44 protein-coding genes, 1 tRNA gene and 1 pseudogene are annotated in these 41,317 nt (G+C 64.6%); 20 read left to right on the top strand and 26 right to left on the bottom strand.

The features are described 5' to 3' along the window. The 3 genes from AC1DRP_RS09990 to AC1DRP_RS10000 all read left to right on the top strand — a co-directional run. A partial coding sequence (locus tag AC1DRP_RS09990) for a SphA family protein (protein WP_476768419.1) occupies window positions 1-418 on the top strand: 418 nt, incomplete at its 5' end. A gap of 326 nt (window positions 419-744) precedes the next feature. Further along, complete coding sequence (locus AC1DRP_RS09995; protein WP_476768420.1) at window positions 745-1,269, top strand: L-2-amino-thiazoline-4-carboxylic acid hydrolase; 525 nt, start codon at window positions 745-747, stop codon at window positions 1,267-1,269. A 162-nt stretch (window positions 1,270-1,431) separates the two neighbouring features. Further along, entirely contained in the window at window positions 1,432-1,602 is a 171-nt protein-coding gene (locus AC1DRP_RS10000) for a DUF2934 domain-containing protein (RefSeq protein WP_476768421.1), read from the top strand. Between the two features lie 10 nt (window positions 1,603-1,612). On the opposite strand, the gene AC1DRP_RS10005 is transcribed toward AC1DRP_RS10000, so the two are convergent. Beyond that, complete coding sequence (locus AC1DRP_RS10005) at window positions 1,613-1,831, bottom strand: DUF4167 domain-containing protein (RefSeq protein ID WP_476768422.1); 219 nt, start codon at window positions 1,829-1,831, stop codon at window positions 1,613-1,615. A 579-nt stretch (window positions 1,832-2,410) separates the two neighbouring features. Between AC1DRP_RS10005 and AC1DRP_RS10010 the strand changes: the two genes are divergently transcribed. Then, window positions 2,411-2,572: a hypothetical protein gene (locus AC1DRP_RS10010; RefSeq protein ID WP_476768423.1), complete on the top strand. Its 162-nt coding sequence runs from the start codon at window positions 2,411-2,413 to the stop codon at window positions 2,570-2,572. A 606-nt stretch (window positions 2,573-3,178) separates the two neighbouring features. Here AC1DRP_RS10010 and AC1DRP_RS10015 read toward each other — a convergent pair. Continuing rightward, entirely contained in the window at window positions 3,179-3,574 is a 396-nt protein-coding gene (locus AC1DRP_RS10015; protein ID WP_069878801.1) for a PRC-barrel domain-containing protein, read from the bottom strand. Between the two features lie 262 nt (window positions 3,575-3,836). On the opposite strand from AC1DRP_RS10015, the gene AC1DRP_RS10020 reads away from it, so the two are divergent. Together AC1DRP_RS10020 and AC1DRP_RS10025 are read left to right on the top strand one after the other, a co-directional pair. Further along, window positions 3,837-4,370, top strand: coding sequence for a hypothetical protein (locus AC1DRP_RS10020; protein WP_441505767.1), 534 nt, complete (start codon window positions 3,837-3,839; stop codon window positions 4,368-4,370). Between the two features lie 44 nt (window positions 4,371-4,414). Beyond that, complete coding sequence (locus AC1DRP_RS10025) at window positions 4,415-4,705, top strand: I78 family peptidase inhibitor (protein WP_441505768.1); 291 nt, start codon at window positions 4,415-4,417, stop codon at window positions 4,703-4,705. Between the two features lie 61 nt (window positions 4,706-4,766). Here the strand turns inward: AC1DRP_RS10025 and AC1DRP_RS10030 are convergent. Further along, window positions 4,767-4,856, bottom strand: a tRNA-Ser gene (locus AC1DRP_RS10030). A 303-nt stretch (window positions 4,857-5,159) separates the two neighbouring features. Here AC1DRP_RS10030 and rplU point away from each other — a divergent pair. The 3 genes from rplU to AC1DRP_RS10045 all read left to right on the top strand — a co-directional run bounded on the left by rplU (window position 5,160) and on the right by AC1DRP_RS10045 (window position 6,989). After that, window positions 5,160-5,834 (top strand): 50S ribosomal protein L21, encoded by a 675-nt coding sequence (rplU, locus tag AC1DRP_RS10035; RefSeq protein ID WP_476768424.1) that lies wholly within the window; start codon window positions 5,160-5,162, stop codon window positions 5,832-5,834. 99 nt (window positions 5,835-5,933) lie between these two features. Then, a complete protein-coding gene (gene rpmA / locus AC1DRP_RS10040) occupies window positions 5,934-6,200 on the top strand; it encodes a 50S ribosomal protein L27 (RefSeq protein ID WP_043241804.1) in 267 nt (88 codons plus the stop codon). Between the two features lie 153 nt (window positions 6,201-6,353). Further along, window positions 6,354-6,989, top strand: a complete 636-nt coding sequence (locus AC1DRP_RS10045) for a GNAT family N-acetyltransferase (RefSeq protein ID WP_476768425.1) — start codon at window positions 6,354-6,356, stop codon at window positions 6,987-6,989. A 60-nt stretch (window positions 6,990-7,049) separates the two neighbouring features. On the opposite strand, the gene denD (AC1DRP_RS10050) is transcribed toward AC1DRP_RS10045, so the two are convergent. From denD (AC1DRP_RS10050) to AC1DRP_RS10100, 11 genes are all read right to left on the bottom strand, one after another. Further along, a complete protein-coding gene (gene denD / locus AC1DRP_RS10050; protein ID WP_441505769.1) occupies window positions 7,050-8,033 on the bottom strand; it encodes a D-erythronate dehydrogenase in 984 nt (327 codons plus the stop codon). A gap of 26 nt (window positions 8,034-8,059) precedes the next feature. Further along, complete coding sequence (denD, locus tag AC1DRP_RS10055; protein WP_441505770.1) at window positions 8,060-9,055, bottom strand: D-erythronate dehydrogenase; 996 nt, start codon at window positions 9,053-9,055, stop codon at window positions 8,060-8,062. A gap of 19 nt (window positions 9,056-9,074) precedes the next feature. Further along, window positions 9,075-9,821 carry an SDR family oxidoreductase gene (locus AC1DRP_RS10060; protein ID WP_476768426.1) on the bottom strand — a complete coding sequence of 249 codons (747 nt, stop codon included), beginning with the start codon at window positions 9,819-9,821 and terminating at the stop codon, window positions 9,075-9,077. 32 nt (window positions 9,822-9,853) lie between these two features. Continuing rightward, window positions 9,854-10,978 carry a GNAT family N-acetyltransferase gene (locus tag AC1DRP_RS10065; protein WP_476768427.1) on the bottom strand — a complete coding sequence of 375 codons (1,125 nt, stop codon included), beginning with the start codon at window positions 10,976-10,978 and terminating at the stop codon, window positions 9,854-9,856. After that, window positions 10,975-11,301: a hypothetical protein gene (locus AC1DRP_RS10070; protein WP_476768428.1), complete on the bottom strand. Its 327-nt coding sequence runs from the start codon at window positions 11,299-11,301 to the stop codon at window positions 10,975-10,977. Before AC1DRP_RS10070 ends, AC1DRP_RS10065 begins: the two co-directional genes overlap by 4 nt. Then, window positions 11,298-12,137 carry an isocitrate lyase/PEP mutase family protein gene (locus AC1DRP_RS10075; protein ID WP_441505772.1) on the bottom strand — a complete coding sequence of 280 codons (840 nt, stop codon included), beginning with the start codon at window positions 12,135-12,137 and terminating at the stop codon, window positions 11,298-11,300. The genes AC1DRP_RS10070 and AC1DRP_RS10075 overlap by 4 nt, the downstream gene beginning before the upstream one ends. Window positions 12,138-12,262: 125 nt before the next feature. After that, window positions 12,263-12,919 carry a hypothetical protein gene (locus AC1DRP_RS10080; protein WP_441505773.1) on the bottom strand — a complete coding sequence of 219 codons (657 nt, stop codon included), beginning with the start codon at window positions 12,917-12,919 and terminating at the stop codon, window positions 12,263-12,265. Further along, entirely contained in the window at window positions 12,916-13,947 is a 1,032-nt protein-coding gene (locus tag AC1DRP_RS10085) for a zinc-dependent alcohol dehydrogenase (protein WP_476768429.1), read from the bottom strand. Before AC1DRP_RS10085 ends, AC1DRP_RS10080 begins: the two co-directional genes overlap by 4 nt. Window positions 13,948-13,956: 9 nt before the next feature. After that, window positions 13,957-14,970 (bottom strand): tripartite tricarboxylate transporter substrate binding protein, encoded by a 1,014-nt coding sequence (locus tag AC1DRP_RS10090; RefSeq protein WP_476768430.1) that lies wholly within the window; start codon window positions 14,968-14,970, stop codon window positions 13,957-13,959. A gap of 90 nt (window positions 14,971-15,060) precedes the next feature. Then, window positions 15,061-15,963 (bottom strand): LysR family transcriptional regulator, encoded by a 903-nt coding sequence (locus AC1DRP_RS10095; RefSeq protein WP_441505776.1) that lies wholly within the window; start codon window positions 15,961-15,963, stop codon window positions 15,061-15,063. A gap of 31 nt (window positions 15,964-15,994) precedes the next feature. Continuing rightward, complete coding sequence (locus AC1DRP_RS10100) at window positions 15,995-17,815, bottom strand: IlvD/Edd family dehydratase (protein WP_441492460.1); 1,821 nt, start codon at window positions 17,813-17,815, stop codon at window positions 15,995-15,997. A 366-nt stretch (window positions 17,816-18,181) separates the two neighbouring features. Here AC1DRP_RS10100 and AC1DRP_RS10105 point away from each other — a divergent pair, with 366 nt between their 5' ends. Both AC1DRP_RS10105 and AC1DRP_RS10110 read left to right on the top strand, forming a co-directional pair. Beyond that, window positions 18,182-19,366 (top strand): pyridoxal phosphate-dependent aminotransferase, encoded by a 1,185-nt coding sequence (locus AC1DRP_RS10105; RefSeq protein ID WP_476768431.1) that lies wholly within the window; start codon window positions 18,182-18,184, stop codon window positions 19,364-19,366. A 2-nt stretch (window positions 19,367-19,368) separates the two neighbouring features. Then, a complete protein-coding gene (locus AC1DRP_RS10110; RefSeq protein WP_441505815.1) occupies window positions 19,369-19,701 on the top strand; it encodes an NIPSNAP family protein in 333 nt (110 codons plus the stop codon). Between the two features lie 20 nt (window positions 19,702-19,721). Here AC1DRP_RS10110 and AC1DRP_RS10115 read toward each other — a convergent pair whose 3' ends face one another. Together AC1DRP_RS10115 and AC1DRP_RS10120 are read right to left on the bottom strand one after the other, a co-directional pair. Continuing rightward, on the bottom strand, window positions 19,722-20,615 hold the full coding sequence (locus AC1DRP_RS10115) for a tellurite resistance TerB family protein (protein WP_476768432.1): 894 nt from the start codon (window positions 20,613-20,615) through the stop codon (window positions 19,722-19,724). Window positions 20,616-20,721: 106 nt separating this feature from the next. After that, on the bottom strand, window positions 20,722-21,201 hold the full coding sequence (locus AC1DRP_RS10120; protein ID WP_441505779.1) for an Lrp/AsnC family transcriptional regulator: 480 nt from the start codon (window positions 21,199-21,201) through the stop codon (window positions 20,722-20,724). Between the two features lie 117 nt (window positions 21,202-21,318). Between AC1DRP_RS10120 and hppD the strand changes: the two genes are divergently transcribed. Next, on the top strand, window positions 21,319-22,452 hold the full coding sequence (gene hppD, locus AC1DRP_RS10125; protein ID WP_476768433.1) for a 4-hydroxyphenylpyruvate dioxygenase: 1,134 nt from the start codon (window positions 21,319-21,321) through the stop codon (window positions 22,450-22,452). A gap of 134 nt (window positions 22,453-22,586) precedes the next feature. Further along, the gene (locus AC1DRP_RS10130; protein WP_441492455.1) at window positions 22,587-23,909 is read left to right on the top strand and encodes a dicarboxylate/amino acid:cation symporter; all 1,323 of its coding nucleotides are present in this window, start codon (window positions 22,587-22,589) and stop codon (window positions 23,907-23,909) included. A gap of 105 nt (window positions 23,910-24,014) precedes the next feature. Here AC1DRP_RS10130 and AC1DRP_RS10135 read toward each other — a convergent pair whose 3' ends face one another. The 3 genes from AC1DRP_RS10135 to AC1DRP_RS10145 all read right to left on the bottom strand — a co-directional run bounded on the left by AC1DRP_RS10135 (window position 24,015) and on the right by AC1DRP_RS10145 (window position 26,719). Then, on the bottom strand, window positions 24,015-24,782 hold the full coding sequence (locus tag AC1DRP_RS10135) for an AprI/Inh family metalloprotease inhibitor (RefSeq protein ID WP_476768434.1): 768 nt from the start codon (window positions 24,780-24,782) through the stop codon (window positions 24,015-24,017). A 44-nt stretch (window positions 24,783-24,826) separates the two neighbouring features. After that, window positions 24,827-25,786 (bottom strand): 2-hydroxyacid dehydrogenase, encoded by a 960-nt coding sequence (locus tag AC1DRP_RS10140; RefSeq protein WP_441505781.1) that lies wholly within the window; start codon window positions 25,784-25,786, stop codon window positions 24,827-24,829. 171 nt (window positions 25,787-25,957) lie between these two features. Next, window positions 25,958-26,719, bottom strand: coding sequence for a FadR/GntR family transcriptional regulator (locus AC1DRP_RS10145; RefSeq protein WP_476768435.1), 762 nt, complete (start codon window positions 26,717-26,719; stop codon window positions 25,958-25,960). Between the two features lie 258 nt (window positions 26,720-26,977). On the opposite strand from AC1DRP_RS10145, the gene AC1DRP_RS10150 reads away from it, so the two are divergent. The 5 genes from AC1DRP_RS10150 to AC1DRP_RS10170 all read left to right on the top strand — a co-directional run bounded on the left by AC1DRP_RS10150 (window position 26,978) and on the right by AC1DRP_RS10170 (window position 32,422). Further along, window positions 26,978-28,030 carry an ABC transporter ATP-binding protein gene (locus AC1DRP_RS10150; protein ID WP_069878780.1) on the top strand — a complete coding sequence of 351 codons (1,053 nt, stop codon included), beginning with the start codon at window positions 26,978-26,980 and terminating at the stop codon, window positions 28,028-28,030. Between the two features lie 179 nt (window positions 28,031-28,209). Continuing rightward, window positions 28,210-29,529 carry an ABC transporter substrate-binding protein gene (locus AC1DRP_RS10155; RefSeq protein WP_441492451.1) on the top strand — a complete coding sequence of 440 codons (1,320 nt, stop codon included), beginning with the start codon at window positions 28,210-28,212 and terminating at the stop codon, window positions 29,527-29,529. A 129-nt stretch (window positions 29,530-29,658) separates the two neighbouring features. Further along, window positions 29,659-30,558: a carbohydrate ABC transporter permease gene (locus tag AC1DRP_RS10160; RefSeq protein WP_441492533.1), complete on the top strand. Its 900-nt coding sequence runs from the start codon at window positions 29,659-29,661 to the stop codon at window positions 30,556-30,558. 11 nt (window positions 30,559-30,569) lie between these two features. Continuing rightward, window positions 30,570-31,475 (top strand): carbohydrate ABC transporter permease, encoded by a 906-nt coding sequence (locus tag AC1DRP_RS10165; RefSeq protein WP_441505783.1) that lies wholly within the window; start codon window positions 30,570-30,572, stop codon window positions 31,473-31,475. A gap of 47 nt (window positions 31,476-31,522) precedes the next feature. Beyond that, a complete protein-coding gene (locus AC1DRP_RS10170; RefSeq protein WP_441505784.1) occupies window positions 31,523-32,422 on the top strand; it encodes an NAD(P)-dependent oxidoreductase in 900 nt (299 codons plus the stop codon). A 7-nt stretch (window positions 32,423-32,429) separates the two neighbouring features. Here AC1DRP_RS10170 and AC1DRP_RS10175 read toward each other — a convergent pair whose 3' ends face one another. Further along, window positions 32,430-33,509, bottom strand: coding sequence for a LacI family DNA-binding transcriptional regulator (locus tag AC1DRP_RS10175; protein WP_476768436.1), 1,080 nt, complete (start codon window positions 33,507-33,509; stop codon window positions 32,430-32,432). Between the two features lie 98 nt (window positions 33,510-33,607). Between AC1DRP_RS10175 and AC1DRP_RS10180 the strand changes: the two genes are divergently transcribed. After that, window positions 33,608-34,525: an NAD(P)-dependent oxidoreductase gene (locus tag AC1DRP_RS10180; protein ID WP_441505786.1), complete on the top strand. Its 918-nt coding sequence runs from the start codon at window positions 33,608-33,610 to the stop codon at window positions 34,523-34,525. A gap of 141 nt (window positions 34,526-34,666) precedes the next feature. Here AC1DRP_RS10180 and AC1DRP_RS10185 read toward each other — a convergent pair. The 5 genes and pseudogenes from AC1DRP_RS10185 to AC1DRP_RS10205 form a co-directional block, all read right to left on the bottom strand. Beyond that, window positions 34,667-35,392: pseudogene (locus tag AC1DRP_RS10185) on the bottom strand (DMT family transporter); the annotation flags it as partial. 157 nt (window positions 35,393-35,549) lie between these two features. Then, on the bottom strand, window positions 35,550-36,032 hold the full coding sequence (locus AC1DRP_RS10190; protein WP_476768437.1) for a MarR family winged helix-turn-helix transcriptional regulator: 483 nt from the start codon (window positions 36,030-36,032) through the stop codon (window positions 35,550-35,552). Window positions 36,033-36,125: 93 nt separating this feature from the next. Next, window positions 36,126-36,707, bottom strand: a complete 582-nt coding sequence (locus AC1DRP_RS10195; RefSeq protein ID WP_441505788.1) for an NAD(P)H-dependent oxidoreductase — start codon at window positions 36,705-36,707, stop codon at window positions 36,126-36,128. 2 nt (window positions 36,708-36,709) lie between these two features. After that, a complete protein-coding gene (locus AC1DRP_RS10200; RefSeq protein WP_069878773.1) occupies window positions 36,710-38,137 on the bottom strand; it encodes an FAD-binding oxidoreductase in 1,428 nt (475 codons plus the stop codon). Next, window positions 38,134-39,462 (bottom strand): cytosine deaminase, encoded by a 1,329-nt coding sequence (locus AC1DRP_RS10205; protein ID WP_441505789.1) that lies wholly within the window; start codon window positions 39,460-39,462, stop codon window positions 38,134-38,136. Before AC1DRP_RS10205 ends, AC1DRP_RS10200 begins: the two co-directional genes overlap by 4 nt. A gap of 223 nt (window positions 39,463-39,685) precedes the next feature. Between AC1DRP_RS10205 and folD the strand changes: the two genes are divergently transcribed. Beyond that, on the top strand, window positions 39,686-40,549 hold the full coding sequence (folD, locus tag AC1DRP_RS10210) for a bifunctional methylenetetrahydrofolate dehydrogenase/methenyltetrahydrofolate cyclohydrolase FolD (RefSeq protein WP_476768438.1): 864 nt from the start codon (window positions 39,686-39,688) through the stop codon (window positions 40,547-40,549). Between the two features lie 138 nt (window positions 40,550-40,687). Here folD and AC1DRP_RS10215 read toward each other — a convergent pair. Next, window positions 40,688-41,317 (bottom strand): FAD-dependent oxidoreductase (locus AC1DRP_RS10215; protein ID WP_476768439.1); only part of this gene is annotated, 630 nt, incomplete at its 5' end.

Consider the following 41,317-nt stretch of genomic DNA (forward strand, 5'->3'; position numbering starts at 1 on the left):
TCTCAACACGACCACGGGGCTGGAAGTCTCGGCCGCAGCCGGATTCGAGATCAACGGCACGAACACTGCCACCGACTACAACAGCGGCAACGCCTTTCACGCCGATCTTTCGATCAGCCAGTACCTGAGCAAGGACTTTTCCATCGGCGTGCAGGTCGGCCATTACCAGCAGGTGAGCGGGGATGGCGGCAGCGGCGCCTCGCTGGGCCCGTTCAAGGGTCGGACCACGGCGATCGGCGGAACCATCGGTTATAATTTCGAGGTTGGTGGCCTCCCGATCTCGACGCGATTGAAGGTCCTTCGCGAGGTGGGGGTCGAGAACCGCCCGCGCGGTACGATCGGGCTCTTCACAGTCGCCTTCCCGCTCGGGGGACAGGCGGCTCCGGCAGCGCCCAAGCCGACCATCGTCAAGCACTGACCCCACACCCCGGCCAAGAACCTGGTCCGACCGGCGATACCGAACTTTGCCGGCCAAGGTCGCGGACGCAGCGTCCCCATCAAGACTCCGCTCTCGCTCCACGAAGGCTGCCACAAAGCCACGCGCTGACGCTGGCCGGTGTCACCGGCATGCCAGGCTGCCGTGCCGGCTGCCTGCAGGGAATCTTGTCATTTCCGTCCATCGAGCCAAGATGCGACGCTATCATTTGCGGCGGTCGGGCCGGCCTCGCATGACATCATCCGACGGCAGCGGGCCTCGTCGTGCCAGCGCGATGCCGACGCCGGGCAATCCAGGGGAATACCATGATGGACAAGGACTCTGAGGCCGGTTCGCGCACTGCGATCGATGGCGAGATCGGAATTCTCGCACGTCGCAAGATCGAGGCCGGAATCATCGCGCCGATCTACGAGGTCATGCGTGAAAAGCTGGGCGAAGAGTTGGCACAATCCATTCTCGACACGGCGATCAGGCGGGCCGCCGTTGAGACCGGCAAGGCCTTTGCCGCCAAGACACCGGGAGGGACGACACTGCGCACCTTCCAGGAACTCCAGGATCTCTGGACGCAGGACGATGCGCTGACGATCGAGGTCATCAAGGCCACCGACGCGGAATTTCACTACAACGTCAAACGGTGCCGCTATGCTGAGACCTATCGGGAGATGGGCCTCGGCCATATCGGCCATCTGCTCTCGTGCAATCGCGACGGAGTCTTTTGCACGGGTTACGACCCACGGATCTCGCTGGAGCGCAGCCAGACCGTGATGGAGGGCGCTTCGCACTGCGATTTCAAGTATCGTTTCTCGGACAAGCTCGACACCGCCCCGGAGTGAGCGGCACCGCGTTCCTGCGACCCCGCTTCACCGGCACGGACCGCCGCAAGAAAGGATGCGGCTCGAGCCTGGGCCCTGGGGTCGAGCCAGATTGTCGCGGCAGGGGAACGCCGGAGCGAACGCGCGGTTTCATCCGGTTGTGACTGGCGAAGGGAGCGAGAGATGGCCAGCAAGGACAGTGCCCAGCGGGAAATCCGCAAAATTGCCTATGCCCTCTGGATGGAGCAAGGCCAGCCGGACGGCCGCGATCGCGAACATTGGGAAGCGGCCAAAGTCATTTGGGCTTTCCGCAACCACGAAGCCGGTGGACACAAGACGGTGATACCGCGCTAGAGACCCGCTCTCACGCGGCTCGACCGCTGCCGGATCGCAGATAGTGCTCGGCCAGCTGATAATAGCGCTCGGCCTCGATGCGATGACCGGCCAAGGCTTCGGCATCACCAAGTTTCAGGGCACGCTCATAGTGCTGCCGCGCGCCCTGGAGCGGCGCCTGTTCGGCGCGCCCGGACTGCGGCACGCGATATGGACGCGGGCGCGACGGGATGGAGTAGGTGCGAGGCATCGTTGCTTCTCCCTAACCTAGGATCTCAGYCACGATCTTGCGGAGCTCCTCACGGCTGAGGCCACAGGGTTCGGGCTTCCAGTTCGGATCTGCCCTGAGCGGGACGATGGCATTCTTCCTCAAGATCTCGGGGCGCGCACGCGCCTCAACAGGCTTCGTTTCAATGTTGTTGTGCATGTAGGTCCATTGGCCACGCGGCGAGGCCGCAAGGCATTCGTGTTGGAGAATCGTCGAGCGAAATGCATGCGACGGGCGCGCTGCATCGAGGCAGCGATCAATCGTCGAAGGGATACGGGTTGAGGCTCCGTGCTCTCTCAGGAGACATGAGCCAAGCCGAGCATTTCTAAGTCGACCCGGCACTGTTAGCGGAACAATGTGGCGAATTCAGGTTGTCCAATTGCTGATCGAGCAACCGGCGTCGCCTTTCAGGAAGCCAGGGCCATCATCCGCACCAACGGTCGGATGCGACGCCCCTGCGCGCCACGGCGGGGCGTCGCTCAAAAAGCCAGGACCTTCGTCGCTTGCCGGGGAACAAGCGCCGCCAGCATCATGGCCCCTCCTCCCGGGGAGAGACCCAACATGATCGGATGGCTCATCCTCGCCTTCATGAGTGGGCTTCTGCTCGGAGATATCATCGGCGCGCGTCGATGGCAGCGCCGGGCGGACGAAGCCCTGCAGCTTGCAGCACAGTCTCTCCTGCTTGTCCGCCGCCGCTCAGGACCGACCGGCAATCCGAAATGATGCGCCGAGCTTCGACTCCCAACAGGACAGATGGCGCAGATCGCATGGGCGCGGGACACCAATTGTCAGGCCCCGTTGGCAGACGATGCCGTCTGGCTCTCGCCCTTGACCTTGCACACCGTTCAAGCCCCCGCGCCCGATCATACAGATTCGCCGAAGACTGTGTCAGGAGTTGCCGCGACTGAAGCCGAAGGGGAAAAGCGATGTCCGCCCTGTGGAAAGAGGCTGCCGCCCTCCCGAACAGCAGCCTCCTCCCGCAGAACGGCGTTCCCCCGAGATTATTACTAGCCCTGCGCTCTCTCCCGGCTGACCATACGATTCCACACGCTTCGGGAGGCCGACAGCTAGACTTTATGCTGCGTATCATCGATCTGCGGTGGTGAGCTTCGCAACTTCCGCGCGTGTCGCGCCGGGTGTCGATCGCGCCTCGTCAGTTCCGCCGCGACCGCGATGGTGAGGCGAGGGAGACGAGGCCTGGAACTGAAAACTCCGGCGCGGCGATCAATCCGGCAGACGGGTTTCCGCGAGAGTGCCGTGTCCCACAGCGTAAGGGCCCGGCGCCCCATTCGAGGAGCCGGGCCCTGTTCAAGGCTATGGCGATTGAGCCTATTTCGCGAAGCGACCTTCATATTTGAACTGCGGCGCCGCTTTCAGCTGGTCCTTGGTGGCGTTGATCCTGGCATTCCACTTCTTGTCGGTCGCATTCCAGGTGATGGCGAGCGCGTTCGGGCTGACCGCAACATAGTGCGTGCCCATTCCAAGGAAGCCGCCGACCGACAGAATGTAAGAGGCGAGGGAGTTACCGGCGATGACGACGTCCTCGATCTCACCCACATTCTCGTCACCGGCATTCTTGACGTTGAGCCCCTTGAGACTGCTGGTCAGGGCGGATGCTTCGTTCACTGAGACGAAGACCGGAGCCTGAGCCGGAGTGGGAGCGGTCTGCGCGAAAGCGGCGCTGGAAAGCACGGTGGCGGCGAGAGCAAGAGCAATGGGACGCATTTTTGGGATAACCTTCTTGTTGGGCCGCAGTCGGAGACCGCTGCGGCGTGACAGAGAGGTAATTCCCGGCCTCCCGATCGGTTCCGGGAATATCTGCAGTGCGACAAGGGGGCTCATGGCCCGGTGGGACCGCTGACATCTGCATCGCGCGCCTGGATATTCGCAGGAGCGCGCGGGCGAACATCTCTCCAGGAGATCACGATTTTCGAGAAGGACTGATCCGATCCCTGCCTCGGGCGTTTAGCCGGCAGGAGGAACGGCCATGAAACATGATCACATGCTCAAGGCATTCACCGTGATGCTTGCGACGACCGCGGTGACGCCGGCTTCAGCCCAGCAGGCCATGATCGACGAAGCGTCCTTTCTACAGGCATTCGAAGGACGCTTCACGGGCACCGGGACGCTCGAAAATGCGGGCGGATCGAGCCATAAACTGAACTGCAAATTCGACGGCGATCAGCAGGGCTCCCGGGTCACTTTAAGCGGCCATTGCTCGACCGCGCTGGTCCTCTCCACGACCGTGAAGATCGATCTGCGCTATGATCCCAGGACGCAGCGCTATGACGGTGAGTTCCGCGAGAGCAAGGGCACTGTGGCAAACCTCGCCGGCGCACGTCGTGGTGACAATCTCGCATTGTCCTTCCGCGAGACGGCGGAGAGCGTTCGGCCCAGTCCGCCGGCCACGCTGACGATCAGCCGGCACGCAGAAGGGTTGGCCCTGGCGCTCAGAGCGAGCCAGCCGGGGCAAGGGCAGAACCTCGACCTGCGCCTCAGCGGAAAACGGCGCGGCCCTTGAGGACAGGGGCTTGGCGAAGAGCAATTCGCGGATAGTCTTGCCCCATGACCAGATCTCTTCACCTCCTCGGCTCGATCGCAGCATTGGCGCTCGCTGCTTGCACGGCCGCCGGTCAACCATCCAGTGCCGCGCCGCCAAGTCCGTGCTCGCCCGAAGGAGCCAAGCGCCTTGCAGGGCAGATCGGCAAGAGCGACGCCGAGGTCATGCGTGCGACCGGCGCAAGTGTGGTGCGACGTCTTTCACCCGGCTCGCCCATGACGATGGATTACCGCCGGGAGCGGGTGACGATCGAGGTGGATGAGAGCGGAAAAATCCAGCGGGCGCTCTGCGGCTGACGCCAAACGGCGCTCCGCAGGGGGGCCATTGCTCGAGGCGATGAAACCCTGAGCGGGAAGATGGCGGACAGGGAGGGATTTGAACCCCCGATACCCTTGCGGGTATGCCGCATTTCGAGTGCGGTGCATTCAACCACTCTGCCACCTGTCCGCGGTCGCCTTCGGTCGAAGCGGGCTGGTTACTACACGCCACATCGGACGGTTACAAGTCTCCTCGCTGTCATAAATCCGACGAATCTGAAGCCTCGCGACTTGACCTGAAGAGCCGCCAAGACTATCGAGCCTCGTCCGGCGTGGGGAAACCCGCGCCTGATCTCTTTTGCGTGTCCGGCTCCGCGTTGCGGCATCCGGCATGATCGAAGAGTGAACCCGACCACGTAACGACTGCCAAAAAGCCGTCCCGCATGCGCCTCGCGAGGCCATGACAGGGCGGGGCTGAACATGGAGAACAACGATGTTCGCAGTCATCAAGACCGGCGGTAAGCAGTTCCGCGTCGCCGCGAACGATGAAATCACCATTGCCAAGCTCGAAGGCGAGCCTGGCGATACCGTTGCCTTCGGCAACGTCCTGATGCTGACCGACGGCGAGAAGTCGACGCTCGGCGCGAAGGAACTGGCCGAGATCACCRTTGCCGGTGAGATCGTGCGCCAGGCCCGCGGCGAGAAGGTCATCGCCTTCAAGAAGCGCCGCCGCCAGAACTCGAAGCGCAAGCGTGGCTTCCGCGCCGAGCTGACGATCGTGCGCATCACCGACATCCTCACGGGCGGCAAGAAGCCCGAGATGAAGAAGGGTGACGCTTCGACCGTTGCCGTGAAGGCCGCCGCCAGCGCCGTCAAGGGCAAGGCGAAGGCTGAAGCCAAGGCTGAGGCGCTCGACGCCTCGAACCTCTCGCTGATCTCGGGCGTCGGCCCGACCATCGAGAAGAAGCTGCGCGCTGCCGGCATCACCTCCTGGAACGACATCGCCGCTTGGTCCGAGGCCGACGTCGCCAAGTGGGACGAAGAGCTCAAGCTGCGTGGCCGCGCCACCCGCGAGGAGTGGGTTGTTCAGGCCAAGGAACTCCTGGCCGGCAAGCCCCCGCGCGCCAAGGTCGACCAGGCCGAACAGGCTTCCGGCGAGGACTACTGACAGCTCCTGTCAGGCAGTCTTCGGCTTTCATCTCCGAACCGGTGGCTTTTGCCGCCGATTCGGGTTAGAGAGACAACAGTAGTTTCGAGGTAGGGCGTTATGGCTCACAAAAAAGCAGGCGGCTCGTCGCGCAATGGTCGCGACTCCGAAAGCAAGCGTCTCGGCGTGAAGCGCTTCGGCGACCAGGCGGTCGTGGCCGGCAACATCATTATTCGTCAGCGCGGCACCAAGTGGCATGCCGGCGTGAACGTTGGCATGGGCAAAGACCATACGCTCTTTGCGACGACCAATGGACGAGTCCGATTCACGACGAAACTCGGCCGAGCTTTCGTGAACGTAGTCCCGGCCCAAGAGGCCGCAGAGTAAAAGGCGGATAGGGAAGTTCCTTGATCCGCCGGTTCCATCGAACCGATCGGATCAAGGGCAAGGCCCGACAAGGGTCTCCCGAAGGTCAAGCGAAAGGGGAGATGGGACCAAAGTCCCAGCTCCCTTTTTTCGTTTGCGCCGACGGAGAGACCGATGTTCCCCGAACTGACCCGCGACGATGTCTTCCGGCTCGAGACCCGCCGTCTCTGGCTGCGTTGGCCGCGCATGGCAGACGCTTCCGCCATCCTGGGCCAGGCTGGGGAGAAAGCCGTGGCCGAGATGACGGCCTCGATCCCGCATCCCTATCCGGCGGATGCGGTCGAGCCCTTCATTTTCGCCATGCGCAAGGGCAATGCGCTCGGCGAGCATCTGGCGCTGGCGATCACGYCGCGCTCCAGGCCGAACGAGCTCATCGGCATGATCGGCGCCCATAAGCAGGCGACCGGCATCCCCTTCATCGGCTACTGGCTCGGCACCCCGCACTGGGGCAAGGGCTACACGACCGAGGCCGCGCAGGCTCTGATCGACACGCTCTTCACCTTGCTCGACATTCCGGCGATCGAGGCGGACACGCGCGTCATCAACCCGGCCTCACGCCGGGTGCTGGAGAAGTCCGGCTTCCGGCAGGAGGGCTCCTTCTTGAAGTCGCTGCCGGCTCGCGGCGGGCTGTTCCCCTGCGAGCAGTACCGGCTCGACCGCTCGACCTGGGCTGCCCTGAAGAGCTGGGGAGCAACGGGCTGGACCCACGCGCCCGAAATCGAGACCCCCGGCGAATTCTGCGTCGCCTGAAACGAAACAGCCCCGGCAGATGATGCCGGGGCTGATTGCTGTTGGCCGTGAGCTCCAGGCTTACCTAACGAAGTTGCCGCCAAGCTCGTCATCGATATGGGCGCGGATGATCTCCTCGAAGCTCGCTTCCGCCTTGAAGCCGAGCGCGGTCGAACGCTGCGGGTTGAAGTTGCGCGGCCAGCCGGCAACGATGCCATCGATGACCGGGTCCGGAACCCGCTTGATCCGCTTCACCACATTCTCGCCGGCGACCTTGCGCAACGCCTCGATCTGCTCTGCCACCGTGCAGGAATAGCCGGGCATGGTCAGGGTGCGGCGAGGCCCGATGGCGCCGGTATCCATCGTCGCGGCATGGATGAGGAAGCCGACGGCCGAACGCGGCGAGGCATGCCAGTGCCGGACCTGATCGGAAACCGGCAGCACCGCCTCTTCACCGTTCAGCGGCTCGCGGATGATGTTGGAGAAGAAGCCGGACGCGGCCTTGTTCGGCTTGCCCGGACGCACGCAGATCGTCGGCAGGCGAATTCCGACGCCATCGAAGAAGCCACGGCGGGAGTAATCGGAGAGCAGCAGCTCGCCGATCGCCTTCTGCGTCCCGTAGGAGGTCAGCGGCGTGGTGAAGAACTCGTCCTCGATCTTCTCATGGAAGGGCGCACCGAAGACCGCGATCGAGGAGGTGAAGACGACACGCGGCTTGTAGCCGCCGCCGACCTTTCGGATCGCTTCGAAGAGATGGCGCGTGCCGTCGAGATTGATCCGGTAGCCCTTGTCGAAATCGGCCTCGGCTTCGCCCGAGACGATCGCCGCGAGATGGACGATCAGGTCGGGGCGGGAAGCGATCAGCGACTCGGCCTCCCCCTCGTTCGACATGTCGGAGACGACGACGTCGAAGATGAAGGGCGCTGCGGCTGGCGCGCTTGCGGCGATGACATCCTGGGCCGTGATCTTGGTGACCGGCTTGCCGCCGAGCTGACCGTCATGGGCCAGTCTTTCGATGAACTTGCGGCCGACCATGCCGGCGCCACCGAGAACGAGAATATGCATGGGGATTTCCTGGTGCTTGTTGTTGATCAGTGTGGCAGGCGCCCGCCGAGTTCATCTTCGATATGGACGCGAATGATCTCGTCGAAATCCTTTTCGGCCCGGAAACCGAGCCGAAGCGCGCGCCTGGCCTCGAAGCCGGTCGGCCAGCCGGCGACGATCTCGGTGACTGCCTTGTCCGGAGCACGGCGGATCAGATTGACCGCCTTCTCGCCGGCCACGCGCCGCAGGGCCGCGATCTGCTCCCCGACCGAGCAGAAGACGCCCGGCATGGTCAGATTGATCCGCGGGCCGAGGGTTTCGCGGTCCAGCCCGGCAGCATGGAGCAGGAAGCCGACAGCAGAACGCGGGCTCGCATGCGTGAACACGAGATCGTCGCCGACCGGCAATGACGCCTCCAGCCCGACCAGCGGCTCGCGGATGATGCTGGAGAAGAAGCCACCGGCCGAGGCGTTCGGCTTGCCCGGGCGCACGGCAATCGACGGGAAGCGAATTCCGACGCCGTCGACGAAACCCCGCCGCGCGTAATCCGCAAGCAGCAGCTCGCCGATCGCCTTTTGCGTCCCGTATGAGGTCAGCGGCGTGGCATGGAACTCGTCCGGAATCACCGCCGGATAGGGCGCGCCGAAGACGCCGCTCGACGAGGTGAAGACGAGACGGGGCACATAGGAGCCGCCATCCTTCCGTCCTTCCCGGCGGATCGTCTCGAGCAGGCTCAGGGTCCCGTCGAGATTGATCCGATAGCCCTTGTCGAAATCTCGCTCGGCCTCGCCGGAGATGATCGCAGCAAGATGGAAGATCACGAGCGGGCGGGCCCCGATCAGCTCCGCGGCGATGGCGGGATCGGCGAAATCCTCGGTGCGGATCTCGATCTCGCCGTCAAAGCCCCCCGGCGTCTCCGGCGTAACGACATCGGTCAGCGTCAGCTTGCTGATAGCCTTGCCGGCGCAAGCACCGTCAGCCGCCAGCTGCGCTGCGAGCTTGCGGCCGACCATGCCGGCCGCGCCTGTCACCAGGACGTGCATCGACGCGCCCTTCCCTGCGTCAGAGCGCGAAGCCACCATCGGCGAGATGAATCTGCCCGGTGGTGTAGCTCGACTCGTCGGAACCCAGATAGACGGCAAGCCAGGCGATTTCCTCGGCCGTGCCAAGCCGGCCCATCGGCTGGCGGTCGACGAAGGCCTGACGCGCAGCCGCCTCGGTCGTCTTCGTCACCTTGGCGAGATCGGCGATGCGCTGGTMKAGCGAGGGCGACTGGATCGTGCCCGGGCAGATCGCGTTCGCGCGAATGCCTTTCTTGATGTAGTCGGCGGCGACTGCCTTGGTCAGGCCGATCACGGCCGCCTTGGTCGCGCCATAAGCATAGCGGTTTGGAATGCCGCGCACCGAGCCGGCGCCCGAAGCGATATTCACGATGGAGCCCGCGCCCTTCGACAACATCCCCGGCAGGAAGGCCTTGGTCGTGCGGTGCATCGACTTGACGTTGAGGTCGAAGGAAAAATCCCAGGCCTTGTCGTCGCAGTCCAGAACGGTGCCGTGGTGAACGAAGCCGGCGGCATTGACCAGGATGTCGATCGGTCCGACCTTCTCGGCGAAAGCGTCGACGGCCTTGCTCGAAAGCACGTCGAGCTTGCGCTTCTTCGCCTTCGGGATTCCCTCCAGCAGCGCAACATCCTTGTCCGTTGCCCAGACCGTCGCGCCTTCCCTGACGAAGGCTTCCGCGATCGCCCGGCCGATGCCCTGCCCCGCGGCCGTGACGACGGCGACCTTGCCCTTCAAACGTCCTGCCATGTCCTTGGTCCTCTTGTTAAGCCGGCTTATTGTCAGAGCTGCTTGCGCATATGCGTCAGGCGCCGATCGGCCAGATCAGTGTGATGGGTAACCGCGAAACCCAGGCGCTCATACCAGGCGATGCGCTCGGTTAGTTTCGCGTGGGTGTAGAGATGCACCGAACCAAAGCTGAGTGCGGCGGCGCGCTCGTCGGCAAAGCGCATCAGCAGCAGACCGAGCTTGYGCCCTTGTGCCCCTGGGGAGACCGCCACGCTCCAGATCGTGAAATCGTCCGGAGAGATCTCGAGAACAAGCGCGGCATCCAGCCCGTTGTCGCCGTCGACCAGCCAGACCTCATGCTCGGCCACGACCTGCGCATAATCGGCGATCCGCGGGAGCGAAGGCACGCCGATAATGGCCTCGTTCGGCGTATAGGCTGCGCTCTTCAGCGCCCTGATGGCGGGAATGTCGCCGGATGACGCCCGGCGCAAGGACAGCCCATCGATCCCGCCCAGCATCTGGTTGAAGGTCCCGAGCGCCAGCTTCTGCCGGCCCTCGGCGTCGAAATTCGCGGGATCCAGCCAGCGCTGGAAGCCTTGCGCCCGCACCGGCCATTCGCTGTCGAGGATCGAATACCAGGCGGTGTCGCGATTCCTGCCCTTCACCACCATGTGCTGGCGGAACAGACCCTCGTATTGGAAGCCGAAGCGCAGAGCGGCCCGCTTCGACGGTTCGTTCAGGGTGTTGCACTTCCACTCGAAACGGCGATAGCCGAGCGAGAATCCGTAGGCGCCGCACAGATAGATCGCCTCGGTCGCAACCCGGGTCTTCTGCAGGCTCGGCGAATAGGTGATGTAGCCGACCTCGAAGACGCCATGCTCGGGCCTGATCTCCATCAGCCAGAGATGGCCCTTGGCCTTGCCGTCGGCCCTGTCGATCGCCGCGAACGGCACGATGCCGGCCTTCGCCGCCATCGTCGTCAGCAGCTCGCGATAGCTTTCGCGATCCTGCGGCGGATGGGCCGGCATCCAGGTCCAGATCTGATCATGCCCGCCATTGGCCTGCCAGATATCGTCAAGATGCCGGTCCGGATCGATCGGCTCGAGCCGACAATAGCGCCCTTCCAGTACCTTGGCGGGCGGAAAGGGCGGTGCTTTCCAATCAGGCGAAAGGGTCATGATTTCCCCCGCGCATGCCAGGCGGAGAGATCGAGCGAGATATTCCAGCCAGCACCGAGCTCGGCAGCGGCCRCATGGGCGAGCGCTGAACCCTCCGCCTCCCAGACAAGCCGCTCGACCTCGTTCGCGAAGGCCGACGCCGCCTCGTCCTCTTCATCGTAGATCGCGTCGAACGCATCCATCCAGGCTTCCAGCCGATCGCCGAACGCCTCGGAGAGACCGGCGTCCTCGGCGTCGATCGCCTTGCGCCTGTCCTTGGCGTCGATCATCCAGAGGCCGCTTCGCCCGAGCCATTCGGGCGCAATGACGAGTTCGCTGCTCACGAGCGCGCCTTGAGGTCGTCCTCGAAGAAATTGTTAAGCGGGACCGACGGCCCGTTGCCGGCGAAGCCTGCAAAACTGCCCTGCTCGGTGATCAGGCGTGTCGCCTCGATGAAGGCAGCCCAGGCCGCGCGCGCCAACGCCGCGCCGATCGAGATGCGCCGGACACCAAGTGCGGCGACATCAGACACCGTCAGGCCGAAATCGCCATAGATCAGCGCATTGACCGGCTTGCCGCCGGCAGCCGCGACAATCGCGGCGATCTGCTCGCGGGTCTTTGGCCCGGGTGCATAAAGCACATCGGCGCCCGCCTCGGCATAGGCGGCAATGCGCCTGACCGATTCGTTCAGCGGATCGTCATGGCCGGTGAGAAAGCACTCGGCACGCGCCGTCAGCAGAACGCCGGAGCCGGTCTCGTCAATCGCCCGCCGCGCCGCGCGGATCCGCTCGACCGCGAGCTCGAAAGGATAGAGCGGGACGTCATCGCGCCCGGTCGCATCCTCGATCGAGAGCCCGGCGACCCCGGTCGCCACACAGGCTTTCACATTGAGCGCGACATCGGCCGGTCCGTCGGCATAGCCGTTCTCGAAATCGGCATTGATCGGCAGGTCGGGTACGGCTTTCACCATATCCGCGATATGAGCGAGCATCATGTCGCGCGGCACGTCCTGATCAGCCCGCCCCTGCGTGAAGGCGAAACCGGCGCTGGTCGTGGCCAGCGCCCTGAAACCCTGCCCGCGCAGCCAGCGCGCCGAACCGACATCCCATGGGTTCGGCATGACGAAGCAGCCAGATTCGTGAAGTGCACGAAAGGCGGCGATCTGCGGACTGTCGGTCATTTTAAATCGTTTCAGATGCGAGTTGGCCGAGCGATGCCCCATACTGTCCGGGCGCGTGCCGTTTGTCAGCCCTTCACGTCATGCGTCAAGGCTCGGCACCGATGCGCAACCGGCATGGAGGCCGATCAATAGGCTGCAATCAGCTCGTAGATGAAAGCCGTGAGACCGGCCGGGCTCGGAATCCTGGAGGCAAGAGCACCGCGCAGCAGCGCAGGCAGTGCCTCCCGGTCTGAGCCGCTGAGCAGGGCAATGCCTTGCGCTGCACTCGCATCCTGCATTGTGGGAAAGGCGGGATGGGGCCTGGCCGCCAGGGCAACGCCTGTTCGGACCGAGAGGACGCCAGAACGCCCGATCAGGTCCACCAGGCTCGGTGGCGGCACCGCCTCTTCACCCGCGCCCTGCCATGTCACTCCAGCGAGATAGCGGCCGAGGCCACGCCCGGCCCGGCCCGTCTCACGATAGACAGAGCGGCTGAACGCCCCCATGGCCGGTCGCATCCTGCGCGTTTCCGGGGTCGGATTGGCAAGCAGATCGAGATATTCGGGCGTCTCCAGTGCCTCTGCCGAGCCGAGGTCGTAGAGCGTCAGATAGCGGGCGGAGGCGCCACGCCCCCCGGCGTAACGCTTCGCGGCGAGGAAGCCGGGCATAGTCAGCCGCTCCGGGACATGCTCGCCCCCGTGCCAGACCTCGTAATCCGGGCGCATGGCCGGGTCGACGCTGTTGCCGATCGCCAGGAAGACTGGTCCGGGCCAATCGGCCGAACCTGACGGCATGCCCGTCATGGCCGCAGGACGATCTTGGATGCAGTGCGACGGCTTGCTCTTGCAAAGGCGTCGAGCCCCGCTGCGAGCGGCATCTCTTCACTGATCATCCGCCGGATGCGCTCCTGTTGCGCAGCMATGAGCGCGATCACCCGCGGCCACGTTRCCAATGGCGAGCGATAACTCCCGCGAATCTGCTGGTGCCGCCGCACAAGCGCCGTCAGGTCGATTGGCGCCGGACGGGAATGAATCCCGCAGATGACAAGGACACCGCGCAATGCAAGCAGATCGATCGCCTCCCGCACCACTACCGGTGCGCCCGCGGCCTCGATGATCACATCATAGCTGACAGGCAGGCCGACGCGCGTGAGCGCCTCTCGCAAGGTCGTCCCGGCCGTGTCAACCGTCTCGGGAAAGCCGAGTGCCTCGACGGTGGCGAGGCGCACCGCGTCGTCGCGCCCAGCCACGACAACCCGCGCTGCACCAGCCACCTCGGCGGCCAGCGCCGCCCCTTGCCCGATCGTACCGGGCCCGATGACCAGCACCATATCGCCCGGTTTCACCCCGCCCGTATCGACGGCCTCGGTCGAAACCGTCATGGGCTCGGCGAGTGCCGCAACTGCATCATCGAGCTCATCGGGGAGTGCGATACAATTCTCTGTCGGAACGGCGGCAAGGGCTGCAAAGCCGCCATTGCGAGCAATGCCGATGCCGGTCCGCATGGCGCAATCCTCTGCCCGTCCTGAGCGGCAACGCTCACAACGCCCGCAGACGACGGAGGGACGCACCACCACGCGTGTCCCGACCGCGATGCCGTCGGTGCCTTCACCGAAATGCCGGACGCGGCCGACGAACTCGTGCCCGAGCGTGACCGGCATTGCGGCCGCCATCGCTTCGTACCCGCCCGACCAGTCCGCGATATGGAGATCCGTGCCGCAAAGACCTGCAGCCGTAACCTCAAGCAGCACTTCGCCGGGACCGGCACTCGGCTCGGATATCTCACCGAGCCAGAGCCCGGGCGCGGGGGCGGTCTTGCGAAGCGCGAGCATGAACCGCTCTCACTCGACCTTGATCGCAGCCGACTTGACCACCTTTGCCCAAGTTTCGGCATCCTTGGCCATGAACGCCGCGAGTTCGGCCGGCGTGCCGGGTGCCGGCTCGGCGCCGATCTCGACCAGGCGGGCGTTCACATCGGGCCGGGCCAAGGCCGCATTGATCGCGGAATTGAGCACCTGCACCACTTCGGGGGCCGTTCCCTTGGGGGCGACGAGGGCGACCCAGGCCGAGAGGTCGTAGCCGGGATAGCCTTGCTCGGCGACAGTCGGCACATCCGGCAACAGCGAGGCACGCTTGCCCGTGGTCACCGCGAGCGCCTTCATCGTGCCGCCCTTGACGTGGCTGGAGGCGCCGGCAAGGGTCGAGAACATGACGTCGATATTGCCGCTGATCGCATCGGTCAAAGCTGGCGCTTCGCCGCGATACGGCACATGCTGGACCTTGGTATCCGAGACCAGGCCGAAGAATTCTCCAGCCAGATGCGCGACCGTGCCGGTGCCGCCCGAACCGAAGGTGATCGGCCGCTTGCTCGCCTGCCCATGCGCAGCCAGTTCCTTCATCGTATTGGCCGGATAGGATTTCCCGGCCGCAACAACGAAGGGCAGCTTCGCGATCATCGCGACCGGGACGAAATCCTTCTCCCAATCGAAGGGCACAGTCGCCTTCAGCGCGGGATTGATCACCATCGTGGTCGGCGCAGCGAGCAGCGTGTAGCCGTCGGGCTCCGCCTTGGCGACGGTCTGGGAGCCGAGGATCGTGGCAGCACCGCCGCGGTTCTCGATGACGAAGCGCTGCTTGAGCACGTCGCCCGCCGCTTCGGCAACGACGCGCGTCACGACATCGACGCCACCACCTGCGGCAAAGGGCACGACAAGCTGCATGGCCCGCACCGGATAGGCCTGGGCCCGCGCCGGCCCGGCAGCCGTTGCCGCAAGCAGCCCGAGCGCCGCCGCCATCGCCTCACGCCTGCTCAGGGGGCCCGGCCGGATGGGGGTAAGCGCCAACGGGTCCGTCATGATGTTTCCTCCTGCTCTTATTGCAAACGACAAGGCCATCGATGGGGAGGGGCGACAACAGCGAATCCTGCGTCCCGCGATAGCCTGAGGCTATAGATCAGCCCCGACTTTTGAGATCTCGGCCCGCAAGGCCGTCTCGAAATGCTGGATCAGGCGACTGCGCGCGCGTTCGACATTCCGATGCAGGAAGACCTCGTACTGGGCCGGGTGATCGAGCGGCAGAAGCGCGACCACATCGCGGTTGGCCGCCAGCGCGCTGAAACGGTCGACGATGGCAAGACCGAGCCCCGCCTCGGCAAGCGCAATCGCGGTTTCGGCGAAGCGGGCGACATGCGTCCGCTCCGGCACGACGCCACCGTCGCGCAGCACCGCGTCGACGACCTGACCATGCACGGATTGTGGCTCGAACACGATGATCGGAATACCAGCCAGAGCCGAGGGCGACAGGCGCTTGGCCGAAGCCAGCGGCCAGTCACGCGGACACACGGCAACCGCCTTGCCGGTCCCGACCGATATGCTCCGGATTCCCGCATGAAGAATAGGGAACAAGGTGACGGCACCCTCGCCCTGAGCCGAGAGCAGATACTCCATCACCTGGCTGACCGACAGGATATCGAGATGCAGGCTGAGCCCGGGATGGTCATTCAGCAGGCTGGCGGCTGCGCGCGGGATCAGGACGCGGCCAATGCTCGGCGAAGCGCCGAGACGGAGCGAGCCGGTATCGGCCCGCGCCAGCCTGAGCGCCCGCGCCAAAGCGCCTTCGAGCTGGTCGAAGGCGATGTCGACCTCACCGAGAAGACGATGCGCCTCCGCCGTCGGCGTCAGGCGGCCGCCATGCCGGTCGAACAGGGCAAACGCGCAGATATCCTCGATCCGCCGCACCGTCTTGGTCACGGTCGGCTGGGCGATACCGAGATCGCGCGCCGCACCGACGATGGTGCGAGCGCGCATCACGGCGCGGAAGACCTCGATCTGCCTCAGCGTGAGCAGCAAAGCGGCGCGCTCCTGCGCCAGCGACGACCGACTAGTGATTGTCGCGCGGAACGCCGAACTTCTTGTGGATTTTCTGGTACTTGACCGCCGGCTTCAGCACCATGCCCTCGGAGAGCTCGCCAACGATCTTGCGCTGGATCTCCTGCCAGGGGGTCTGGCTCTTCGGATATTTGTAGCCGCCGGCCGCCTTCAGCGCGACGCGGCGCTCGTCCAGCTCCTTGTCGGAAATCAGGATGTCGGCCGTGCGCTTCTTCAGGTCGATGCGGACCTTGTCGCCGGTCTTCAGCAGCGCAAGTCCGCCGCCGGTCGCCGCTTCCGGCGAGGCGTTCAGGATCGAGGGCGAGCCCGACGTGCCGGACTGGCGGCCGTCACCGATACAGGCCAGCGCCGTGATGCCCTTCTTGATCAGGTAATCCGGCGGCCGCATGTTCACGACCTCGGCCGCGCCGGGATAGCCGATCGGCCCGACGCCGCGAATGAAGAGCACGCTGTGCTCGTCGATCGCGAGCGACGGATCGTCGATGCGGTGGTGGTAATCCTCCGGTCCGTCGAAGACGATTGCCTTGCCCTCGAAGGCCATTGGGTCCTTCGGGTTCTCGAGATAGCGCTTGCGGAATTCCGGCGTGATCACGCTGGTCTTCATGATCGCGGAATCGAACAGGTTGCCGCGCAGATTGAGGAAGCCGGACTGCGCCTTCATCGGCTCGTCATAGGCCTTGATGACCCGACGATCGCCGGAGAAGAAGCCTTCGCAGTTCTCGGCCAGCGTCTTGCCGTTGGCGGTGATGGCGGGCTTGATCTTGCCCTTGGCGACGAGCTCGGCAACGACCGCAGGCACGCCGCCGGCGCGGTAGAAATCCTCGCCGAGATATTCGCCGGCGGGCTGCAGGTTGACCAGCAGCGGGATGTCGTAGCCGATCGCAGTCCAATCCTCGTTGTCGAGTTTCACGCCAATATGCTTGGCGATGGCGTTGACATGGATCGGCGCATTGGTGGAGCCGCCGATCGCCGAGTTGACGACGATGGTGTTCTCCAGGGCTTCGCGTGTCAGGATCTTCGACGGGATCAGGTTCTCCCAGACCATCTCAACGATGCGCTTGCCGGTGTGGTAGGCCATCTCATAACGGTCGCGATAGGGCGCCGGGATGGCGGCGCCGCCGGGCAGGGTCATGCCCATCGCCTCGGCCAGCGAGTTCATGGTCGAGGCCGTGCCCATGGTGTTGCAGTGGCCGGCCGACGGAGCCGACGACGCCACCAGATCGACGAAGCCGCGATAGTCGATTTCGCCGGCGGCCATCATCTGGCGCGCCTTCCAGACGATCGTGCCCGAACCGGTGCGCTCGCCGCGGAAATTGCCGTTCAGCATCGGCCCGCCCGGCAGTGCGATGGCCGGGATGTCGACCGTGGCGGCCGCCATGATCTGTGCCGGGGTGGTCTTGTCGCAGCCGGTCGTCAGCACGACGCCGTCGAGCGGATAGCCATAGAGGATCTCGACGAGCGAGAGATATTGCAGGTTGCGGTCGAGGCTCGCGGTCGGGCGCTTGCAGGTTTCCTGGATCGGATGGATCGGGAACTCGAAAGGCACGCCGCCCATCTCGCGGATGCCGTCGCGGACGCGGGCGGCGAGCTCGATATGATGGCGGTTGCAGGGCGCGATATCGGAGCCCGTCTGGGCGATGCCGATGATCGGGCGGCCCGACTGCAGCTCTTCGCGCGACAGGCCGAAATTCATGGTGCGCTCGATATAGAGCGCGGTCATGTCGGCATTGGCGGGATTGTCGAACCAGGCCTTGGAGCGCAGCTGCTCCGGCTTGATCTTGCGGACCGACTTCCTTGCAGGCGTCTTGGCCATCCCCGTCATTCCCTCTCGCACCGGCGCGCAGCCTTCGCGCCGCGTCCGCCATGGTCTTTAAATCGATTTGACCAGCCAATCATGCCGATCGCCATGCGCGCGACAAGAGCCAAATTCGACCAAATCGCGTCACCTGCATTCTGCATACAGCACACAAATTACTTCGCCAATCCATGCAGATGCCGGCTGCGCAGGAAAGGTCGCCGCCCTGCAGTTTGCAAGTGTTCCAAATGCGCGGGCGCCCGGCGGCCGGTGCAGACGGCGGGCTTGCATCGCCGCTGCGTTTCCGGCCAAGACAGCGCACCACGACAGCGCAAGGCCCACGACAGGGCCGCCTCGTCGAGAGCTTGCAGAGGAAAACGCACCATGACGCTGCAGACCGTCTCCTCCTTCGCCCGGATCGGCGAGGAAAACGCTTTCGCCGTGCTGGCACGAGCGACCGAGCTGCAGCGCAAGGGCAAGGACATCATCAATCTCGGCATCGGCCAGCCCGATTTCCCGACGCCCGACCACATCGTCGAGGCCGCGGTGAAGGCGCTGCGCGACGGCCATCACGGCTATACGCCGGCCAATGGCATCCTGCCGCTGCGCGAGGCGGTCGCCGCCGACGTGCACAAGCGCTTCTCGGTCGACGTCTCGCCGGAAGAGGTGATGATCGTGCCGGGCGGCAAGGTCACCATGTTCATGGCGATCCTGATGTTCGGCGAGCCCGGCGCCGAGATCCTTTATCCCGATCCCGGCTTCCCGATCTATCGCTCGATGATCGAGTTCACCGGCGCGACCCCGATCCCGGTACCGATCCGCGAGGAGAACGGCTTTGCCTTCTCGGCCGAGGAGACGCTCTCGCTGATCACGCCCAAAACCCGGCTGCTGATCGTCAATTCGCCGGCAAACCCGACCGGCGGCGTCACGCCGAAGGCCGAGGTCGACAAGCTCGTCGCCGGGCTCAGCCGCTTCCCCGATGTCGCGGTGATGTCGGACGAGATCTACGACCAGATGCTCTATGACGGCGAGAAGCACGTCTGCCTGCTGAGCTATCCCGAAATTCGCGACCGGCTGATCCTGCTCAATGGCTGGTCCAAGACCTATGCCATGACCGGCTGGCGCATGGGGTTCTCGGTCTGGCCGAAGCCGCTCTACGACAATGCCCGCAAGCTCGCGGTCAATTCGCATTCCTGCGTCAACGCCCCGGCGCAATGGGCGGGGCTCGCCGCGCTCACCGGCCCGCAGGACGCGGTGCATGCCATGGTCGCAGAGTTCGATCGGCGCCGGAAGGCGGTGGTCGCCGGCTTGAACGCCTTGCCCGATGTGTCCTGCGCCGTGCCGAAAGGCGCCTTCTACGCCTTCCCGAATATCTCGAAGACCGGGTGGAAGGCGAAGAAACTGGCCTCCGCCCTGCTCGAGGATGCGGGTGTCGCGACGATCGGCGGGCCCGATTTCGGCATCCATGGCGAAGGCTATATCCGCCTGTCCTATGCCAACTCGCTGGAGAACATCGAACGCGCGCTGGAGCGGATGAAGAGCTTCCTCGCCAACGCGAAGGCAGCATGACGATGATCACCTGCCATTTGAGCTATATCGTCGATCCCTACCAGCTGCCGGCCTTCGAGGCCTATGGCAAGCTCTGGATCAGGCTGGTCGAGAAATTCGGCGGCAAGCATCACGGCTATTTCATGCCCTCGGAAGGCACGTCGAACGTCGCATTGGCGATGTTCAGCTTTCCGTCGCTTGCGGCCTATGAGGAGTATCGCACCGCCTCGTTCAGGGACGAGGAATGCCTGGCGGCCGTGGCGATGAACGAGAAGCACCGCTTCATCATCAGCTATGAACGCTCGTTCTTCCGACCGGTCTTCGAAGACGATCAGGGTGCGCGCCGCGCACCCTGATCGCGCCGATTGGAACGGCGTCAGGCTTTCGCCGCGCTCGCGGCCGCGTCGATATTGGCGACCAGTTCGGCATCGAGCCCGACCGAGCCCGCAAGCCCGGCGAGGAAGTCCTTCTCCGCGGGCGTATCAGGATTGATGGCGATGCGAGCCGCCGTGTAGATCTGCGCCGCGAGTTCCGGCGTTTCCGCCGCTTCGGCGAGGACATCGACCGAAGCCGGATTGGCCATTTCATGGGCGAGCCAGGCATTGGCTTCCGGATCGAAACCGGCGTCGCGCAGGCCGCCGAGAATGGCATTGCGCTCCTCGGTGTCGATATGACCGTCGGCGGCAGCGGCTGCGATCATCGCCCGGATGAAGATCAGGGCCGTTGCCTCGCTTGCGGCCTCCGGCTCGAAACCGGTCCCGACTGGTGCCGGCAGAACCTCCTGACGCTTCAGATCGAGCAGGGGTTTGCCGGCTTGATGGTTCTGGTAGGCCTTGTAGGCGAGGCCGCCGATCAGCGCGAGGCCGCCGAGTTTCGCCGCAGAGCCGGCAACCGAACGCCCTGTCGAGGAACCGAAGAGCAAGGCGCCGAGGCCGCCGAGCACCGCAGTCGCCACGGCCGGATTGCTGCTGAACATCCCCTTGGCCTGTTCCAGCAACTGGTCGGGCGTCTTGCCGCCGGAGACCTGGCCGAGAACGTCGCTCGCCTTCTGCTCCAGCCMTGTCTGGCGCGCGGCATCCTGCATGCCCTGCGYCGCCTGGCCGAGCACGCTGCCGACGAGGCCGCCAATGCCACCCGAACCACCGGCCTGCTGAACCTGTTGCGCCAGATTGCCCAGCATTCCGCCGAGCCCCCCGGACTGGCCGACCTGCTGACCGGCTTGATTGCCGGCGCTGACCAGCGCGTCCAGCAGAGATTTTGCGTTGAACATCGAGAGGCTCCCTCGTTTAGGCCATTCACCGCAAAGCGGCGGCGTAACCTGCACCCGGGTCACGGGCTTCACAAGCCGCCCCGCATGGAAGGGAACCTTGACGCGATCATGACGAAGGCAACGGCAGGAGCCCCGGCTCCTTCAACGTCTCGAGCGCGATTTCCGAGCGGACCCGCGCGACGCTTTCATGCGGCATCAGGATCTCGTTGACGAAGCGCGAGAGCTCCTTGAGGTCGCCGACCGCAACCTTGAGCAGATAATCCGCCTCACCCGTCAGGGCATGCGCCTCCAGGATCGCGGGAGTCAGCCTGACGAGATCGCGAAAGCGGCGGGCATTGTCACGCGAATGAGTGTTCAGCGCGACATGGATGAAGACGGTCACGCCGAGCCCGACGGCTGCCGGATCGATCAGCGCGCGGTAGCCGCGGATCGTCCCCTCCTCCTCGAGCCGTTGGCGCCGGCGGGAAATCTGGCTCGCCGACAACCCGACCTTCTCGGCCAGCGCGCCATTCGTCAGGGAGGCATCCTGCTGGAGCGCATCGATCAAGCGCCAGTCGAAGGAATCGAGACCGCTCACATCACGCACCGTTGGTGACCTCCCTGCACAAGTTGTGCGGATCTCGCGCCATGACGCGGCATTTTGCAAGCTCCTTGCCTTCGCCGTGCGCGACCATGTCGGCAATCACATCGAGAGGAGAACGCCATGGGTCCATTTCCGCACGACACCGCCCCTCCCGCTATTTCCGAGGTCAATCCGATGGGAACGGACGGATTCGAGTTCGTCGAATACGCCCATCCCGAGCCAGAGAAGCTCGGCCCGCTCTTCCAGCAGATGGGCTTCACCGCCGTCGCCCGGCATCGCTCCAAGAAGGTCACGCTGTACCGTCAGGGTGACGTGAATTTCGTCGTCAATGCCGAGCCGGATTCCTTTGCCCAGCGCTTTGCGGCCGAGCACGGCCCCTGCGCTTGCGCCATGGCCTTCCGCGTCGTCGATGCCAGGCATGCTTTCGAGCGCGCCGTGTCGCTTGGCGCCGAGCCCTATGAAAGCAAGGTCGGCCCCGGCGAGATGCAAATTCCCGCCGTGAAGGGCATTGGCGGCTCGATCCTGTATTTCGTCGAGCGTTATGGCGCGAAGGGCTCGATCTGGGATGTCGATTTCGAGTGGATCGACGAGCCGGATCCGCACCCGGAGCAGGCTGGTCTCTATTACCTCGACCACCTCACCCACAACGTCCATCGCGGCCGCATGGACCATTGGGCGGGCTGGTATGGCAAACTCTTCAACTTCCGCGAGATCCGCTTCTTCAATATCGAGGGCAAGCTCACAGGCCTGATCTCGCGCGCCTTGACCTCGCCCTRCGGCAAGATCCGCATCCCGATCAACGAGTCGCTCGACGACAAGAGCCAGATCGAGGAGTACCTGCGCCAGTACAAGGGCGAGGGTATCCAGCACGTCGCGCTCGGAGCCCACGACATTTACGCCACCGTCGAGCAGCTGCGCCGCAACGCCCTGCCCTTCATGCCGGCGCCGCCGGCAACCTATTATGAGCGCGTCGAGGCGCGCGTTCCCGGCCATGGCGAACCGGTCGAGCGGCTGAAGGCCAACGGCATCCTGATCGACGGCGAGGGTGCGGTTGCGGTCGGCTCCAAGGAGGGCCGGATGAGCAAGGTCCTGCTCCAGATCTTCTCCGGCACGGTGCTCGGGCCGATCTTCTTCGAGTTCATCCAGCGCAAGGGCGATGACGGCTTCGGCGAGGGCAACTTCCGCGCCCTGTTCGAGTCGATCGAAGAGGACCAGATCCGTCGCGGCGTGCTGAAGGTCGAGGCGGCCGAGTAACCTCCGCGATCGCGGCACAGGACGCGGCGCCGCCCCCCACGGCAGCGCCGCGTTTCGCTTGTCGGGGAGCCAAGACAAGCGTAGCATTTTCGGGAGCGCGCACGCAGCCAAGTGCGCGTCTCGAGGGACTGCCCATGTCGACAGCTGCGATCACGCGCGGTCATCAGGGTCCCTGGTGGACGCATCTCTACGTCCAGGTGCTGACCGCCATCGCGATCGGGGTGCTCGTCGGGCATTTCTATCCGCATACCGGCGAGGCGATGAAGCCGCTCGGCGACGCCTTCATCAAGGCCATCAAGATGATCATCGCGCCGATCATCTTTCTCACCGTCGTGCACGGCGTCGCGTCGATGGACGACATGAAGAAGGTCGGCCGCGTCGGCGTGAAGGCACTGCTCTATTTCGAGGTGGTGACGACGCTTGCGCTCATCGTCGGGCTCATCGTGATCAATCTCTGGAAACCCGGAGTCGGCATGAGTGTCGATGTCGGCGGGCTCGACACCAGCTCAATCACCGCGTTCACGGCCAAGGCGAAGGAGCAGAGTACCATCGGCTTCCTGATGGACATCATCCCGGCGACAGTGGTCGGTGCCTTCGCAACCGGCGAAATCTTGCAGGTGCTGTTCTTCGCCCTGCTCTTTGCCTTTGGTCTGCAGATGCTCGGCGAACGCGGCAAGCCGGTCCTGCACTTCGTCGACGATATCGCCCAGGTCTTCTTCAAGATCGTCGGCATCATCATGAAGGCGGCACCGATCGGTGCTTTCGGCGCGATGGCCTTCACGATCGGAAAATTCGGCATCGGCACGCTGCTGTCGCTGGGCAGCTTCATGGCCGCCTTCTACACGACCTGCCTCATCTTCATTTTCCTCGTGCTCGGCACGATCGCCCGGCTGCATGGCTTCAGCATCGTGAAGTTCATCGCCTATATCAAGGAAGAGCTGCTGATCGTGCTCGGCACCTCCTCCTCCGAGAGCGTCCTGCCACGGATGATCGCCAAGATGAGCTATCTCGGCTGCAAGGAGAATGTCGTCGGCCTGGTCATCCCCACCGGCTATTCCTTCAACCTCGACGGCACCTGCATCTATCTGACGATGGCCGCGATCTTTCTCGCCCAGGCAACCAATACCGAGCTGAGCCTGTCGCAGGAGATCGGCATCATCGCCGTGCTGCTGCTGACCTCGAAAGGCGCGGCCGGCGTCACGGGCTCCGGCTTCATCGTACTCGCCGCAACACTGGCCTCGGTCGGCACTATTCCCGTGGCGTCGATCGCCCTGATCCTCGGCGTCGACCGCTTCATGTCGGAGGCGCGCGCCCTCACCAATCTGATCGGCAATGGCGTCGCGACGATCGTCGTGGCGAAATGGGAAAATTCGCTCGACGAGCGTCGCATGCAGCGCATCCTCGCCAAGGAAGCCGATTACGACGCCGCCGAGCCCGAGCGCGTCGTGGCGGTCTGAGCGCTGCCAGATCATCTGACGGGATATCGTATCCAGCCCGATGATCTCACCTTTGTGTTTGCATCGGCTTTCCCGAAAACCGCGATCCACTTTTCGGGCCGATGCTTAGGGCGCGAGCTTGCGCAGCATCAGCGGTGCGCCCACCGCAGGGTCCTTGCGCCATTGGCCGTTCTCGAAGACGAGATCGACGCTGTGCCCCTTGCGTGCAACCAGCGAAAGGCGCCCGGCCGCATAGCGCCAACCGACGGGATCGAAGATCGTCAAGCCAGTATCGTCGCAGCGCCCGTCGAAACGGGCGGGAGCGCCACCCGGAGAATTTGCGGGGCCGGCCGCAAGCATGAGGCGACATCCCTCGCGGTTCTGCTGGCGCATCGTGACATAGCGGCCGGGCACGGCGTCGGTGGCAGGCGCGCCCGCAGGGTCGACAACGGTCGGCCGGGCCGCAGCGGTCGCGGCGCGCTCTGCCGCGCTCGGAGGCACTGGACGCGCGCTGCGTGGATGATCCTTCGGATCCAGCAGATAGTCCTGCCCGTCCGTGCCCTTGCCATTCAGGCCGGCGCCGGACTTGCTGAGCGTGATCACGGCCTTGCCGGCCTCGTCATTCAGGCGCAGCCCGCCCCCCTCAGCCACACTCCAGGACACAATCTGCCCGATAATGGGCAATGCGCGGCGGCAGGTGGCAGGGAAGCGCAATTGCCGCCCCTGTCCCGACTGTTCCGCTCCAAGGGTAATGGTGCATTGGCGCGGCGCGCCGACCTGTTCGAGGTTCCAGGCACCGATCATGGGGCGAACGGTGTCAGGCGCGGTCTCCGCTCCCTTCGGAAGCGGCGGCTTCTGCGCCTGTACGGGCCCCGCGAAAAGGACGCCCGCCACAAGCGGCAGGCATCCGCGCCTCATCTGAACCAAAACGTGGTGTCTCAGGCTTTCTTCCATGGTGTCTCGGCAACCGGCGTCAGAGGACCCCTGCCATCGAACCATGAAACCAGGTTGTCGACCAGAAGCTGGCCCATCTGTTCACGCGTATGCACCGATGCCGATCCGACATGCGGCAACAGCACCACATGATCCATCGCGATCAGTTCGGCCGGCACGCGCGGCTCGTCCTCGAAGACGTCCAGGCCGGCCGAAAGGATGACCTTGTTCTTGAGCGCCTCGATCAACGCCTGTTCGTCGACCACCGAACCGCGGCCGACATTGATGACGATGCCATTGGGGCCGAGCGCCTTCAGGACGTCGGCATTGATCATGTGATGAGTCGCAGCGCCGCCAGGCGCAACCGAGATCAGGGTGTCGACATCGGCCGCCATCTCGATCAGCGAAGGATAGTAGCGATAGGACACATCCGCCTGGCGGGTGCGGCCATGATAGCTGACCGGCAGGCCGAAGGCCTCGATACGCTGCGCCACGGCCTTGCCGATTCGGCCGAGCCCAACGATGCCGACCTTGCGGGTCCGCAGCGAGGTCGTCAGCGGATAGGCCTTCTCCAGCCACTTGCCGGCGCGCAGGTACCGGTCGACCTGCGGCAGCTGGCGCACCGTCGCGAGCAGCAGGCCGAGTGCCAAGTCCGCAACCTCATCGGTCAGCACGTCCGGAGTATTGGTGACGATCAGCCCGCGCTTGCCGGCTTCCTTGGCATCGACGGTGTCGTAACCGACGCCGAAATTGGCAACGATCTCCAGTTTCGGCAGGGCGTCGAACAGCGTGCCATCGATCCTGACATGCGCGCCGCCCCCGGCGACGCCACGAACCTTGCCGCCGATCTCCTTCAGCATGGCGGTCCGGTCCTCTGCCTTCCAGAGTTCATGCACCGTGAAACGGGCCTTCAACTGGTCGGCAGCATAGGCCATCAGCGGGCCGGTCATGATGATGTCGGTCATATCGTGAACTTTCGTCGGGCGTGAGTGTCAGAGCGGCTGGCTTGATTTCAATTCTTTAAAACGATTAGATCGCGAAACCTCAAGGCCTCCGCCACGCGGCATCGGCAGAGCAGTACTACACGGGCTGCAGAGCGAGAAAAGCGCGTCGTTGTCATATGTAGTATGACTTATTCAGGCGATTTTCGGGGTGCTCTGCTGTCCGGCCCATGCCAGGAAGGTGAGCGTGGTGTTCAGGCTGTCCGTTACCAGCGCACTCATCCGGGCCGCGGCGAGATCGCCGTCCCGCTGGATGATCGCATCCAGCACCCGCTCGTGATCGAACAGCGACGTGACATAGAACCCCTGATCGTCTCCCGACTTCAGCAGCAGCGACCATTGGATCGTCGCCGAGACGACGCTTGCCAGACATTGCAGCGTCGAATTCTGCGCGGCAGCGAGGATCGCCTCGTGGAAAGCCAGGTCGGCACGAATGGTTGCCTCGGCATAGGGCGGGTTGTCGATCATGCCGTGATAACCCGCCTGGATTCGTACGAGATCGGCGGGCGTACGCCGCAGGGCCRCAAGGCGCGCTGCGCTCGGCTCGACAAAACTGCGCAACTCGAACAGGTCGCGGATGAATTTCTCGTTCGGGTCGGCCTCGAAATGCCAGGACAGCACGTCGGGATCGAGCAGGTTCCAGCCGTCGCGCGGCGCTACCCGCGTGCCGCTCTTCGGGCGCGCCTCGACCAGCCCCTTCGCCGTCAGGTACTTCACAGCTTCGCGATAGGCGGTGCGCGAGACCGAGATTTCGGATTTCAGATCGGCTTCGTTCGGCAACAGCTCGCCGGCTTTGAACGTCCCTGAAATGATCGCGACCGCGAGCTTCTGAGCCACCTGCCCGAACAGGCGGTCGGGATTCAGGGTCGTCGGCCGCGAAAAGTCGCGCACCCGCATCTGCTGGCGTCCTCACCCGTTTTCAATCGCGCCCAAGCCGCCGGAAGGCGGTTTCATTGGAGCGATTCCGGCGCTTGACACGCCTGTCCGTATCGTATGACTTTATCGTAGATGAAACCCGGCGCAACAGGCACTGCCTGGTCTGCGGCGCTTTTCGTCGGTCGGTCACGAGAAGCCGACAGCAGCGGCGGTGCGGAGTGCCCGGACACGGGACGATACCGGACCCCAGAGGAAACTTAAGTCCGGGAGAGGGTTCAGATGGCCTCAGTCCAGATCGCTGATGTGCGCAAGGCTTACGGCTCGACGCAGGTCATCCATGGCGTCGATATCGACATCAACGATGGCGAGTTCGTTATTCTCGTCGGCCCCTCCGGCTGCGGAAAATCGACCCTTCTGCGCATGATCGCCGGGCTGGAGAATATTTCCGGAGGCGAGATCCGCATCGGCCCGCGCGTCGTCAACGACGTGCCGCCGAAAGAGCGCGACATCGCCATGGTGTTCCAGAATTACGCGCTCTATCCGCACATGACAGTGGCCGACAACATGGCCTTCTCGATGAAGCTGCGGAATGCCCCCAAGGCCGAGATCGACGAGCGCGTCAACAAGGCTGCCGGCATTCTCGGCCTCAACAAGCTGCTCGACCGCTATCCGCGCCAGCTTTCGGGCGGTCAGCGCCAGCGTGTCGCCATGGGCCGCGCGATCGTGCGCGATCCGCAGGTCTTCCTCTTCGACGAGCCGCTTTCGAATCTCGACGCCAAGCTGCGCGTGCAGATGCGCACCGAGATCAAGGAACTGCATCAGCGTCTCAAGACCACGACGGTCTATGTCACGCACGACCAGATCGAGGCCATGACCATGGCCGACAAGATCGTCGTGATGCATGACGGCATCGTCGAGCAGATGGGCGCTCCGCTCGACCTCTACGACCGGCCGAACAACCTTTTCGTCGCGGGCTTCATCGGCTCGCCGTCGATGAACTTCCTCAAGGGCAAGATCACCGCGGCCGGGTTCGAGACCGAGGGCGGCGTGATCTGGCCCATCGGGCAGCATCCGGCTGACTCGAACGGCAAGGCCGCGGTTTTCGGCATCCGTCCGGAGCACCTCCAACTCAACCCCAACGGCCTCAAGGCCGAGGTCGTGGTCATCGAACCGACCGGCTCCGAGACGCAGGTCGTCGTGCGCTGCGGCGGGCAGGAACTGACCTGCGTCTTCCGCGAACGCATCACGGCCAAGCCCGGCGAGACCATTGGCATCACGCCGGACACCAGCGTCACGCATCTGTTCGACGCCGCCACCGGCAAGCGTATCTGAGCTTCTGACTGCTGCGGAGGCCCGCGCCTGATTGCGCCTTGGCCCGCATGACATGACGTCACGACAGGCCAGCACGGACACCGGCTGGCCTGGCGCAGCCAAAAGAGCCGGCGATGACTTCCAGGGACGGGTCGCAGGCCACATAAAAAAGGTCCCTTCTTTCCGGGAAGGAACAACCAATGACGATTTCAAGACGCGATATGCTGCTGGGCAGCGCCGGCGTGGCTGCGGGCGCCGGCCTGATGGGGCACTTGGGGACCGCCCCCGCCTTCGCCCAGGCGGCCGCTCCAAAATTCACCCCCGAACCAGGCGCTCAACTGCGCGTGCTGCGCTGGGCCCCCTTCGTCAAGGGTGAGGAAGACGCCTGGCTCGCCAATACCAAGAAGTTCACGGATGCGACCGGCGTTCAGATCCGGGTCGACAAGGAAGGCTGGGAAGATATTCGTCCGAAGGCCGCCGTCGCCGCCAATGTCGGCGCAGGCCCCGACATCGTGCTCGTCTGGTTCGACGATGCCTTCCAGTATCCCGACAAGCTGCTCGACGTCACCGAGCTCGGCAATTATCTCGGCGGCAAATATGGCGGCTGGTATCCCGGCCTTGAAGGTTACGCCAAGAAGGACGGCAAGTTCATCGGCCTGCCGCTGGCTGCCATCGCAAACGCCGTGCTTTATCGCGACAGCTGGGTCAAGGAAGCCGGCCACTCGACCTTCCCGACCAAGACCGACGCCTTCCTCGATCTCTGCAAGGCGCTGAAGGCCAAGGGGCACCCCGCCGGCTTCACCCTCGGAAAGGGTGTCGGCGACGGCAACAACTTCTGCCACTGGCTGCTCTGGAGCCATGGTGGCCGAACCGTCGATGATGCCGGCAAGGTCGCGATCAACAGCCCCGAGACGATCGCGGCCATCAAATACGCCGCCGAGCTCTACAAGACCTTCATCCCGGGCACGGAAAGCTGGCTCGACATCAACAACAACCGCGCCTTCCTGGCCGGTGAGGTTTCGGTCACCGCCAACGGCGTCTCGCTCTATTACTCCGCGAAGAACGACCCCAAGCTCGCCGACATGGCCAAGGACATGAGGTCGGCGAACATGCCGATCGGCCCGGTGGGCCAGTCGGTCGAATTGCACCAGACCACCACCTGCGTGATCTTCAAGCACACCAAGTTCCCGCAGGCGGCACAGGCCTATCTCCAGTTCATGTACGAGCAGGAACAGATGCCGACCTGGATCACCCAGGCCAGCGCCTATTGCTGCCAGCCGCTGAAGGCCTACGCCAATAATCCGGTCTGGACCTCGGATCCGGTTCACACCCCGTATCAGAAGGCCTCTGAGACACTGCGCCCGAACGGCTATTCCGGCCCGCTCGGCTACGCTTCGGCTGCGGTGATGGCCGACTACGTTCTTGTCGACATGTTCGCGGAAGGCGCCACCGGCCAGCGGACGCCTGAGGAAGCGGCCAAGCGCGCAGAGGCACGGATCAACCGCTACTATCGCGTCTGATCGCTGCAACGAAACGGCGCGGCCACGGCCGCGCCCGCCGGCGGCGAAGAGCCGCCGGCCCTGCATCCGGGAGAGATCACCATGGCTGACACCGCAATCGCGCGGCCGGCGGAGCGTGCGAGACCTTCTATGCTGGCGCGGCTGGGCCAGAGCCGCAACGGACTCGGCATCCTGTTCATGGTGCCCGCGGCGATCTTCCTGATCGTCTTCCTCGCCTGGCCGCTGGCCCTCGGCGTCTGGCTCGGCTTCACCGATACCCGCATCGGCCGGGCGGGCGTCTTCATCGGGCTCGAGAATTACGAGTCGCTGCTGACCGACTCGGTGTTCCGGCTCGCGGTCTTCAACACCATCCTCTACACGGTCGTCGCCTCGGCCCTGAAATTCGCGCTCGGGCTCTGGCTGGCGCTGCTCCTGAACGAGCACCTACCCTTCAAGGCCTTCATCCGCGCCATTGTACTGCTGCCCTGGGTGGTGCCGACCGTACTCTCGGCGATCGCCTTCTGGTGGATCTTCGACACCCAGTTCTCGGTGATCTCCTGGGCTCTGAAGGAGCTCGGCCTGATCTCGACCAATATCAACTTCCTCGGCGACACCACGAATGCGCGCGCCTCGGTGATCGCAGCCAATGTCTGGCGCGGCATTCCCTTCGTCGCGATCTCGCTGCTGGCCGGCCTGCAGACCATTTCGCCCTCGCTCTACGAGGCCGCGATGCTCGACGGTGCAACCAACTGGCAGCGCTTCCGCTTCATCACCTTGCCTCTGCTCTCGCCGATCATCGCGGTCGTGATGACCTTCTCTGTGCTGTTCACCTTCACCGATTTCCAGCTCATCTACGTGCTGACCCGCGGCGGCCCGCTCAACGCCACTCACCTGATGGCGACCCTCTCCTTCCAGCGCGCCATCCCCGGCGGCCAGCTTGGCGAAGGCGCAGCGATCGCAGTCGCGATGATCCCCTTCCTGCTCGGAGCGATCCTGTTCAGCTATTTCGGCCTGCAGCGGCGGAAATGGCAGCAGGGCGGCGCGGACTGAGGACGCCAGCCATGACCGACATCAGTCAACCGACCGCCCCGCGCGTTCAGCTCACCGACGAAAGCGTCGGCACCAGCTACATGGCCAACCTGCCGCGTCGGCTGGTGACCACTTGGTTGCCGCTCATCGTCTTCATCTTCGTGCTGCTGTTTCCATTCTACTGGATGGGCGTGACGGCGCTGAAGCCCAATCACGAGCTGACGGATTTCAAGAGCCACAACCCGCTCTGGCCGGGCGAGCCTACGCTGCGCCACATCAAATATCTGCTGTTCGAAACTACATATCCGCACTGGCTGCTCAACACGATCTTGGTCTCGATCGGATCGACGATCCTGTCGCTCACCGCCGCCGTGTTCGCCGCCTATGCGATCGAGCGTCTGCGCTTCAGCGGCTCGCGGGTCACCGGGCTGGCGATCTTCCTCGCCTATCTCGTACCTCCCTCGATCCTGTTCATCCCGCTCGCCGTGCTGATCTTCGGCTTCGGCATCTACGACACCAAGCTCGCGCTGATCTTCACCTATCCGACCTTCCTGGTGCCGTTCTGCACCTGGCTGCTGATGGGCTATTTCCGCTCGATCCCCTACGAGCTGGAGGAATGCGCGCTCGTCGACGGCGCCAGCCGCTGGCAGATCCTGGTCAAGATCATCCTGCCACTGGCGGTGCCGGGGCTGATCTCGGCCGGCATCTTCGCCTTTACCCTCTCCTGGAACGAGTTCATCTACGCGCTCACCTTCATCCAGTCCTCGGAGAACAAGACCGTCGCTGTCGGCGTTCTCACCGAGCTGGTGCGCGGGGACGTCTATGAATGGGGGGCGCTGATGGCCGGCGCGCTGCTCGGCTCGCTCCCGGTCGTCATTCTCTACTCCTTCTTCGTCGAGCATTACGTCTCGTCGATGACCGGAGCCGTGAAGGAATAATCCAGCGGGGCCCGCCGGGCCCCGTTTGCGTTTGAGGGACTGCGTTCGTGAACGAGATCAAATCCATCGCCTTCGTCGGGCTCGGCGCCATGGGGGCGCCGATGGCCGAGAACCTCGTGAAGCGTCAGTTCCGGGTCACTGGCTTCGATATGCGCAAGAGCGCCCGCGAGGCGCTAGTTTCAGCCGGAGGCCACGCTGCCGAGAGCGCCGCGGCGGCCGCAAGAGATGCCGATGCGCTCGTCCTGATGGTCGTCAATGCCGCGCAGGCGCGCTCGGTCCTGTTCGAGGCCGGCGCCCTGGCGGCACTCGCGCCCGGCGCGAGCGTGCTGCTGATGGCGACCTGCCCTCCCGGCGAGGTCGAGGCGATCGCGACGGAGGTCACGAAAACCGGCCGTCACTTCGTCGATGCCCCGGTCTCCGGCGGCATCAGCGGCGCGCGCGGCGCGACGCTGACCATCATGGTCGGTGCGCCGCAGGAGAGTTTCGCACTGGCAAAGCCCGTGCTCGATGCGATGGGCGACAAGGTCTTCCATGTCGGCCAGAAGCCCGGGCAGGGTGCGACCGTGAAGACGGTCAACCAACTGCTCTGCGGCGTCCATATCGCGGTGGCGGCCGAAGCGCTCTCGCTCGCCGAGAAGGCGGGGATCGACGGCAAGATTCTCTTCGAGATCATGGGTGGCTCGGCTGCCTCGTCCTGGATGCTGCGGGATCGCGGTCCGCGCATGCTGCTGGAAGATGCCCCCGTCGCCAGTGCGGTCGACATTTTCGTCAAGGATCTCGGGATCGTGCTCGATGCCGGCCGCGCCGCCAGGACAGCACTGCCGCTCGCCGCCGCTGCACATCAGATGTTCCTGGCGAGCTCGGGCCTCGGCCATGGCGCGCGCGACGATTCGCAGGTCGTGCGCGCCTATCGCGCGCTCAACGCCAAACCCGCGAATGATCCATGAGCGGGATCTAGCGTTTGGGCGGTGTCGTCGTGCCCCGCACGACGAGCTCCGGCGTCAGCACGATCCGCTGCGTCGGCGCAGTCGGATTCTCGATGCGCCGGATCAGCAGTTCCGCCGATTTGCGGCCCATCTCGTCCTGGAAGTTCTTCAGCGTGGTCAGCGCCGGATACCACTGCGCCGCTTCCTGGACGTCGTCGCAGCCCACGAGCGAAAACTCGACCCCGGCCTCCAGCCCACGATGACGCAGGCCGAGCATCGCGCCGAAGGCGATGAGGTCATTGAAGCAGACGGCCGCGGTTGGCGGATTCTGCGCATCGAGCACCTTCTGAATGCCCTTGAGGCCGTTCTCGCGGGTGCCGATCGAYGCATAGACCAACGCAGGATCAAGCGGAATCCCGTGCCGGGCGAGCGTCTCGCAATAGCCCCGATACCGGTTGCGGCCCGTCGAGATCAGGTTGTTTTCGCCGAGGAAGGCGATGCGCCGGTGGCCAAGACCGATCAGATGCTCCAGCGCCAGCACGGTGCCGTGATGATCATCCGACCCCACGAAATCGAGGTCGAGACCCGGAATCTCCCGGGAGAGCTGGACCAGCGGGACACCGGCCTCAATCAGATGGCCGAAGGTTTCAGCCGTGCTGCCGCCTGCGGCACAGATCACCATGCCGTCGGGTCGATACTCCTTCAGGGTGTTCAGGACCCGGTCCTGCCGCTCCAGGTTCTCCGCATAGGTACCGAGCAGGATCGAGCGGCCATGCGCCGTCGCCGTTTCCTCGATCGCGGCCAGGAGTTCGGCGAAATAGGGATTCGTGATGTCGTGGAAGCCGACGCCAAGGATATTGGTGCGGTCGGTCCTCAGCGACGCGGCGCTGCGGTTGTAGCTGTAGCCCATGTCGCGCRCGATCTGCTGAACCCGCAGCCGTGTCGCGTCCGCGACGAGAGGCGAGCCGCGCAGGGCCAGCGACACCGTCGCCGTCGACACCGAGAGATGGTCGGCGATGATCTGCAATGTCACCCGCCCACGGCCCGGCGCAGCCAGTCCCGCCTTCCCGGCTGGCCCGGCCTCGGGGGTGTGGCCGTTGCTGGTCATGACACGCCCTCTTCAGACGGAAGCGAAAGAGTCCCGCGAGTTTCAACCGGCCTGCGAAAGGCCGTCTGATCGAGTCCTTCTCATATAAGTCGGAGAAATTGAAGATGAGCACCGCGAAAGAGTCGATCGGCTTCATCGGCGTCGGCCTGATGGGGCAAGGCATGGCCCGCAATCTCCTCGACAAGGGCTTCCAGCTGACGGTGATGGGCCACCGCAACCGCAAGCCGGTCGAGGAACTGGTGGCGGCTGGTGCAACCGAAGCCAGGACACCGAAGGAACTGGCCTCGCAGGCGACGATCATCTTCCTGTGCGTGACCGGCTCGCCCCAGGTCGAGGCCGTGCTGAACGGCCCGGACGGCATCGTCGCCGGCGCCGGGCCCGGCACGATCGTGGTCGATTGCTCGACCTCAGATCCCGGTTCGACCATCCGCCTTGCCGCCGAACTCGAGGCGAACGGCCTGCATCTCTGCGACGCACCGCTCGGCGGCACGCCGGCACAGGCCGCTCAGGGCCAGCTCTCGACCATGATCGGCGCCAGCGATGCGGTCTTCGCGCGCATCAAGCCGGCCTGCGAGGCCTGGGCGCAGAAGGTCGTCCATCTCGGCCCCGTCGGCGACGGTCACAAGATGAAGCTGCTCAACAACTTCCTGTCGATGGGCTATGGCGCGATCTATTCCGAGGCGCTCGCTCTGGCCCAGAAGATCGGCATCACGCCGCAGACCTTCAACAGCGTGCTCTCCGGCAGCCGGATGGATTGCGGCTTCTATCAGACCTTCATGAAATACGTACTGGAGCGCGACCGTGACGCGCACAAGTTCACGCTGGTCAACGCGCTGAAGGATGTGCGCTATCTCGAAGGCGTCGCCAATGCGGCAGGCGTCCCGAACCCGATCGGCAACGCCGTCAAGAACGCCTATGCCTCCGCCGTTGCCAATGGCCGGGGCGATGATTACGTGCCGATGCTCTCCGACTGGATCGCCCAGCAGAGCGGCCTTTCGCTGGCCCCGAAGGACTGAGCCCTGCCAGTGCTCAATCGAGCCGGGCCGAGCCCTCGGGCACGGCCCGGACCCGCTCGCGATAGAGCAGATAGAGCCCGACGAGATCACGATGGCTGCGCCGATGAAGGTCCAGCGGTCGGGTAGCTGCCCGAAGACGAGATAGCCCAACGTGACCATCCAGACGATCTGCGAATAGATGAACGGCGCCAGCACCGTCGCGGGCGCCAGCCGGTGCGCCAGGATCAGCAGCCAATGCCCGAAGCCGCCCATGGCGCCGGTCACCAGCATCAACGCCCAGGGCAACGGTCCATCCGGCCAGGTCCAGAACAGGGGAATAAGCGGCAGCAGCGCGACCGTTCCCGCGACGCCGGAATAGACCATTGTCGTCTCCGGCGGGTCGAAGGCCGCCAGAAGCCGGGTCGAGATCGAATAGAAGGCGTAGCAGACGACGCCGATCATGCAGAGCAGCGCCGCCGGATGCATGCCGCCAAGGCCGGGCCGTGTGATCACGAGCACGCCGATGAACCCGACACCGATCGCGACGAGCCGGCGTGGCCCGGGCCATTCTCCGAGCAGCGGCCCGGAAACCAGCGCCACCAGAAGCGGCGTCGCGAACATGATCGACACGGTCTCGGCGAGCTGCAGATATTTCAGCGCGAAGAAGTTCAGGGCCGTTGAACCGAGCAGCAACAGCGAACGCACCGCCTGCAGCCAGGGCTTCTTGGTGCGCAGGATACCGGGATGGCTCCAGGGGTTCAGCAGCAGCGAGACCAGGATCATGCTGCCGGCATAGCGCGCGAACACCACCTGAAGCGGGTCCATATGACCGGCCAGCCATTTCGCGCTGGTATCGAGCAGCGAGAAGCACAGCACGGCACCGCACATCAGCCCGATGGCGATCAGGCGGGAGCGGCCCGTTTCCGGTCGATGGGAATAGGCGGGCAAAGGACCGTCCCGTCATGCGTGAGAAGAATGACGGAGAGAGATTTAACCGATTTAGGGAACGACGCCAGCGCCAGAGGGCATGCGTTCCATGCGCTGATCAGGCCTCAGCCTCGGCCTCGTCCCCATCGGCGTCAGGCTCGTCGATTTCGGCCCCGGCCTTGGACAGGCCCTTCGAGGCCTTGCGCAGCAGCTTGCGGAGCTGCTTGCGCTCCTTGGCGTCGAGCTTTTCCAGCAGTTCGTCCTCGACCTGATTCCAGACCGCATCGAGCGCAGCCGCGGTCTTCTGACCGTGCTCGGTCAACGCGACCTGAACCAGCCGGCCATCGCGGCTACCGCCCTCGCGCGTCACCAGCCCCTGCAAGGAGARCCGGCCAATGGTCTTGGACACGGTCGGCGGTTTGACCCGAAGCAGGGTCGCCAGTTCGCCCATCGTCATAGGGGCTGGCTGGAGGGCCTTCAGCGCCTGCTCCTGCCCGGGAAAGAGCCCGAGGCCGTTGAGCCTCTCGCCCATGCGCGCCCGATGCAGGCGCGCAGCCACAAGGAGAGCTCGACCGACGCTTTTCTCGAGGGACTTGGTCATGAGCCGGTCCTTGGAAACTGCTCGGAAATCTATTCGCCGGCTCTGAGATCGCTTGYGATCATGACAGTGTGATGACGCAAGTGCAGCGCACAATCACAGAGTACGCATCTTTTTCGAGACGCGCGCAAGGAAGGCGTCGCGGCTGCCCGCTGTTGCGCGATTCATGTCGTAGTGAGCCAGGTAAAGCGGGCGTGCACTCGGATGACAAACGGCGCGCAGGGCCCGACACACCACCTTGCGCGGCGGATCGCCCATCAGAAAGGCGCGCCAGCGCGAGCCGCCATAGGTTGTGACGGCCACGAGACGGCGAATATTCCAGAGATTGGGCCTGACCTTGCCATCGTTCAGCTTGAACGAAACACCGGGCAGGAAGACGCGATCGAAATAGCCCTTGAGGATCGCGGGATAGCCGAAATTCCAGACAGGAAAGCACAGGACCAGCGCCTCGGCTGCTCGTAGCCGCTCGACATAGCCGGCAACCGGAAGCGTGTTGCTGGCAACATCGTGATAGCCGACCCGGCCCTCCCGGCTCAGCACCGGATCGAAGCCCTCGGCATTGAGATCGCAATCGTCGACCTCATGGCCGGCCTCTTCGAGCCCCTTCACCACGGCCCGATGCAACGCCGCCCCAAAACTGTCCGGATCGGGATGAGCGTAAAGGACGAGCACGCGCATGATCATCCACCCACGCCGGCATCGGCCAGGCTGCGGAACAGGAAGGTCTTGCCAGACTTGTAATCGTAGGACGGATCCTCCCAGGCGATCATCTTGCCGGGATTGAGCAGGCCTTGCGGATCGGCCTCGCGCTTGAAAGCGAGCTGCAGCTCGTCGGTCTGCTTCATGCCGCCTTCTTCCAAGGTGTAGCGATGCGGGTTGAAGATCGGCGCTCCCATCTCCTCATGAATCGCCATGATCTCCTCGAGCCGCTCCTCGCTGGTGAAGCGCACCAGCGGCAGGCCGAAGCAGGTGACCTTGCCGTCGAAGCGGACGAATTCGAGATGGCAGCGCACCTCGTCGCCAAAGCGCTCATGAATGCGCTGGATCAGCTCGACCTGGTTCGGGAAGGGGTAGAGCACCTGGAGATAGGTGATGGACGGGTCAACCCGCAGCGCCCGCAGCGTCGTGTGGTTCCAGCCCAGCTCATAGCCGGGCGGCAGGCCCTTGGCCTCTTCCGGCGAGAGTTTGTCGGAGCGCATCAGCAGTTCGGCGCCGCGGAAATGCCGGGCATAGGCGAGCAGTGCATCGACTGCGAAATCCGCCGCCATGACGATCACGACATGGCTGTCGCGCGGCAGGAATTTCTTGTGCCGCAGAAAATAGTCATGCGGCGCCGGGGCCGCGACGACCGCGAGGTTCTTCAGAGCCAGCCCGTCCTGCTCACCAAGCGCATTGGCGAACTCGGTCGCCGCGCGCAGCGTGTCGAAGCCGAGGATGACGTCGACCCAGTCATAGGCGGGCCCGAGCGGCATCTCGACCTCGGTGATGATGCCGTTGGTGCCATAGGCATGGGCAACCTTGTGCAGGTCGTCGCCGGTGAATTCGAGGATCCGGGGCGAGGCCTCCATCGTCGCGACCTTGAGCCGGATGATGTTGCCCCAGTCGCGCAGGCCACCCCATTTGATCGAGCCGACGCCGCCCGAACCACCGGCGATGAAGCCGCCGATCGAGGCGGTCTGATAGGTCGAGGGATGCAGGCGCAGCTCCTGCCTGGAATGCGCCCGCGTCTGCTCGTCGATGCGGGCCATGACCGCGCCCGGCTCGGCGACATAGCGTCCAGGCCCGATCGACTTGACCTTGTTGAACCCCGAGAGATCGAGCAGCACCCCGCCAGAGAGCGGCATCGCCTGGCCGTAATTGCCGGTCCCGGTGCCGCGCGGCGTCACCGGAATGCCGAGTGCATGAGCGGCCGCAAGGACGTCCAGCACCTCGGCCTCGCTGGTCGGCGAGACGATGATATCGGCCGTGACGTGGTCGAGCTGACGCTTGAGGGTCGGCGAGTACCAGAAGAAGTCGCGGCTCTTCTGCTTCACCAGCGCCGGATTGTCCTCGGTCCTGATTCCGCCGAGACGGTTCTTCAGGGCGGCGATGTCGTAGCGGGGGCTCATGCGCTCTTGCTCATCAGATGGTCGAGTTCGCGGTAATCCGGCAGCGTCCGGTCGATCGCCTTGCCGGCGACCAGCACCGTGCGATCAGCCTGGGGGCGCGCGAAGAATTCGGTCCAATCGCGGGCGCGGGTCAGGATCAGGTCGGCGGACAGTCCTGGCGCCACAACGCCCTTGTCGGCGACGCCCATGATCGCAGCCGGTGCGCGCGCGATCATCGCCGCGAAATCGGTCGGGCCATGATCGAGCTGGAGGATGCGGGTGCCTTCGCGCAGCACCTCGACGAGGTCGAGATCGCCATAGGCATAGAACGGATCGCGCGTATTGTCGGAAGCGATCATCACCGCCACGCCGGCAGCCTTCAGTTCGTGCAGCGCAGTGACGCCGCGCCAGCGTGGCGTGCGGCCGCCGTCGCGGTCCTGCAGATACATGTTGCACATCGGCAGGGACACAACCGCAATGCCGGCTTGCCCGACCTTGGCGATGATCCGCGCCTCATCCTGCGGAGCCTGCACAGCGAGCGAACAGCAATGGCCGGCGAGGATCTTTCCGGTGAAGCGATGCCGGAGTGCGGCCTCGGCAATGTATTCAAGCGACCGCGCCGCCGGATCATTGGTCTCATCGACATGGAAGTCGAGATCGAAGCCGTTCTCGATCGCCGTGCGGAAGACGATGTCGAGCGCCTCCGCGAGCTCCGGGATCATATAGGTGACGCAGCCGAAGATGCCGTCGCCATGCGCCTTCACGGCCCGCGTCACCGCCTGCATGTGCTCGGCGTCGAGCGCAAACTGGATGCCGAAAAGYGGCGAGGCCTGCAGCGCGACACGCCCGGCCCATTCCGCCCGCATCTCGGCCAGCACCGGCCAGGAGATGCCGATCTGCTTGCCGAGCGAGTCGATATGGGTGCGGACCGCGCTCGTGCCATGGGCGAAGGCGCAGCGCAGGCCGAAATCCATGCGGGCACGCACATCTTCCGACGTCCAATTGGCCTCGCGATCGGCCATGACATTCTCGAGTGCGCCCATGAAGGTGCCGTCCGGATTGCGGCGGCGCGGCCAGATATGGCCCTTGTCGAGATGGACATGCGCATCGACCAGCCGCGGCAGCACGATGCCGCCATCGAGATCGAGCCTGGGACCGCCCTCCGGCGCTTCCGTACCGGCCGGCAGGATCGACGCGATGCGCCCATCCTCGACGCGAAGGTCGACCAGCGCCAGTCCATCACGATCGGCAGCAAGGTCCGCGCCCTCGATCAGGCAGAGCGGGGAGCGGGCATTGGTCAGGCGATAGCTGGTCGAGGCGGGAATGGCGGCAAATCCTGTCGTCACGTCGTCAGCACTCCATCCCGTCAATCGCTGCCTTGCCCTCGCTCGATACAGGCCAGCATGAGTGGCGGCAAGGCGGCGATCACGCTGCCGTCGCCGCAGGCAAGAACAGCGCCTTTGGCGCAAATGGCCAAGGCGACGGCGCATCGATAATGGTGCGTCGATACTTGCCGCCCGCACGATGATCGCGCATGAGGAGCACTCAGCGAAACACAGGCGGTGGGTCATGGCGGATCAGGCGCGCATCATCGACGGCAAGGCGGCAGCTGCGGCACTGCGTGCCGAGATCGGCCAGGAGATCACCGCGATCAAGGCTGAACGGGGCCTGGTCCCCGGCCTGCATGTCGTGCTCGTCGGCGACGACCCGGCGAGCCGTGTCTATGTGAACTCCAAGGAAAAGCTTGCCGGCGAGATCGGCATGAACTCTGCGGTTCACCGCCTGCCGGCCGAGACCAGCGAAGCGGAGTTGCTGGCCAAGGTCGCCGCGCTGAATGCCGACGACAGAGTCGACGGCATTCTGGTGCAATTGCCCTTGCCGAAGCACATCAATCCCGACCGTGTGATCGAGGCGATAGACCCCGCCAAGGACGTCGACTGCTTCCATCCGATCAATGTCGGCCGCCTCGCCAACGGCCAGGCCAGCCTGATCCCCTGCACGCCGCTCGGCTCGATGATCCTGCTGAAGCAGACCCTGCCAACGCTCGCCGGACTGGAAGCCGTGGTGATCGGCCGCTCGGGCATCGTCGGCCGGCCGATGGCGCAGTTGCTGGTCCAGGCCGACTGCACCGTCACCATCGCCCATTCCCGTACCCGCGATCTTCCCGCAATCTGCCGGCGCGCCGACATCCTGGTCGCGGCGGTCGGGCGGCCCCACTTCGTAAGGGGTGACTGRATCAAGCCCGGCGCCACCATAATCGATGTCGGCATCAACCGCCTGCCCGACGGCAAGCTCGCCGGCGATGTCGACTTTGCCGAGGCCGTGAAGGTTGCAGGCGCGATCACGCCTGTACCGGGCGGCGTCGGCCCGATGACCATCGCCTGCCTGCTGCGCAACACCCTGACCGCCTTTCATGCAAGGCGGGGCCGATAAAGCCGAGGTCACGCGGACGCCGGTTCTGCCTTCGCATCACCCGAAACGTGAAACGCCCGGCGAAGCGCCGGGCGTTTGTCATAGGGGCTGAGATTCCCGGGCCTCCGCCTACGCTTCGGCCGGGAATCGAGATGCCGCTCACATATGGATCGCGCGCTTGTCGACGGCGAGCGCAGCTTCCTTGACCGCCTCGGCCAGCGTCGGATGAGCATGGCAGGTGCGGGCGAGATCCTCCGACGAGCCGCCGAACTCCATCAGCACCGTGACTTCGGCGATCAGGTCCCCGGCATGCGGGCCGATGATATGGCAGCCGAGCACGCGGTCGGTCGCCGCATCGGCGAGGAACTTCACGAAGCCCTCTGTGTGGCGCATGGCGCGGGCGCGGCCATTGGCGGTGAAGGGGAACTTGCCGATCTTGTAGGCGATGCCCGCAGCCTTCAGCTCCTCCTCGGTCTTGCCGATCGCGGCGACTTCGGGAGCCGTGTAGATGATGCTCGGGATGGCGTCATAGTTCACATGCCCAACCTTGCCGGCGATCAGCTCGGCCACCGCCATGCCCTCGTCCTCGGCCTTGTGAGCGAGCATCGGACCGCGCACCACGTCGCCAATGGCATAGATGCCCGCGACGTTGGTCTTGAAATGGTCGTCGATCACGACGCGACCACGCTCGGTCGCGACACCAGCGGCGTCCAGGCCGAGGCCATCGGTGTTCGGACGACGGCCGATCGCGACCAGCACGATATCGGCAGACAGCGTCTTGGCCTCACC

It is taken from the genome of Allobosea sp. 01N443, assembly GCF_056399325.1.

What these genes read in the sequence shown, in the direction of transcription:
- AC1DRP_RS09995 (WP_476768420.1), top strand. Translation starts at nt 745, where the DNA reads ATGGACAAGGACTCTGAGGCCGGTTCGCGCACTGCGATCGATGGCGAG.
- AC1DRP_RS10000 (WP_476768421.1), top strand. Translation starts at nt 1,432, where the DNA reads ATGGCCAGCAAGGACAGTGCCCAGCGGGAAATCCGCAAAATTGCCTAT.
- AC1DRP_RS10005 (WP_476768422.1), bottom strand. Translation starts at nt 1,831, where the DNA reads ATGCCTCGCACCTACTCCATCCCGTCGCGCCCGCGTCCATATCGCGTG.
- AC1DRP_RS10010 (WP_476768423.1), top strand. Translation starts at nt 2,411, where the DNA reads ATGATCGGATGGCTCATCCTCGCCTTCATGAGTGGGCTTCTGCTCGGA.
- AC1DRP_RS10015 (WP_069878801.1), bottom strand. Translation starts at nt 3,574, where the DNA reads ATGCGTCCCATTGCTCTTGCTCTCGCCGCCACCGTGCTTTCCAGCGCC.
- AC1DRP_RS10020 (WP_441505767.1), top strand. Translation starts at nt 3,837, where the DNA reads ATGAAACATGATCACATGCTCAAGGCATTCACCGTGATGCTTGCGACG.
- AC1DRP_RS10025 (WP_441505768.1), top strand. Translation starts at nt 4,415, where the DNA reads ATGACCAGATCTCTTCACCTCCTCGGCTCGATCGCAGCATTGGCGCTC.
- rpmA (WP_043241804.1), top strand. Translation starts at nt 5,934, where the DNA reads ATGGCTCACAAAAAAGCAGGCGGCTCGTCGCGCAATGGTCGCGACTCC.
- denD (WP_441505769.1), bottom strand. Translation starts at nt 8,033, where the DNA reads ATGCATATTCTCGTTCTCGGTGGCGCCGGCATGGTCGGCCGCAAGTTC.
- denD (WP_441505770.1), bottom strand. Translation starts at nt 9,055, where the DNA reads ATGCACGTCCTGGTGACAGGCGCGGCCGGCATGGTCGGCCGCAAGCTC.
- AC1DRP_RS10075 (WP_441505772.1), bottom strand. Translation starts at nt 12,137, where the DNA reads ATGACCGACAGTCCGCAGATCGCCGCCTTTCGTGCACTTCACGAATCT.
- AC1DRP_RS10080 (WP_441505773.1), bottom strand. Translation starts at nt 12,919, where the DNA reads ATGACGGGCATGCCGTCAGGTTCGGCCGATTGGCCCGGACCAGTCTTC.
- AC1DRP_RS10090 (WP_476768430.1), bottom strand. Translation starts at nt 14,970, where the DNA reads ATGACGGACCCGTTGGCGCTTACCCCCATCCGGCCGGGCCCCCTGAGC.
- AC1DRP_RS10100 (WP_441492460.1), bottom strand. Translation starts at nt 17,815, where the DNA reads ATGGCCAAGACGCCTGCAAGGAAGTCGGTCCGCAAGATCAAGCCGGAG.
- AC1DRP_RS10105 (WP_476768431.1), top strand. Translation starts at nt 18,182, where the DNA reads ATGACGCTGCAGACCGTCTCCTCCTTCGCCCGGATCGGCGAGGAAAAC.
- AC1DRP_RS10110 (WP_441505815.1), top strand. Translation starts at nt 19,369, where the DNA reads ATGATCACCTGCCATTTGAGCTATATCGTCGATCCCTACCAGCTGCCG.
- AC1DRP_RS10130 (WP_441492455.1), top strand. Translation starts at nt 22,587, where the DNA reads ATGTCGACAGCTGCGATCACGCGCGGTCATCAGGGTCCCTGGTGGACG.
- AC1DRP_RS10140 (WP_441505781.1), bottom strand. Translation starts at nt 25,786, where the DNA reads ATGACCGACATCATCATGACCGGCCCGCTGATGGCCTATGCTGCCGAC.
- AC1DRP_RS10150 (WP_069878780.1), top strand. Translation starts at nt 26,978, where the DNA reads ATGGCCTCAGTCCAGATCGCTGATGTGCGCAAGGCTTACGGCTCGACG.
- AC1DRP_RS10155 (WP_441492451.1), top strand. Translation starts at nt 28,210, where the DNA reads ATGACGATTTCAAGACGCGATATGCTGCTGGGCAGCGCCGGCGTGGCT.
- AC1DRP_RS10160 (WP_441492533.1), top strand. Translation starts at nt 29,659, where the DNA reads ATGCTGGCGCGGCTGGGCCAGAGCCGCAACGGACTCGGCATCCTGTTC.
- AC1DRP_RS10165 (WP_441505783.1), top strand. Translation starts at nt 30,570, where the DNA reads ATGACCGACATCAGTCAACCGACCGCCCCGCGCGTTCAGCTCACCGAC.
- AC1DRP_RS10195 (WP_441505788.1), bottom strand. Translation starts at nt 36,707, where the DNA reads ATGCGCGTGCTCGTCCTTTACGCTCATCCCGATCCGGACAGTTTTGGG.
- AC1DRP_RS10200 (WP_069878773.1), bottom strand. Translation starts at nt 38,137, where the DNA reads ATGAGCCCCCGCTACGACATCGCCGCCCTGAAGAACCGTCTCGGCGGA.